We start from the raw sequence: 51129 nt of genomic DNA on the forward strand, positions 1-51129 counted from the left end.
TTACTAAAACAACAAATTCGCATCTACCTAAAAATCAAACTTTGCTGTATTGCATCCTATTCAGTGATTGATGTAGAAGGCATCACGCAATTTTGATAAAGCTTCAGCTTCTATAAAGCTTTTGTGTAGTAGAAGTTAGTAGCCTTCTTTTACTCAAAAGTTCGGCTACATTGGTTAACCCCTATTTTTGAGAAATTTGTAGCGGTAGCAGACTTTCCCTATCCCAGGGCAGGAAATTTTCCTCTCGGATCAGGATAAGATTGGCAATAATCGTGATCCCCGCTGATCACCAATCATTTCTTGGAACTGATTGCAATTGTCTTAAGCTTTTCCTGACTCTGAGGTTTTATGAAGAAGTTTTTGTCTCGCTTTCTGGCTCTGGCTCTGGTGCTGGTAATTGGTTTGATGGGCTGCACCTCCGCTCCCGCTGGGTTGACCGGAAATTACCGTGAAGATACGCTGGCTCTGGTCAACAGCTTAAGAACAGCGATCGAACTACCCGATGGTTCTCCCAATAAGGCAGTCGCCCAGACAGAAGCACGGCAAAGAATTAACGACTTCGCCTCCCGCTATCGCCGGGACAACTCCGTAACCAAGCTCAGTTCCTTTACAACCATGCGGACAGCGCTGAACTCCCTGGCCGGACACTATAGCTCCTACCCCAACCGTCCAGTTCCCGAAAAGTTAAGAAAGCGCTTGGAGCAAGAATTTGCTCAGGTAGAAGCTGCACTTCGCCGCGAATCATAGCGAAGCTATTTGATTGATTAGCTATTTGATTGATTAAAAAAATAGAGCCTGAGGGAATTCCTTCAGGCTCTATTTTTTTGAGGTTGCTATCTGAACGTGTGAACTACGTAGGGGCGCACCGCAGTGCGCCCCTACAGAAAGAATGGATATCTGGTGAACCATCCCCACTCAGCAAAATCAATTTTTTTAGATTGTTCGATGCCGTCTACTAAATCTTCAACGGCTTTGAAAGCAATGAATCTTCGATCGCGCTAGATTCTGACCTTGATTCAGGTTGTAAAATTTCAGTCAGGATTGAGGCAGGGCGTTGACGATGAGGCCAGGCAAAAGCATGACGGAAAGCCGCTTCCTGGCAAGCCTGTAGCTGATCAAAGCCAATCACATCATGGGTCAGCAGGCTCTCATACTCAAACGGTAAACGCATGTTGTGCAGTCCAGCGTTATCCGTACAAATAGCAATATCGACTCCGGCTTCAAAGCAGCGATCGAAAACCAACTTAAGTTGATGAATGCTCTCTAAAGTTCCCGTCTTCAAGTAGGTCGTGGGGCAAACTTCCAAGCATTGTCCTCGCTCAGCAATTTCACCTAATAGCTCGGGATGCAGCAGCGGAATCTGAATACCGTGCCCAATACGCATTAGGTAGGGCAAAAGTTCAGGGTAACAACCTTCGCTGGTTTCGTAGAGATGTCCGGTGGTGTTCAGCCCAAGCGATCGCGCATAGTCATACAGTTCCACAAATTCATCGAGTCGCTCAGCATAGTGGGCATCTCCACCCGCCAGGTCAATGCCGCAAACATATTGCTTCATCTGGGCAGCGAGATCGGCGATCGCCCGATTTACTTCATAGGGCAAGCGGGAGTGCATACACAAGATCTGGCTGGTCACGATCGGGTAATCGCCCAACTGACTTGCCCGCCCCACAATTTCCACAATTTGAGTCATTTGATCAATTCGCTCAGACTGACTCAACTGATCCGAGGTGCGGAGATAAGGGGTGTAGCGCAACTCCAGATAAGCCAAATTCTCAAAAATGTACGCTCCCCGCATTAACCGATAGACAAAATAAGGCAGCGTTTCGTCCGTCTGGACGCTCTCCACCAGCGTGTGCAGCTCCAGATATTCATCTAAAGTATTGCGAGGACGGGTGTAGAATTCCTCAAAAGCACCATATTCATCAAACTGTTGAGCCAGGTCAGGGCGGTTGCGCTGAAAATACCGCCACAACACGCGGGGCACAACAGAGCCACCTAAGTGGCGATGTAGCTCAGCATATAAAGCCACAGAAACCTCTCTTCGTGAAAGTTGACAGTAGTGACATCCACTGCTGATAATTGTAGTTTGTGTGAACTTTAGAAACTGATAGACCCTTGGCTAACGTCGTAGTAATCGGGGCCCAATGGGGCGATGAAGGAAAAGGCAAAATCACGGACTTGCTCAGTAAGTCCGCAGATGTCGTGGTTCGCTATCAAGGCGGTGTCAACGCTGGACACACTGTCGTGGTTAAAGATCAGACCTTTAAGCTGCACCTGATTCCCTCTGGCATCCTCTACCCCGACACGGAATGCATCATTGGTTCGGGTACGGTGATCGATCCGAGGGGGCTGATCGAGGAGCTAGATCAGCTAGAAGCGCTAAATATTTCTACAGAAAATCTACTGATTTCCGAAACAGCTCACGTCACGATGCCCTATCATCGACTGCTCGATCAGGCTTCTGAAGAGCGTCGCGGTAGTTACAAAATTGGCACAACGGGACGGGGAATTGGCCCTACCTATGCTGATAAGTCTGAGCGAACTGGCATTCGCGTGATTGACCTGATGGATTCAGAAGGTCTGAAAGAGCAGTTGCGCTGGACGATTAGCCACAAAAACGTCATTTTAGAAAAGCTCTATGAACTGCCGCCGCTGGATGCTGACGCGGTGATTGCAGAATATTTGGGCTATGCTGAACGACTGCGCCCTCACGTAGTTGATAGCTCTCTCAAAATCTACGACGCGGTACGAAAGCGTCGCAACATCTTGTTTGAAGGGGCACAGGGGACTTTGCTGGATCTAGATCACGGCACTTATCCTTATGTCACGTCTTCAAACCCGGTAGCCGGTGGAGCCTGCGTTGGGTCTGGCGTTGGGCCAACTATGATCGATCGCGTGATTGGCGTTGCCAAGGCCTACACAACACGAGTTGGAGAAGGGCCCTTTCCCACAGAGCTAAATGGCAGAATGGGAGAGTTACTGTGCGATCGCGGCGCAGAATTTGGCACTACCACCGGGCGCAAACGTCGCTGTGGCTGGTTTGATGCAGTTATTGGTCGCTACGCCGTCCGAATCAACGGTTTGGATTGTCTCGCAGTCACCAAATTGGATGTGCTGGACGAGCTAGAGGAAATTAATGTCTGCATTGCCTACAAAATCGATGGGCAGCGCTGTCACGACTTTCCTAGCAATGCTCGCGACTTTGCCCGCTGCCAGCCGATCTACAAAACGCTTCCAGGTTGGAAACAGTCAACCGACCACTGCCGATCGCTAAATGACTTGCCGCGTCAAGCGCTTGACTACCTCAAGTTTCTAGCGGAACTGATGGAAGTACCGATCGCCATTGTGTCTCTAGGAGCCAGTCGCGATCAGACGATCATCGTCGAAGATCCGATCCACGGACCCAAGCGGGCACTGCTTTACAGCAATGGTACCGTTCAAACAGCCCAAGTCTAAAGTTGGTGTCAGGCAGGAACTAGACCAGAATTAGTCTTGTTTTGGCTCCTCAAGTTTCCAGTTCGGATTGCCCAGTGTTCGGATTGCCAGTTTCAGATTGCCAGTGTTCGGATTGCTCAATTTACAGTCATAGACCCAGTTAGGTTACTCGTATGGAACTCACAATTGAATGTCAAAAGCGTGCCCCCGGTAGCAAAGCAGGGGCACTTCGGCGCGAGGGACGGATGCCAGCTGTGCTTTACGGTCATCAAGGGGCAGAATCCGTTTCGCTAACCCTCGATGCCAAAGATGCCGAAACGCTGGTCAGAAAAGCTTCTCTCAACAACACCTTGATTCAAGTGAAGATCCCTGACCTGCCCTGGAGCGGTAAGGCGCTGCTGCGGGAAGTACAAACTCACCCCTGGCGCAGATCGATCTATCACATTAGCTTCTTCTCCATTGCGGCTCAGTCCAGTGTTGAAGTTACCGTACCCATCAACTTTGTGGGCGAAGCCGTTGGCGTGAGAATGGGCGGTGGCGCTTTGGATACAGTTTTAACTGAATTGCAGGTGCAGTGTGACCCCGAGGCCATTCCAGAAACGATTGAAGTAGACGTAACTGACTTTCAGGTTGGTGATTCAATTCATGTGAATGAATTAAAGCTGCCCAAGGGGGTTGAGGCCGTGGGTGAGCCAGATCGAGTTGTTGTTTCCGTGTTAGCTGGGCGTACCTCGTCTGATGACGATGCAGATGAGACTGCTTCAGCTTCCGAATAGGATGACAAGCGATCGCCAATTGACCTAAATTAGTCACTTAGCCAGGGAATTGTCCCTGGCTTTTTAGTTGCAGCCCATTTTTCAACTTCAACTTCTAACCTACCTGCCAACCTTATGTCCGATTCCAAGCTCCCGCCCGTGATTCAGCAGATGATGCAGCCCAGTTTTTATCCGCATTCGGTGCAGGAGCCAATTCAACTCATCCAAACGCACATTTCCTATGTGCTGCTGACAGGAGAATATGCCTATAAGCTCAAGAAGCCAATCAATTTTGGCTTTCTAGACTTTTCTACCCTCGAACAGCGCCACCACTTTTGCTTGGAGGAACAGCGGCTCAACCAGCGCGGTGCACCAGGGATCTACCTAGAAGTTCTACCTATTAGTCAGATTGGGGAAGAACTTCACTTAGGCGATGAGCAGCAGCCTGTAGAGTACACCTTGAAAATGCGGCAGTTTCCCCAGGAGACGCTACTGAACTCCATGTTTGACCAGGGCAAGCTGACCGAGGAATTGTTGGTGGAGTTGGCAAAGGCGATTGCCACCTTTCACGCCAACTCGCCCACCAGCGACTACGTCCGTAAATTTGGTGAAGTTTCTCAGGTGCGGCAGGCCTTTGACGAAAACTACGAGCAAACCGAACGCTACATCGGCGTTGCTCAAACTCAGAAGCAGTTTGACGAAACCAAAACCTACACCGATCGCTTCTTCCAGGAGCAGCAAGATCTGTTTGTCAAACGAATGCAGCAGGACAAAATTCGCGAATGTCACGGTGATTTGCACCTGGGCAACATCAGCTTCTGGCAAAACGAACTCTTCTTATTTGACTGCATCGAATTCAACGAGCCATTTCGCTTTGTTGATGTGATGTATGACGTTGCTTACATTGTTATGGACCTGGCGGTCAGGCAGCGTCCCGACCTGGGCGCGCTGTTCCTCAATACCTATGTCGAGCAAACAGGCGATTGGGAAGGACTGCGCGTGTTGCCCATCTACATCAGCCGTCAGACCTACGTGCGGGCAAAAATCACTTGCTTTTTGCTAGACGACCCCGCCGTTCCTGATGCAGCCAAGCAAAAAGCCAAAGAAACCGCAGCACTCTACTATCGTCTGGCTTGGGAGAATGCCCACTCTCAGCAGGGTAAATTAATTCTGATGTCAGGTCTGTCAGGCTCCGGGAAGAGTACTACAGCTCGACTTCTGGCGCGTAAACTCGGTGCGGTCCACCTTCGCTCTGATGCAGTACGAAAGCATTTAGGTGGCATTCCGCTGCACCAGAAGGGTAGCGATGACCTGTACACCGCAGAAATGACGCAAAAAACCTACAGGCGATTGCTGGAGTTGGGAGTTCAGCTTGCAGCTCAAGGCTATTCTGTGATTTTAGATGCCAAGTATGACCGTCAGACACTGAGGGCAGAGGCGATCGCCCAATCCGAGGCGCATCAAATTCCCCTACAAATCTTTCACTGTGACGCTCCCCTGGAAGTGCTGCGAACCCGCCTTCAGCAGCGCACCGGAGATATTGCCGATGCCACAGCCGATTTACTAGCTCAACAGCAGCTAGAGCCTTTTACCGAAGCTGAACACTCTTATGTGACGCGATTGGACACAACTCAGGATATTGAGAAACAGTTGGGGTTAGGGTCCGATACAAAATCCGTTTTGTAAAGAAGCACTATTTGGTGTGCGGGCGAAGCATTCGATAAAAGAATTGTGCTTCAATGGCAGGAATTGTGACCAAATGCTTCGCCCCTATCGCTACCGCTACTCTACAGACGGATTTGGTATGAGATCTAGAACTACTGGTAGAGGTTGGATTCCCTACTCTAACTTCTCCCCGCTCAAGACGAACATTGGATCAACCGCAGCAAAAACCTGGTGATTGCCCTTTGTTTCCAGGCGATTGACTGCAGACTGCACGACTTCGATATTTCGGACGTGCAGTTCTGCCAGGCTCTCGGAGATGGCGTAAAGAGTTTCAAAATTGGTTGCTGTTGCCACGATCCGACCCTGAGGGCGCAAATAATCCCAAGCAGCTTTCAAAATTTCTTTGACGGGGCGACCACCTTCTACGCAAACGCAATGCGGTGCATAAGCCAGATCTTTAAGGCATTCTGGGGCACTCCCTTCGATTACGTCTACGTTTTGGACGGCAAAGCGATCGCAATTACGACGAATTAAATTGGCAACCTCTTCATCGCGCTCGATCGCAAGAATGCGCCCTTTGGGACACAGCAGCCCAACCTCTATGGGAATTGTCCCGGTTCCTGCTCCGATGTCCCACAGCACCGCATTGGGACGCAGACGCAAATGAGAAATCATCAGCAGTCGAATTTCTCGCTTGCTCATCGGAATTCCTGGCAGACGTTCAAATAAATCATCTGGAATGCCAGGAGTGCAGTAGGGCCAGGGGGAAGGAGACATGCAAGTAGGGGAGGTTGAAGAACTTTGAGACGCTTCAAGGATAGCTTGCTGTGCCTCAAGCGATAGCCATCACAACTTCACGACTTTTAGGGTATCAAGATTGGGGTCAGCGCATCCGGTGATCACTCCCCCCGCCGCCATCACTTGCTGAAGATAGGCGATCGCCCCTTCTGTAATCTCTTCACCAGGCAGCAAGACGGGAATGCCAGGAGGATAAGGGCAGACGATTTCAGCGCTGATGTGACCGATAGTATGGGCGATCGCCAGGGTTTCAGTTGGAGCAAAGAAGGCTTGGCGGGGAGAAATCGGCGATTGGGGATTGGAGATTAAGCTTTGCTTCAAAGGTTGATTTTTCGTTGGCGACGCCAACGAAAAATCAACCTTTTCAATTGGTTTTAAAGCACGCTCCAGAGGTTGGGCGGATGGGGAGGGGTACTGAGAAGACAGGTGGTTGAAGGCGTTTATCAACTGCTCAATGTCTGAGGCAGTGTTGCCCAGGCTAATGATGAAGGTGAGGTGCTGAAGGGAAGGTAGCTCTGCGGTAACGCCTAACTGCTGGTGCAAAATTTCGTCTGCTGCAAAACCGGTTAGCCCTAAGCGAGTGGTCGTCACTGTGAGGCGAGTTGGGTCAAGGGCAACAAAGCCGGGAGTCAGTCCTGCTGATTCTGGGCCTAAAACAGATAATCCAGAAATTTGGCTCAGTTGTGTTCTAGCTTGGTGTGCCAGGGCTAGCGTCTGGGTCATCAGTTGCTTGCCCTGAGTCGCCATTTGCTGCCGGGCGGCATCGAGTGAGGCTAACAGGAGATAACTGGGGCTAGTGGATTGGACAAGCTGTAACGTTTGGCTGAGGCGATCGCCATCCACCCGTGTTCCTTGAACATGCAGCATTGCCGCCTGAGTCATCGCGCCCAACAACTTGTGGGTAGACTGCACTACCAGGTCTGCCCCGGCTGATAGGGCTGAAATCGGCAAGTCTGGGTGAAAGCCAAAATGAGCACCGTGCGCTTCATCAACTAATAGCGGAATGCCATGCTGATGAACCATTTGAGCGATCGCCCGAATATCTCCACAAACACCGTAATACGTTGGGTAAACCACCAATACTGCTTTTACATCTGGATGTTGTTTGAGTGTATGAGCTACGGAATCGGGTGTGATGCTATGAGCGATCCCCAGTTGGGGATCATAATCTGGCTCCACAAAAATCGGGATTGCACCAGACAAAATTAAGGCGGCGATCGCCGAACGATGCACGTTGCGAGGTAGCACAATCTTTTCGCCTGATTTGCACACAGCTAGAATGGCTGCCTCAAGTCCGCAAGTAGAACCGTTTGCCAAAAACCAGGTACGGTCTGCCCCAAACGCTTCAGCAGCCAGTTCTTGAGCCTGCCCGATTACGCCTTCTGGTGAAAACAAGTTGTCTAAATCTGGCAGCTCAGGTAAGTCGGCTTGAAATACTGCTGTTCCCAGTAAATCTGCAAGAGGCTGAGCGATGCCCTGTCCCCGTTTGTGTCCAGGTGTATAAAAGGGAGCGTGAGCCCGCTGAGCCTGGACGCGCAGCGCTTCAAGCAAAGGCATTGCAGTTTGATCGAGCATTTTACAGTTCAACAAATTTGAAATATAGCTTCAACCTAGAGGAGTGTTTTTGGAGGGGATTTGGGCGTTTTCCGTGATTTTCCTGAGGGCGTGAAAGCTGATCTGTTACTACCATATTTGCGATTCCCATATCTATTGGGCTCAAACAAGCTCAGTAAATTTGACCTTTGCAGAGGGCGATCGCAGTGACGAGGGATGGATGTTCGCAAACTTTATAATCCCGCGCCGATTAGTCGCCGTTTTGAATCCTCGTCGTAGCGTTAGAGCAAGGTTCGGATTAACAATCGCCGCGATCGCCTTAATTTTTTCGATGTTGGCTAGCCTAACCATTGGGCAAACTGCTACCCAGCAGATCGAACAGGATGCTGGACAAGATTTGGCATATTTGGCTTACCAGATGGCAGACCGACTTGATAGTGGCATGTTTGAGCGCTATCGAGATATTCAAATCGTTGCCACAATCGACACAATTCGGGATTCTAATTCCCCAATCACGGCAAAACGGTTACTCCTAGAAAAACTGCAAAGCACCTATCCTGCTTACTCCTGGATTGGACTGACCAACCCTCAAGGCACGGTTGAGGTCAGCACAGGTGGACTTCTAGAGGGTGCAGATGTCTCAGAACGACCCTGGTTCATCAGTGGGAAACTTGATACTTTCGTCGGCGATGTGCATGAAGCCGTACTTTTAGCGAGCTTGCTGCCGAACCCGACTAAGGATACGTTGCGTTTTGTTGATTTCGCCGTACCGGTTGATGATCTCCAAGGAAAACCCCTTGGCGTTCTTGCAGCTCACCTAAATTGGGCATGGGCAGAAGGTTTAAAGAATGCTCTATCCCGCAATTTGCGAAGCCAAGAGCAGGATTTACTCGTGCTGCGAGAGGATGGGGTCGTTTTGCTGGGACCCGCCGAATTGCTTGACCAGAAGTTGGATTATTTGGAAAGCTTTCAAGAGGCGACTCTGGCGAAAACAGGCTACCTGAGCGAGGTCTGGCCCGACCATCAGTCTTACATTACTGGCTTTACCGCTAGCAACGGCTATCGCGAATATGAAGGGTTGAATTGGGTTGTGCTGGTACGGCAAAAGACCGACTTAGCATTTGCTCCAGCCCATCGCCTACAGCGTCAGATTTTATCTTGGAATTTGGGACTAGGTAGTTTAGTCGCTGTTTTAGGTTGGTTTATAGCAGATTACATTACTAAACCCATGTGGGCGATCGCCCATGCCGCTAACCGGATTCGGCGGGGTGACGCAAGAGTGTTGATTCCTGTTGTGCGGGGGCAAGACGAGATCGCAAATTTCTCTCAGTCGCTCAACCGATTGGTCTATGAACTGACTCAAAAAGAACGCGAACTGAAACTGAGCAATGAGCGACTAAAGCAGGAACTCGTTGAACGGCGACAGGTTGAAAAATCACTGAGACTGAGTGAGGAAAAGTTTTGCCAACTTGCAGAAAATATCGACGAAGCTTTTTGGATCTGCTCCGCTGACGGCAGTGAGGTTATTTATGTCAGTCCTGCCTACGAACAGATTTGTGGTTACTCCTGTGAAATGGCATACCGAAACCCCAGAATTTGGTACGACAGCATTCATCCAGAAGATCGTGAAAAGGTAACGCCTGACTTTAGCCGTGAATCGCTGGGTAACTACGATGAGGAATATCGACTGATCCACCCGGACGGTTCGGTTGTGTGGATTCGAGATCAGGCTTTTCCGGTCTATGACGAGCAGGGTCAGGTCTACCGGGTTGTTGGAATTACCGAAAACATCACAGAGCGCAAGCGGGCCGCAGAAACTTGCCAACAGCTAGAGCAGGAACGGGAACTGAGCGAACTGAAATCTCACTTTATTGCGATCGCCTCCCATGAGCTGCGCACGCCTCTATCCGTCATATCCATGTCGTTAGACCTGTTGCAGCAACCCAGCCTAAACATGACCGAAGAGAAAAAACAGCGATATTGCGATCGCATGGATAATGCTGTCAAGCGGCTCACCCAAATTCTGGATGATGTTTTGTTGGTCGCTAGAGCTGAGGCAGGAAAGTTAGGATTTGCTCCGGCTCCCCTAAATCTGGTTCAGTTTTGCCACGACTTGACAGAGGAAATTCAACTGAATGCAGGCAGCCAACACGATCTGACATTTGTCTGTCAGGAGCAGATGGATCAGGTCTGGATGGATCAAAACTTGCTGAATCACCTGTTGACTAACTTGCTGCTGAATGCGGTGAAGTACTCCCCTGAGGGAGGCAAGATTTACTTTGAACTGAGCCATCAGCAGGGAAACGCCATCTTTCAAATTCGAGATCAGGGCATTGGCATTCCCGAGGCAGATCAGACAAGGCTATTTACAGCCTTCTACCGATGCAGCAATACGGGCAAGCTTCCTGGTACAGGGCTTGGACTGGCGATCGTGAAGGAAGCCGTTGAACTGCACGGAGGAAAGATTTCCGTCTCCAGTATGGTTGGCAAAGGAACAACCTTCACCGTTTCGCTTCCCATCTTGCCGAGTGCAAGTTAGGAATGACTAAATCTCCTGCATGAACGGTGGTGCTTCAAAGAGTGATTCTGCAGGAAGTCTACTGAACACGGTTTGAAATTTCCTATTGTTATGTCTGGACAAGCCCCACAACTGCTTATCTGAGGTATGTTGGGTTGCTATAGGATGGCTTTAGTCCCAACCTATCGACCTACGTTACCAAGGACAAGACTTGTATGACTGGCTCTGTCAATCCTCCAGGTTCACCTGAGTTACCTAACGACAGTGGCGTTTTGCCAGAGAGTGAAGGAGTGATTTTACAGCGAGGTGGAGAAGAGTTAGCGCTCGAAAAAGTGGGCGATCGCTTCACCGTGCGTCCCATCCCAAACCGCTCTTTAACAGAATTGGCGCGTCAGGTCGGGGCAGTGGCAGCTTTACCTGTGCCATCCGGTCGGCTGATTGAGCTTCAGGTTGCACCCGATCAGCTGGATCGAGCCATGCAAATCGCGCGAACCTCAGAGGATGTTTCCTTTGCCAGCCACGTCTATCACGTTCAAAACAACCCAAGCACAAGAATCTATTTAACCGACCAAATCACAATTCAGTTTGCAACCCAGATGGATGGGGCAGGTGCACGGGCGATCGCCACCTCCTTAGGGCTTGAGCTAGAACAGGCCGTCGCCGGAATTCCCAACACTTACGTCTTTCAAGTCACGCAGCAGGCTCCAGCCAATCCAGTGAAGCTAGCGAATCAACTGATGCGTCGCGCCGACGTACTGACCGCAGAACCTAACGTCGTCATCAAGACCCAAAAGCTATATCGCCCCAACGACAGCCAATACCCCAAACAGTGGTACTTGCAGAACAACGGTGGCTCCCGTGACCTCACCGCCAGCTCTCACATTGCAGCAGAAGCAGCCTGGGACATCACTCGCGGAGTCCGCTCGATTGTCGTCGCTGTTGCCGATGATGGCTTTGACCTGAACCATCCTGACTTTCAGGGCAAGGGCAAAATCGTTGCACCGAGAGACCTGAAGCGAAAAGACTTCCTGCCTATGCCCGAAGAGCAGCAGGAAAATCATGGGACTTCCTGTGCGGGGGTGGCGATCGCTGAAGAAAACGGAGAAGGCATCGTCGGTGTGGCTCCTGGCTGCGCCTTCATGCCCATTCGCACAACAGGCTTTTTGGATGACGACGCGGTCGAACAATTGTTTAACTGGGCCTTAAACAACGGAGCTTCGGTAATTTCCTGTAGCTGGGGTTCCAGTGCCGTCTATTTTCCCCTTTCTCTACGTCAGCGGGCGGCAATTACACGAGCTGCAACAGAAGGGCGCGACGGTAAAGGCTGTGTCATCGTCTTTGCAGCAGGAAATGCCAACCGCCCCGTTTCCGGTGAAATCAACGAGCAGGGCTGGACGCGAAATTTGCTGCGCGGGGTTACACCCTGGCTCAGCGGCTTCGCAGTGCATCCCGATGTAATTGCAGTTGCAGCCACCACCAGCACAGGCAAAAAAGCCGTCTACAGCAATTGGGGCACCAACATCTCAGTAGCCGCCCCTAGCAACAATGCTTCTCCCGTGATCTGGTTCCAGGAAGCCGGATTTGTCAATACTGCCCCCCCAGTCTCAGGCAATTTGCTGGGTAAAGGCGTGTTTACGAGCGATCGCCTTGGATCTGCGGGTTACGATCCTACTGGCTTCACCCAAACCTTTGGCGGCACCTCCAGCGCTTGTCCTGTCGTCGCTGGCGTAGCGGCCCTGGTACTGTCTGCAAACCCTAACCTGACCGCACGAGAAGTGAGGCAAATCTTACAGGAAACGGCTGATAAATTAGTTGATCCAGATCCGGACCCACAGCTTGGGTTGCAGAAGGGTACCTACGACACCAACGGGCATTCACAGTGGTTTGGCTACGGTAAAGTAAATGCTTTCAAAGCAGTACAGGCAGCCCAACGACGCGCAGCAGCACCGCTCACCGCTTCCCGTCGAATTCAGCAACAAAATTTCAACGCTTTCAACATTCCTGACTTTAACTTACAGGGCATTGCCAGCCCCATTCAGGTTTCTGAGTCTGGTCTGGTTAGAGATGTCCAAGTTTATGTGGATGTCGAGCACACCTTCCTGGGCGACTTGGAAATCAGCCTAATTGCTCCCGGAGGTCAAACGGTGCTACTGCAAAACCGCACCCTGGGGCGTAGAACCCGCCTTCAAGCCACTTATTCACTTCAAACTACTGCAGCTTTGAGCCAACTCCTAAACCGCTCAGCAACGGGCCGCTGGCAGCTCCGAGTAGTCGATCATGCTCAACTCAATACAGGTCGATTGAACAGTTGGCAAATCACGCTGGGAGTCTAGGAAGAGAGACTAAGGGTTTAGACAATTAGCTCTTGTAGGATGGGCTAGCAGAGCGTAACTCATGCTGTCAGAAGACTTAACCCGAACCCAAAACTTACCTTCCTAGCCAAAAGCTGAAAGCATCTCTGCCTCGGCTTCCGTTGCTTCTCCAGCAAGGGCTCTGAGTGCAGCTTCCAGGTCAGCCGTAAAACGCTTGGCACCTTGCTTTGCGGCACCCTGAACGTAATTAGCGACCTTCAGCGGCTTGCCTATCTGAATCTTCACGTTACAGCCCCGTGTAGGAAAGGCTTCCCCGTAATCCAGGGCGATCGGAACGACCTGTACGCCCAGTCCGGGCTGACTCATTTCTGCCTGAATTGCTAATCGCCCTAAACCTGGCTTCAGCGGGTGAAGCTGACCGTCTCTAAAAATGCCACCCTCTGGAAAAATCACCAGCATTTCGCCGTTCTGTAAAACCTCTACCCCATGACGCAAGCTGGCAACGGTTGGACGCTTTGTATTAACTGGAAAGCCCCCCAACCGACGGATAAACCAACCCTGAATGCCTTTAACTTCGTCAGCGGTCACCATGAATCGTAGATCTCGTCCGGTTACAGTGCGACCCGTCGCGTAGGGCACCATAATTGCGTCCCAGCGCGCTCGATGGGTCGGAGCTAGAATCACAGGGCCCGTCATCGGCAAGTTTTCTTGCCCAGTCACCTCAATTTTGCCGAAGTAGAAGGGCAGCACAATCCGACGCGCCAGCGGGTAGACCAGGGGGGTTAGCCAGGGTGAGAAGCGCGAATCAATCGCATTTTGGGGCGTTGCAGTATCTACGGCGGTGTCTACAGAGCTTTTGACGGATTCCAAGAAGGAGTTGAACAAAACCATAGAGATTAACAGGATATCAGGGGCACTGGAAGTGTCGTTATGTACACCATAAGCCGCCCAAAATGGCTTGTCTTCTTGCTGAGGGACAGTTCTGAGGCTGTCCTGGAATAAGGCCGCCGACAGAGCAGAATACACCTCTCACGTTGAGTATATAGAAATCTTGGCCATGTCATCCTATAGAGGGATGACAAAAGTACTTTCTTCTCCAAGCATTTTCTATCGACGTTGAGCAAACCAGGCTTGAAGCTGTTGGCGACAGGTCGATTCTAAGATTCCACCCAGTACGGGCAATCGGTGGTTAGAGCAGGCACTATCGGGTAGGTTTGCAACGGTGCGAACTGCCCCCGTTTTAGGATCGTCTGCGCCATAGACGATCCTGCCTAACCGAGCCTGCACGATCGCCCCAGCACACATAGGACAAGGCTCTAGAGTGACATAGAGGGTACAGCAGTTCAGATGCCAGGTTTGCAATTGCTGTCCGGCAATTCGCAAAGCCAGAATTTCAGCGTGGGCAGTAGGGTCATGATCGCGTTCACGACGATTTTCTGCTTCGGCAATCAGGCGATCGCCCTCTACAATCACTGCCCCCACGGGTACTTCACCCGCATCTCCAGCAGCAGCGGCAAGGGCGATCGCCCGACTCATCCAGCGATGGTGAACCTGGTATTCAGGATGATCAATTAGCGGCGGCGGAATCTCAAGCGCCATTTAGTTTTGTACTAGTTCTGCGTTAGTAGGGGGTCTAGCTTTCCTTGAGTGTCTAGCTCATACAAATCATCACAGCCGCCAACATGCTGGTTGTTGATGAAGATTTGGGGAACGGTGCGCCGTCCGTTAGCCCGTTCTGCCATTTTGACCCTGGCGGCTCCGTTGCCGTCAATTTTATATTCGGTGTAGTTGACTCCTTTCCACCAAAGCAGCATTTTGGCGCGAATGCAGTAGGGGCAGGTTTGCCAAGTGTAGATTTCGACGTGAGCCTTGACCCGTTCAGGATGACGACCCAAAAGCGCGTTTAAAGAATCCAGCATATTGAGGGCGTTAAAGGACGTTAAAAAGATTTAGCTTACTTCCATAGGATATCGGCATGGTGGCGAATATGGTCTTCCATAAACGTGCTGATGAAGTAGTAGCTGTGATCGTATCCTTCCTGCATCCGTAAAATTAGAGGTTGTCCGGCTTTGGCACAGGCTTGCTCAAAGACGTGGGGTAAAAGCTGCTTCTCCAAAAACGGATCGGCTGTGCCTTGATCGATTAGGATAGGGCGATTTGACGCAGCAGTAAGGACAAGTTCGCTGGCATCGTAAGCCCGCCAGCTTTCCTGATCCGGACCGAGATAGTTGGTGAATGCTTTTTGTCCCCAGGGGCACTGCATCGGCGCGGCAATTGGGGCAAAGGCAGAAACAGAACGGTAGCGATCGCCATTCTTCAACGCACAGATGAGCGCACCATGACCACCCATTGAATGCCCGAAAATGCCCTGACGGTCTTCCTGAACGGGAAAATGGGCAGCAATTAAGGCTGGAAGTTCGTTTACAACATAGCTGTACATGCGGTAGTGCGATCGCCAAGGTTCCGCAGTTGCGTCTACATAAAAGCCTGCGCCTGTGCCAAAATCCCAATCGTCATCTTCACCGGGAATATTTGCTCCACGCGGGCTGGTATCGGGAGCAACGAGGAGCAGTCCATGTTTGGCGGCAAATTGCTGTACGCCTGCCTTGACCATGAAGTTTTCCTCAGTGCAGGTAAGTCCCGACAGGAAATACAGCACCGGCACAAACTCAGTTTTTGCTTGAGGCGGCTGATAGACCGAAAATTTCATTTCCCCCTGACAGACTTCTGAGGGGTGGCTGTAAAAGCCGACGGTGCCGCCAAAACAGGTGTGCTGGCTAAGCAACTGAGGAGGGGTGGAAACTGGCATAGCTTAAGAGTGAAGTTGAGAGGGAATTGCAAGAACCGAAGTGAGGGCGATCGCAGCACTGGCATTCTAATATCAATTCACTCGTCAATTCACCGCTCGTTACAGCAAACTAGCCATAAGTTGCGCTAGATGCTAACTTTGTGTGCAAACGCATCGGGCGATCGCCATGAAATTCCACAACTTTGCCTCTCTGACGCTGTTTGCCGCGCTTTTTTGGGTTGTACCTGCCAAAGCCGAGAATCTGCAACACGTCCAGCAGTTGATGTCTACTCGCGAGTGTCAAAGCTGTGACCTGAGCCGAGCCGGATTGGTGTTTTCTAACCTATCGGCAGTAGATTTGAGCCAAGCGAACCTGAGTCTCGCTAACTTAAATCAGGCAAACTTGAGCGGCTCCAATCTGGCAAATACAGACTTGTCTGGGGCTGTTTTGGTCAGGGCAAATCTCAGCGGGGCTGACCTGAGCGGGGCAAATTTGGCAGGTGCGGATCTGCGAGAAGCTTACCTGTACGGAGCAAACCTGGAAGGAGCTAATCTGGACGGCGCAATTCTGCAAGGGGCGATCGGGCTGCCTGAGGAATTAATTGGGGCCCAGCAGTTTTATAGCTGGGGCATTGCAGAATTTCAGCGGGGCAACTTTAGCGGAGCGATCGACTATTACAACCAGGCATTAACCAAAGAACCTGATTTCTCGGCAGTTTATCTAGCGCGAAGCCTTGCCCGCTATCGCTTGGGCGATGAAGAGGGGGCGATCGCTGATGCCAACCGAGCCGAACAGCTTTTTGCTGCCGAAGGCAATGAAAACGGCAGACTCGCCTCAGTGCAAGTGGCTGAAGGCATCGTAGAAGCGCAAGAAGCCCTCGAAGAAGCAAACGGACGCGGTGGCGGTGGCGGTGGCTTCATCAGATTTATCGGAGGATTGGCTAGTATGCTCCTGAGATTTGGCTTATAGCTGGCGCTTCTCTCTCAGGTAAAGAGGATTATGCAATTAATTGGAATGTTGGACTCGCCTTATGTGCGGCGTGTTGCAATTTCGCTGAAACTGCTTGGCATTCCATTTGGCCATCAGCCGCTTTCAGTATTTCGCAACATTGAAGAATTCAATGCTGGCAATTTAAGGAGTAGGCAGAGAGATTAGCCGCTAGCGTTGATACGTCATAGCAGCCGATGCATAGCAGCTATTAGTCGTAGCAGCTCCAAGTTAGCTGCTACGACGACAAGTTGTTCTGTTAGCTTGGAGCCAACTTTAGGCTCAGGCTAAAACTCTCGTGCTCAAACTTATGTCTTTAGCTGTCGTAAAGAAACTTAGTGTCAAGGCTGTTGCAACAATTATTTACATTGTGTTACATTCATTTACACAAGGTTAAGCAAACGGGGAATACGACATGGCTCCTGGACAAGTGATTGAAGAAGGCGGACGGGCAAACGTTTACGCAGTTGAACCCAAAATGTATGTCGATGACACGCAGCGATTTGGCTTCAACGAATATGCAGAGAAGCTCAATGGACGGCTAGCCATGATTGGTTTTATCTCAGCGCTGATTATAGAAGCGACCACGGGACACGGTGTCCTTAGCTGGCTAACCAATTTCTAGTTGAGCCGCTGATATTTTTGAGACTAAGCGGGTAAACCGTAGTATTTTGGAGAACTATTGTGAAAACCGATTTTGATTTTCCTAACAAGTATTTGGTTGGACCTGTCGTATTTAGACCTGATTTCAATGCCCAAGCAGAAGTATTGGATGTTAATCAGGCCTGGTCGCTGTTCTTTACCGCTGGGCAAGAGGACAAGATATTGGGCTTCAATACCGAGGCGGGTCGATTTTTTACCAATCTGCTGCTGGCGATCGCTACAGCCGGAGTTTTGTGGGCTTCCTTGTTCAACAGCGTGGTCTAAAGAATCGAGCAACGCCTTTTATTGAGTTAAGACTGACTTCCTTCAAAGAGTTTTGTGGGCAGAGACGCTGTGTTTCAGTGCTTCTGCCCAGTTCTTTTTAAGCAATGGGTAACATCCAGCAACTACTCTTTGAGATAGAACAACATTCGTTGCCAAAATGCTGCATCTCTACCCGTTGGATTTTTCCAGGTCTTCTTGGTTTGAGCGAGAGGTTGTGGAGTTTTGCAGAGGCTGGCTACTGGCGAGTGACAAACCCTGCCAGTTGAAAGCACTCTTCAAGTAACTGCTGCCGATGATGCTGAGAAATATCACATAGCCTACTGCTTGTGCCAAATAAAGCTTTTGGGTGTAGCCCAGGAATGCTTTGAGCAGTACGCCCGGAAATTGGCGATCGGGCAAGATTTGTGAAGCGTCCCAAATCTGTGGGCCCAGAATGCAAGATGATCCAGGACTAAAGCAAAGCGGTGCAAAGTTGGGATTGACCTGAACCAGATTCACTATTGCTGCATCTAAGTGGCGGAGGACGGAGACAACCAGTCCTGACACGATTAACAGCAACATCACACCTAAAATTTGGAAGAAGCGACGGAGATTGATCTTAATGCCTAAGCTAAACAGCATTACACCGATCGCCACTGCGGCGACTAGCCCTCCGATCGCCCCTAGCACTGCCATCCAGCCTTGCTGAAACTGAGCATTAATAAACAGCGCAACTTCAAACCCTTCTTGCACAACGGCGATCGTCGTCAACCCAAACACTGCCCAACCTGCGTGATCGGTCTTTTGCAACGCTTTTGTTACCGATTGCTCGACTTCTCCCTTTAAAGAGCTGGATTGGCGGGTCATCCAAATTAGCATCCAGCTTAAGAGGGCGATCGCCCACAGCCCAAAAAAGCCTTCTAGCAGCGGCTTCACTACTGGAGCGTAGGATTGATTGGCAGACTCAACCGCCAGCACCAGTCCGGTAAACAGCACACCCACTATGATGCTGGCGACGATTCCAACTCCCACGCCACTATAGACCCAGGGATTGAGCCGCTCCTGGTTTGCTTTCCTTAAATAAGCCAGGACAATACCAATTACTAGGGCAGCTTCCACCCCTTCGCGTAAGGTAATGACAAAGGTAGGCAGAGCAGCACTAAAGTTCATAACTGACTTGTATTGATATTTATATCTGGATATTTAGTAATAGAGATGCGTTAAGTCATCTATTAAATGAGGTTAGCCACTCACTTTTCAAGCCTAGCCTATTGTTCACTGACATGAGTCATTCGTAGGAAGGACGCTAACTTCTTGGACTAGCCGAGTCCCCTCGTTACATCTGGCTAGCTTCGTCACTCGTTAGGCTAGCCTCGTCCGTTGCTAAGCTGGCCTCACTACTCAGCAAGCTGACCTCACTGCTCACTAGGCTAGCTTCGTCACTCGCTAGGCTGTCCTCGTCCGTCGCTAAGCTGGCCTCACTACTTACTAGACGGACTTCCCCCGCCACTAGGCTAGCCTCGCTGCCTACTAGGCTAGCTTCGTCACCCACTAGGTCAGCCTGACTGCTCACTGGACTAGCTTCATTGCCCGCCAGGCTGGACTCACCCATCACCAGCTAGCCTCGCTACTCACCCAGGTCACCTCACTATTTGCTTTGCTGGGCTAGCTTGAGGCTGAGCAGTTCCAGGAAAAAGACTTCACTGCTTTAGAGAATCTGTGGGTTAGAAGCGCGAATCTCGTAGCGGGCGTTTCGCGAAACGCCCCTACCGGGGAATAGCTATTTCTGAATCTCTACGCCAATGCCGGGATTATGAGAAGAGATTCTCAATGGCGAATTTCGACATTCATCACGTAATGTCCAAGCTGGACCTTGCCCGACCACAGCTCATATTCCACCCGCAAATGGTGAGGCAGTTCACCACCGATCAGCTTCAAACTGCGGGTAAAGTTTCGCAGGCGCAACTGTTCATTGCCACTCGTGTCACCTTGCAGCCAGTAGCGGCTGATGCCGTAAACCCCCTGTTCCCAGAAGTGGCGATAGCTAAACTGACCGTTTCCCTGCATCGTCATGATCACGCGATAGGGAGAAATTTCTAGCCAGAGCAGCCGAGGTGTTTGGTTGCCCGATAAAGTTGCCACTTCAGGTGTGATTTCAGACGAAGTTCTTGGAAGTGGCATATCGGCCCGCTCCTGCACCCAAGGCTCCGTCAACAGCAGGTGAAACTGTTCGTTTTCTCTCTGATAGAGGGTTGCCGACGTTTCCAGTACTGACCAGAGGGGCAAATCCAAAGCCGTAAACGAAAGACAAACAGGTCTAGGATGGTGGCTGAGCATGTTTTTGGGGGCAAGAAAACGGTAGGATGGCTAGCGCCACTCCATGTCAGTGTATCTAATGGCAACTGCGACTATTACGTTGAATCATTACGAAAATCACCATTCTCTGACGATCGCCCCACCCAGTTCTGGATTATCGCTCCAGGGTCAGGTTCAAATCCCAGGAGATAAGTCCATTTCGCATCGATCGCTGATGCTGGGGGCGATCGCTCAGGGAGAAACTCAAATCCGGGGTTTGCTCTTGGGGGAAGACCCGCACAGCACTGCTGCCTGTTTTCGAGCAATGGGCGCGGAAATCTCAGAGCTTAATTCTGAACTGGTGACGGTTCAGGGAATTGGTCTAGGACAGCTTCAGGAGCCAAAGGATGTACTGGATGCAGGCAATTCCGGCACGACAATACGACTGATGATGGGCATTCTGGCATCCCATGCAAAGCGATTTTTTACGGTAACGGGGGATGCGTCGCTGCGATCGCGCCCCATGTCTCGCGTTATTCAGCCTTTGCAGCAAATGGGCGCACAAATCTGGCACCGCTCTGGCGGATTAGCACCACTGGCAATTCAAGGACAGGCGTTGAAGCCAATTCACTACCATTCCCCGATCGCCTCAGCCCAGGTGAAATCTTGCGTTCTGCTAGCAGGACTAATGGCAGAAGGGGAAACAACCGTCACCGAACCTGCCCTATCTCGCGATCACAGCGAACGAATGCTGCGGGCATTTGGGGCAACGGTGAAGGTTGATCTAGAAACCTGTAGCGCAACGGTGACAGGACAGGCAAAACTGCAAGGGCAGACGGTGGTTGTGCCGGGAGACATTAGCTCTGCTGCCTTCTGGATGGTCGCTGCTGCGATCGTCCCTGGTTCTGAGTTGCTGATTCAAAATGTGGGAATCAATCCCACCCGTACCGGAATCCTGGAAGCGCTGAGCCAGATGGAAGCCGATGTCACTCTGGAGAATCAGCGTACTGTCACAGGTGAACCCGTTGCCGACGTGCGCGTGCGCCACAGTTCCCTCAAAGCCTGCACGATCGCAGGAGATCTAATCCCCCGCCTGATTGACGAAATTCCGATTCTGGCAGTCGCGGCTATATTTGCTCAGGGCACAACTGTGATCCGCGATGCCGCAGAGCTGCGGGTCAAGGAAAGCGATCGCCTCTCCGTCATGGCTACCCAACTCAGCCGCATGGGAGCCAAAATCACCGAGTTACCGGACGGTTTAGAAATCACAGGCGGAACATCTTTAGTTGGGGCTGAAGTGGATAGCTATACTGACCATCGGATTGCAATGAGTCTGGCGATCGCCGCCCTCACTGCCACAGGCACCACCACCATCCAACGTGCTGAAGCTGCTGCTATTTCCTATCCCGACTTCACGGTGACGTTGCAGCGGGTTGTGAGTTAGTGGCGATCGCCCCTTTTCCCTAATGTTTCAGCACGATTCGATATCGTGCTTTTCCAGCCTTTAAATGCTCCATTGCTTCATTCACTTGGCTAAAAGGGAAGGTCTCGGTGACAGGTTCAATCCCATGACGAGCAGCAAAATCGAGCATTCTTGCGATGGTAGTGGGGCTACCCAAAGGACTACCCGATAGAGATTTTTGACCCATAATTAGAGGGAAAGCAACTGCCTGAATCGCATTGGGCACAACTCCAACAAAATGCAGTCGCCCTTTGGGACGTAGCACATTGACATACATTCCCCAATCGAGATCCACATTCACCGTTGAGAGAATGAAATCAAATGAATTAGCGGCCGACTCGATCGCTTTCTGATCACGGGAATTAACAAAGTGAGAAGCTCCCATTTCACGAGCTTCAGCCTCCTTATCAGGATTTGTTGAAAAAGCAGTAACATCACAGCCCCAAGCTTACAGAAATCGCAGTGCTATGTGTCCTAACCCGCCAATGCCAATCACTGCAACTTTATCAGTCGGCTTCACATCAAATTGAACAATCGGGTTAAAGACAGTAATGCCACCACAGAATAGCGGCCCGACCTTTGCTGGATCAATTCCTTCTGGTAATGGCGTGACCCATTCTTCATGGGCACGGACTTTGTCGGCAAACCCTCCATATCGACCGACTATGGTTTGCTCTGCAGTTAAGCACAAGTTGTGATTGCCAGACATGCACCACTCACAGTGCATACAGGAATGGGAAAACCAGCCTAAACCTACTCGCTGACCGACCTTAACGGTTTTGGCGCGATCGCCCACCGCCGCGATCGTTCCTACCACTTCATGACCAGGAATCAGGGGATATTGACTCACTCCCCAATCGTTCTTCAGCATACTCAAGTCGCTATGGCAGATCCCACAATATTCAACATCAATTTCTACTTCTTCGTCTCTCAGGACACCTGGATCATATTCAAATGGCTCCAGCTTTCCACCTATTGTCTGGGCTGCGTAAGCGTGAATCATGCTTATCTCCTTTTTGAGTGAATCCAGACTAGATTGTCACTCCAGTGAGCCGAGAACTTGCTTAAGGGAAACGAAAGTTTGAGCGTACTCTCAACCATTCAAGTATTAGTTCTGGCTGTTCAGGTTATGATCACTTCGGTTCTGTCAGTAAGGACACGGCGTTGAAGTATTGGCGGGAAACACTGGCAGTCGCGCAGCGAATTTTGACTGAGTTGGGCAGGCGGAGGCGATCGCTAATTTTCTGGGCAATTTTTCCAGTCTCCGTGCTGCTGTTAAACGGCTACATTCTGGCAGAGCGGGCACAGCTTTCAACTGGGGATGCGTTTGAGCGGGCGGCTCCGGCAACATTGGTGGGAGCGGCACTGTTTTTTAGCTGTTTGGGTGGAAGTGTCGCCACGGTTGTTTCTGAGCGAGAGCAACACACGTTGAAGCGGCTATTCATCTCGCCTCTTAGCGGCACGTCTTATTTCCTAGGAATTTTTCTGGCTCATAGCTGTATTGGAATTGGGCAAAGTCTGCTGGTGTACGCGATCGCCGCTCTCTTAGGTGCAGAGTTCAACGGGTCGTGGGGATTGGCGATCGCTATCATTCTGCTTAGCATTGCCGCTTATGTCGGAGTCGGGTTTATTCTTGGTACTCAATTTGCTCGTCGCACTGAAGATGTGAATGCCCTGGTTGCAACCTTTGGCGTGCCGCTGCTGATTTTGGGAGGGGCATTCTTGCCGCCGGAGTTGTTCCCAGAAACACTGTTAGAAATTGCTGAATTTAATCCGATCTACCACATGAATTTGGCTTTGACGGGTGTTTCTGCAATTGGTGATGGCATAAGCGAAATTTCCTTCCACTTCTGGTTTTTGGTGATTTTTGCAGTGCTGATGGTGGCTGGTGGTTGGCTAGCCTATCGGCGAATGGTTTGGCGAGAAAGGAGACTTTAGCATCTGTGCTGCAAATTCAACATCTCAACAAACGCTATGGCGATCGCCCCGTTCTGCAAGACCTGAACCTATCAATCCACGCAGGCGAAATCTATGGATTGTTGGGTCCCAATGGCGCAGGCAAAACCACCACGATTAACATCATCTGTAATCTGTTGCAGGCAGACAGCGGAGTCGTTAAAGTTGGCGGACGAACAGTTTCAGAAGTAACAAAGAAACTGATTGGCGTTGCGCCTCAGGAAAATCTGCTCTATCGCAGTCTTACCTGTGCCGAAAATCTCAACTTTTTTGCTCAGATTTATGGACTCTCTCGCACACAGCGGCGACAGCAGGTGCAAGATTGCCTCGAAGCGGTGAATTTGAGCGATCGCGCCAACAGTCCAGCAGAAACACTCAGCGGCGGAATGCAGCGAAGACTGAGTATGGCGATCGCCCTCGTCCACCGCCCCAAGCTGGTCATTCTAGACGAACCCACAACTGGATTAGACATTGAAGCCCGCTACGAAATTTGGGAACTGATTCGCCAGCTTAAGGGACAGGGAATCACCGTCCTACTAACCACACACCTGTTAGACGAAGCAGAAAGGCTGTGTCAGCGCATCGGCATTCTCAAAGGCGGTCAACTGATGGCAGAAGGCACCCTGGAAGAGTTGCAGCAGTCTATTCCCGCTAAGGAAGTTGTGGTGGTGCAAACAGACCAGGAAGAAGAGGCGATCGCCCGTGCCCGTGAATCCGGCTTCACCCCTCGACGTTATGGCAGCGATCTTGCCTTCTGGCTACCAGAATCGCTGGAGTTAAAAGAAATCCTCGATCGATTTGCCGGCATTCCGCTGGAATCCGTTTCCCGCTATCCAGTAAAGCTAGAACACATCTATCTCGAAATCACCCAGCCTGAGCGTAACCAGGAATTTTTTGTGCCTGAAGAGATTCCCGATCCTTGGGTTGTGTAGCCTCAACCCATCACTCCTTTACACATCTCCAATCCAAGCACTTAGGATAAAGAAGGTTGATTGGCTTGGAGAATGATTAGGGCAATGGATTGGCAGGAAGTTTCAGGAAATTGGATTCTGGTGCCCTCTCGACCGACGGCGATTGTGCATTTTCTGGGGGGCGCATTTGTAGCAGCAGCTCCTCAAGTCACCTATCGCTGGCTGCTAGAAAACTTGGCGCGTCAGGGCTACGCCATTGTTGCGACCCCGTTTGTGAACACGATGGATCACACAGCGATCGCCCGTCAGGTCTTGCAAAACTTCATCGTCGCTCAAGACTATCTGCAAACCAACGTCTTCAAAAAGCGTTATCAGCCCATCTATGGCATCGGTCACAGCATGGGCTGCAAGCTGCATTTGCTGATCGGTAGCCTCTATCCGCAGGAACGAGCTGGGAATATTTTGATCTCGTTTAACAACTTTCCAGCAAGGCGATCGATCCCGTTAGTTGAGCAATTTACTCAGTTCTCACCTGCCTTTGCGGTTGAGTTTGTCCCTTCTCCTGAGGAAACTAACCAATTGATTGAGCGGCAATATCAGGTGCGACGCAACTTACTGATCAAGTTCAACAACGACGACATTGATCAAACCAAAGATTTGACGGAAGCTCTGCTCAATCGCTTTCCTGACATGACCGCTCTAAAAATTCTTAAAGGCAGCCACTTAACTCCGCTGGGGCAAGAAGTTGGCTGGCAAACTGGCTCCATATTCACACCGCTAGATGCGATCGGTCAGCTTTTTAAGCAGGAAGTTTACCGAGATTTGAACCAGCTTAGAGATGCAATTTTGCTCTGGCTCAATCCTCTATCAGTCAGGAAGTAGAGTGTAGTTAAAACCTTGCATTTAATGCAGAAACCCGTTTATGCTGCCGCATTTCTAATTTATTGCTGTGTGGTTGGTACATCAGGAATAGAGGGCATTTGGTCATGTTGAATGCTGGTCAGCCCCAAATAACCCAGGAATAGGATTACACCAGCTAAAGCAACGATCTGAGTAGTTTTTTCAACTGCGATAAAGCCACGTAGAAACTTATCCATTGGAAATTTCTCAGTTTTGTAACAATCTCTCAATTCACTCTAACCTCCATTGAAATAACGCGTCCAGGTTTAGAAAAGCATGACCAGCATTATTTACAGTAGAGCGATAGCCCAAAGTTCTTTCCTCTCTCTGCTATGCCAGTCCCACAAACCAATGTCGCGCCTCGTTAACAAACGAGGCTATATCGCCGAGTCACGGTAAATGAGTTCTGGTTGCCCCACAACCAGTTCTAACTTCAGACGCAACGAAGTTGGGATTAAATGAAGGGTAGTTCTCTTCAATCCTCAATGAGCTAGTACCTTACTATCAAAGGTTCCTGTTCTCTCTTATTGACCTATGACTCAAGCGACTCAGCAAGGAAAGAAGCCTTTTTCCAGCTTTACTTACCGAGAAGCTTTTAAGCATCTGGGAATAACTGAGCTAAAGCGATAGGAACTGACAGCAGAACCAGCCCCCATCAGTGACTTCTTTTGCAAGCGGTTGGAGCGGCTACAGCGGTTTGACCTTGAAAGCCTAGAAGTATCCAAAACGCTGCTCATTGATGCCATCTGTGAAGAAGGATTGGAGGGCTATGAACGTTTGAAGGTGTGGAAGGGGGCTTACCTGGAAGGGGAAAAAGTTTGCGGCAATGTGGACTACCTGATTGCTGAGCGGCGAGCCTATCTGGAAGCTCCTTTTGGATGCGTCATTGAGGCTAAGAAGGATGACTTTGAGCAAGGCGCTGCCCAATGCTTGGTAGAAATGCACACTTGCCAATGGGTGAACCGTCAGATGGAGCGGGATGTGGATATCTACGGTATTGTCACCAATGGTGAGGGGTGGAAGTTTTACCAGCTAGCATCCAGGGGTGAAGTGTCTGAATCGTTGCTGTATGGCATTGGTGAAATGTCAATTTTGCTCGGACTGTTGCGGATGTTCTTTGGACTGTGCGATCGCAACTTGCATTCTAGTGTTTGAGCATTGAGCGAGTCTTGATGCAAAATACCTCAGAGGAAACCTAACTCCTCCCACAGTTTTTGACACTCCTCCACCAGCGGAATGCCTAGCTCGGTTGCTAACGCCAACGCCTGCTCACAATACTCTCGCGCCACGTCAGCCTCACCCAGTTTTTGATGCAGTTCTGTCAAATTTTTCAAAGCCTCGGCTTCGTTAGCCTTATCGCCAATTTCTCTAAAAACTGCCAAGGCTGCAAGGGAGTTTTCTAGTGCTTCTGGATACTGCTGTAATTTAATTTGCGTTTCTCCCCAACCCATTAAGGCAACACCTTTACCCTGTCTGTAGCCAATCTCTGTAGAAATGGTGAGATATTGCTGGTAGAGGGCGATCGCCTGCTCATATTGCCCTAGAGAAAGATACGCATTCCCTAAATTGCCTAATCCACTGCCTTCGCCCTGTCTGTAGCCAATCTCTGTAGAAATGGTGAGATATTGCTGGTAGAGGGCGATCGCCTGCTCATATTGCCCTAAAGAAAGATATGCACTCCCCAGATTGCCTAACATAATGCCTTCGCCCTCTCTATCGCCGATCTCTGTAGAAATGGTGAGAGATTGCTGATAGAGGGTGATTGCCTGCTCATACTGCCCTAGAGAAAGATACGCATTCCCTAAATTGCCTAATCCACTGCCTTCGCCCTCTCTATCGCCAATCTCTGTAGAAATGGTGAGAGATTGCTGGTAGAGGGTGATTGCCTGCTCATACTGCCCTAGAGAAAGATACGCATTCCCCAAATTACCCAATGCCCATCCTTCTTCCTGGCAATTACTTTTTGCTTGAGCGATGTCTAACAGCTTCCTGAAAAGCGGAATCTGCTCTCGATAGTAGCCCCAGGTTCCTAGCTGCCAGCAAAAATAATTATCAGTAGGTGTATTTAACTTAATCCAAGCAATTAAAGTTACGGCATTCCAGTCTTTTACTTTGCAGTAGTGTTCGAAGGCTTCTAAGTAGCCGCGCACGGTTTCGATGCGTTCGGTGTTCGAGGGTGAAATGTAAGCAGTGAGCCAGAGACAGGCAGCGGTGCGTTCCGCGGTTTCCCAAATGGAAGAATTGGCTTTGAGTTGGGCGTAAGCGCTGTCGCGGATTAGGTTGTGCTGTTGAATCAAGAGTTGTCCAGCCTGAATGTCGATGTCTTCGACCAGATTGCGCGATTTGAGAGTGGTGAGGGCAGCGGTGCGGTCGGAGTCTGAGACATCTTCCAGCATTTGCAGATAAAACGATTCGGCAACGGGGCGACGGAAGACAGCGCAGCGCTGAAGCATTTGGCGGGGCAGGTCGGGCAGTTGTTGAATGGTTTGGCTTACCCACTGACGCGATCGCTGTTCCTGGCTTTGGCGCAGGGTTGAGGAGGGTTGGCGCGGGTTGTGTGGTTGGCAGTTGTAATACTCCGTCCAATATTTGGTGATGCTGCCGCCAAACAAGCGACTGCGGATGTCGCCCGCAATCATTTTGAGGATCAGCGGGTGTCCTTGAAAGTAGCTGGCGATCGCACAAAGATGGTCGCGTTCGGTGTCGGTCGAAGGTGTGATGCCATAGTTACGGAGCAGGTCAAGCCAGTGGTCAGCTTCCAGTCCGCGCAGGGAATATTCGTGCCAAAGCTGGTCATAGCGATAGATCCGGTCTACCAGGTCGGCGGGGAGAGCCTGGGAAGTGAGAACCAGGCGGCTCTGGCTGCGGGGCGAGTTGAGCAGTTGCCCAAAAAACTCGACCCAGACGGCATCGGCAAACTGGTAAGAGCCATCGCTAGACTGGCGCAGCAGATATTCTAGCGAGTCAAGCTGAAGCCAGTAGGGATGCTGCTCTAACGCTTTGAGCAGGTAGAGCAAAATTTGTTCGTCGGGCAACTGTTGGGCAGTGTCGTCACCGATCGCCTGCAAAATGGCGATCGCCCCTCGTGTAAAGTCGGTAGACGGCGTACCAATGTCAAAGGAAATTCGGTGAAACTTGATTTCGGGCGGTAGGAAGAGGCGATCGCTCGTACCAACAGCCCCATTCACCAGGAGATCTGCCGCCAATTTTTCAGCCAGAGCGGTTTTGCCAATGCCCGTCATGCCATAAATGATCAGCAGACGGCATCCGGCAATTAGAGCATCGGTGAGGTCAGCAACCGTTTCCGCTCGTCCCGTCCAGGTTTCCGCCTTATAGGTAGAGAACGTAGGGGCGAACGGCCGTTCGCCCCTACCCAATGCTCGTTCGCTCGTACCCAATGCCCGTTCGCCCGTACCGATGGCAGGCGTGAGCAGTGGAGGAGTGGGGGCGATCGCCTCTTTTTCTAAAGGCACCCCCTCAGACTTTTTTACCTGAAGCGTCTCCACGGCTCGACGAATTCCTTGCACGACATTGAGAAAGGCTTCATCCCGATCGTCCCATTTAGTGACGGGCTTGGCATCCTTGGGCAGCACTTGCAGCTTACTAAACGGGCTGTCTTGCCAGTCGCAGGGCTTCACAATGATCGGAATCACTCGTGCGCTGCCCTCATCGTGGCGCTGCACTGCTCGCTGCATCTCCAGGTCATAGCAATAGTTTGAGGCGACGAAGCGAGGTGTAATCAGCAGCAGAATAATGTCTGCGGTTTCGAGCTGGTGTTTGATTTCAGCATCCCACTCGGCCCCGGCTTCAATGGCGCGATCGTGCCACACTCCAATCTTGCCCTGACGTTTTAAGTTAGCCAGGTGAATGTCCAGTTCTTCTCGCAACTCTTCATCTTTGTGAGAGTAAGAGATGAACACCTGAAGGGGCGGGGGCACCGATGAGGTCATGAGTCGCACTTCGGAGGGGTTGCCATCAGTATATTCAACTCGACATTCAACTCAAAGACGGCAGCAATTAGGACGGATGGGCGACGTTTCTAATTTAAAGCTGCAAGTTTTCAGCTCAAAGAGCGACATTTCTAGTTCTAAGCTGCAAGTTTCTGGTTTTGAACTGCAAGTTTTCAGTTCAAAGAGCGATCGCTTCTGTTCAAAACAGGATTGTTCCTACTTCAAACAAGAAAAGTCCTGTTTGAGACGAGATTGCTCCTACTTAAAACAGCATCATTCCTACTTCAAACAAGAAACGTCCTGTTTGAGACGAGATTGCTCCTATCTAAAATAAGACAGGTCGAGTTTAAAGGGCGATCGCCCCCTCTTACTCGCTAATCTGCGATCGCGTTACATCTAGGGTTTCTCGGATGCAGGCTCTCAAGTCTGCTTCTTCGCCTCGACCTTCTAGCTGACAGATACGAGCCATTGCTAGTCGGATTAAGGCATCCTGGCGATCGCCTCGTTGCCACTGCTCTCTCAAGTCTTCCAGCGTTTTTTCGTAGGCGGTCGATGATTGCACATTGGACTGCTGTGCTTCGGCAGCGGCAGTTTCGGCAGCTTGTTGCTTTCGCTCAGCTTCGGCGGCGGCAGTTTCAGCCTGTTGCTGAGTTTGTTGAGCCTGGGCAGCCAAAGTTTGAGCAGCTTTAGCCTTTTCTTGTGCTTCGGTTTCGCGTTTTACCGCAGCCTGCAAGTCCTGGTTTGCCTGATTTGCGGCATCAACCGCTTGCTGTTGTTTTGCCTCTGCTAATCGGAGGTTTCTGATTGCGCGATTGGTTTCGGTTTCCAGGTCAGCTTTCTCTTGTCGCAGGGCTGAAATTTCGGAGCGGGTTGTTTCTATCTGTTGTTGGGCACGGAGTCCGGTGGTGGTGGCGATCGCCAGCATCACTCCCATCACGCCAGCCCCCACACCCACCATTAGCTTTGTTCTGCGAATTGCATTCTCAGCCTGACGGCTTTTTGTAATGTAGTTCTTGTGTTGTTCAGTTGGTTGAGGCGCTTTGCCGTCAGATTGTTTCAACCACTGCTCTGCTGCCGCTAAACCGCCGCCGCGCAACAGCAATCCATCATTGCGTCCAGCATCATCCCACTCGATCGCTTTCACCAAAAGGCGAGTATGAGTCCGCACATGATCTAAATCTGTGTCTACAGCCTTGATTAAAGTTTCAAAGGTGTAGTCAAAGTCATCTTCTTCTCGAAAAAACAGCCAGTTATGCTTCTGTAGCGCTTCGTGTACCCGCTCAATGGCAAATCCTTCTCGCCGCACAATCGGAAACAGACGTTTGTTTAGCTTGGCAGCATGTTCAACTTCCTGATAGCAAATCTTAGAAGCAACTGAATCAGGGCTGATCACAAAAATAAAGGTGTCGGCTCCTTCAATTCCGGCTTCAATCTCCTTCCACCACTCAGCGGTGACAGGGATATCTTCCCAATCAACCCAGGTATCTCGCTGGCTCTGGCTCAAAGCCCGATGAAGCGTGCGAACGAATTCTTTGTCTCTACGGGAATAGGAAATAAAAATATCCGCCATACTGCTCTCCAGAATAGCGTGGGGCTTAGAACGAAACTACGAGGACGCTATCTTAGAATTCGGAAAAATTCACAAATTTTCCCGAAAAGCGGAATTTCAGCCAGTGGAGAGGGGCTAGGAGCTAGGGGTTGAGGGACAGGGCAGGAGGTACGTCTTTATCCTTCATTTCCCATCCTTCGGATGAACTCTAGCGGTAGCCCGTCCGCATCTGCGATAAAAGTTACTTCATAGACGCGATCGCCAATCATTTGCTGCGTCGGTTTGAGCAAAACCTTCAAAGGCTGAACTTGCTCAGACTCCTGCGCTGCATCTGAAAATTTGGTTTGCAAATTCTCCAACCACTGAGGCAGATCCTCAACCGTTTCGGTCAGGTCAAATGAAAGGTGATAGTAGCCCGTGTAATGCTCGTCCTCAAACGCATCCGCAGCAGGGCGGGGACGAGGCACTTGCAATAGCTCAACACGACCATTCAACCCTTCCATCCAGCAAGCCAACGTAATACCTGCCGTGAACCGTTCGCAAACGGTGAAGCCTAATAGTTCGTAGAAGGCGATCGCTTTATAAATATCAGCCGTGCGAATAGAAGCGTGGTGCATTCACTCAAACAAACGGAAATAGGGATACCTTACAGGCGCGCCAGGTTCTTTTTCCAAGTCAAAGTTGATCACATCCCAGCAAGGATTTTCCTTAGGGTCAGGACTGAATTCCACGGGTAGCCCATAGAGCCGTGGACGAGACGAGTCAGACTGCCCTCGCCAGGGAGCGCTGCGCTCCAGGTAAGTGCTAATCAAGTCTTGATAACGTTGGGCGATGATTACTTTGGTAGCTCGGTAGCCCTGCGTGTAGAGGCGATCGAGCGCTTCGTGAATTTCAAAGCGGATGCCATCGGGGTGGGTGTGTTGCCGATACCATTCGTTGTTCCACTGTCGCCAGTGCCGTCCAGACTGAAGATGAACTAGCTCTGTCGTTTTAGGGTCCGCCTCAAATGCGCCGTGTCGCTGACACAAATAGGTATCGGTCAACGTCAATGCCGGAATCGTCTGTCTACAGTGAGGGCACTGAATTTCAGGTCCGAAGATTGGGTACTGTAGGGCCGGATTGATCATGAAATTGTAGGCAGCATGTTCGCTATGTACCAGTGCCGGTGGCCTTATTATAACTGGGGGGTTGCGCCCTCAATGCCCATTCTAGGAGCATTAGACTCAAAAGTTACTAATCCTTCTGCATGATATGACTTCATCGATACCCTTTTGGGCACCTCCTGATTTATCTCAAGCGGCTTTCGTTGCCCCCACTGCAACGGTTGTGGGGAATGTGGAGGTGGCTGCTGGCGCAAGCATTTGGTTTGGGGCGGTGCTGCGTGGGGATGTGGAACGAATTGTGATTGGTAAATGCACAAATGTGCAGGATGGAGCCATTTTGCATAACGATCCGGGGCAACCGACGATTTTGCACGACTATGTGACGGTTGGGCATCGGGCAGTAATTCATGGGGCTGAGATTGAGCAGGGCTGTTTGATTGGCATTGGAGCAATCTTGCTGAATGGGGTGCGAGTAGGAGCAGGTAGCATTATCGGGGCAGGTTCAGTGGTGACGAAGGATGTGCCGCCGCGATCGCTCGTCGTCGGGGTTCCTGCAAAAATCTTTCGCCCAGTTTCAGAGGAGGAAGCTGCCGATTTAATCGAACATGCCCGGAAATACGAGCAGCTAGCGCTGGTTCACGCAGGGAAAGGAACGAATCTGGGATTCGTATTGCAAACAAATATGAAAAAAGAACTGGAAAATTGAGCCAATTCAGCGCAGAATAATGTTAAAGATGAGATTTGTTTATAAATCTTTAGGGGAGGATCTCGAACATGGATATTGACTGGCGCGTTCTAGTTGTTTTTTCTCCAGTTCTGCTAGCTGCTGGCTGGGCTGTTTTTAACATTGGGCAAGCGGCTCTCAAACAGTTTCAGGGCTTTTTTGATAAGCAGGCTTGAGCTTAACGCATCTGCCTTACGACGCTCTGTCGCAAGTAAAGCGATGTGTAACTCGTTCTGGAAGCCAAACTGGAAGCCAGAGCTTGTTGTGGAGTGGGCATCTTGCCTGCTTAATTGGACGGCAAGACATCTATCTCACAAGAAGTTTGAAAAGGTTGCACGTTGCTTAGGTAAGTAGTTTAGGGGAGGGAGGTGATCCTGGCGATCGCCTCCCTCTTTTTTGAAGCTTCGCTCAGGCTGGCGATCGCCTCAATCCTAATCGCCAAAATTAGAATGGAGGAAGCCCTCCATAACAAATAGTTTCAATTAAAAATGCGTACTCCAACCTGGTTAAGCGCAACCCTCGCCGCAACGATAGGGTTCGCTGCAATCCTCAGCCCTACTGCTCAGGCAGTCCAACTTTCAGATGGCAGAGTTTATTTTGAGCGACCCCCCAGCCTGGTCGATTCAGGGACGACTCGAAATCGCGTTTCTGCTTACAACCCTACTTACTATTTCACGTTGGAAGTGCCCCAGGATGCGGGTGAGCCTCTAGGACGAATTGAAATTGCTCAACAAAATGCCAGCAACTTTGTCCGTAGGGTTGAATTTGAACCGGAAGATAGCCGCGCCTTCATTGGAACACGGGGCGATCGCGGCGAAGCCTTGACCTTGGGCAATGTAACAGCAGACGAGGAAAACCAAACAGTCTCCATTACCTTTGACCCGCCTGTGCCTCCTGGAACTGTAGTCACACTTGGTTTGAAGGTAGAAAGAAATCCTCGCAGTGAAGGCGTTTACCTATTTGGTGTAACGGCCTTTCCGTCAGGTGAGGCTGCCTATGGACAATTCCTGGGCTATGGACGATTCAACTTTTACGAAGCCGGTGGGTCATTGCCGTTTTCATGGCGTTAATTCATCTAGAGAAACAAGGGAGGCAGGGCAAAGCTCTGCCTCCCTTGCTATAGAGCAAGGCCTCAGGCATCAATTGCCCCCCCGCAAGAACTTCCGGCTCCAGCAGTGCAGCCAAAGCAGTGAGTTCCTGTAACAATTTCGCGCTGGGCTAAAAGCTTGGGGTTGAAGTCACGGATGTGGGGGCGTTGTCCGGGCGGCTGGCACTCTAGATCCAGCATTTGGTTAAAGTCGCAGTCAAACAGCCTACCATCCCAGGAAACTGAGAGAGTATTGCGGCACATCAAACCTGAAACAGTGGCAGGGTTGTAAGCATTCACTAGCACTTCCATGTAGCGCTGCAAATTGCCGGACTGCTCCAGCCATTCCAGAAAACGGGAGATTGGCATGTTGTTGAGGGCAATTAGGCGATCGAACCGAACGCCGTGATTTTTCTCTAGTCCAGCTTTCCACTCCTGCTCCATCTTTGCCTGGTTGCCTGCCAAAAATGCCCCCGCAGGGTTAGACATCAAGGTCAGCTGTCGCTGTGGATCGCCACTGCCATAGCCAGCCGCATTGAGCCGCCGCAATGCCTCAATCGATTTCTCAAATGTGCCGTCTCCTCGCTGGGCATCTGTGTTGAGCTTGCGATAGTGCGGCAGCGAGCAAACGATTTCAACCCCTCGCTCAGCGAACCATTCTGGCAAATCCCGCATTCGGGGCAGAAGTAGCACTGTGAGGTTGCAGCGATCGATGACGTGCTTACCACGGGCAACACATTCCTCAACCAGATAGCGAAAGTGAGGATTTAGCTCCGGTGCGCCACCCGTAAGGTCAACCGTGTGCGCCTCAGTCTGGTCAAGCGCCCGCAGGCAAGCGTCTACCGTGGCTCGATCCATGTTTTCCTGGACTCGGTCTGGTCCAGCATCAACGTGGCAGTGGCGACAGGTCATATTGCACAGCTTGCCGACGTTGATCTGAAAATTTTCCAGCCGAGCCGGACGAAATGACCGAATTCCTTGGCTGGCTAGCGTTTTTGCAAAATCTGCCTGATGCGGTGTGTGAGACAAATCAACGGCTGCTAACCGCTCGATCTGGTATTGAGGACTGGAGAGGGGCGATCGCCGCCGATACAGCGAAGTAGTCGGTTTAGCCCCCGCTTCTACGCCTTCCAACTCCTCTACTGATTCAGATTGCACCTCAACCATCAAAAACCGCTCCCACTTCAACTTCATCAAAATTCCCTGGAATTACGGTGACTAGCAAGCCCACCCTAGCCTCTAGTCCCCAGCCCCTAACCCTTACATCGCCACCTGCTTCACATGGTCAAGCATCTGTAACCCATGAATTAGGGATGCGCCGCCCCGAATTGCTGTAGCAACATGCACCGCCTCAGTCATTTGCTCCAAATCTGACCCCTGCTGCAAGCATTCCTTGCTGTAGGCGTCAATGCAGTAAGGACATTGCACCGTATGAGCAACTGCTAGGGCAATCAGCGCTTTCTCTCTAACCGACAAAGCCCCATCTGCAAAAACGGCACCATAGTAGGCAAAAAACTTTTCTGCTAGCTCTGGACTGCCTTCGCCAATTTGACCAAAGTGGGGCAGATGCTCCGGTTTGTAATATTGCTCCATTGTTTTGTTCTAAGCCGCTCAGGGTATTGGATAAATCCTTCTTTAGTGTAAGTCCCCTTCCCCATTGCCCTGGACTTAGCCCCGACGCTTAAGTAGCTTTCTCTTACTGTTGAGCGCACCCAAACTGCGACGGCCGTTCCCTGATAATCTTGATGGTCGGGGCGCAAAACAATCAGCAGCACATCAGAAATGCTAATAATTTCCTGTTGAGAGTTTGACTTGTTGATTAGATTAGGTGGATTTGCCATTGTTGTTTCAAGACTTTCAGCCTTTGGTGGCGATCGCCACCACTCCTGCTTCAGTTAAGCGATTGCGCCCAATTTGTCAGGCGACCAACACAGTCCTTTGGGTGCCAGATTCTCTGCAACATCTGGAAGCGGTACAGGTTTACAACGGTTCCCTAAGCGCTCATTTAGAAACGTTATGGTTACAGCATCGCAGCTTTGTTTTTGGTTTAGCGACAGGGGCAGTTGTACGTCTGATCGCGCCGCTATTGCAGCACAAATCGACCGATCCGGCTGTGGTTGTGGTTGACGAAACAGGCAAATTTGTCATTAGCCTGTGCGGTGGACATCAGGGTGGTGCCGATCGCCTCACCCGACTAATTGCTCTGCAAATAAACGCAACGCCTGTGTTGACTGGTGCGGCAAACGGGGCCGGTTTACCTGGAATCGACGTATTAGGAATTCCCTGGGGCTGGCAGCGGGGTGAGGGTGACTGGACAGGGGTGAGTGCAGCGATCGCCCGTCAGGAACCGATTCAAGTCATTCAGGAAGCTGGATCAACCCTGTGGCAGTCCCATTTGCCCGAACCTCATCCCTTTCAGTTTGGCTTCCCTGAATATACGGCTGAGGTAAAAGAAGACCTCCCCGCAGCCAAAGCCAGAGTGTGGATTAGTCCCATTCAACGCAAATTTTCCTCAGAATCCGACTTGCCCAAAGTGCAATGGCATCCCCGCGTGCTGTGGATTGGTATCGGCTGTGAACGAGGCACCTCTCGCCAACTGATCGAAACCGCAATTCAGCAAGTATTGCAAGCAAATCACCTGGCAGAAGGGGCGATCGCCGGAATTGCCACCATCGACCTGAAAGCCGACGAGGTAGGACTGGTAGAACTGTGCCGCGATCGCCACTTTCCCCTCCGTTGTTTCACTGCCGAGCAACTCCGCACTGTCCAAGTCCCGACTCCTTCAGCCGTTGTTGAGGCAGAAGTGGGGACTCCGAGCGTATCGGAGGCAGCGGCGGTTTTGGGGGCTAGGAGCGGGGGACTAGGGGCTAGGGATGGAGAAACGGGGAACGGAAATCTGGAAACGGAGCGAAGCTCCTCAACCCCTAGCCCCCCGCCCCTAGCCCCTAACCCCTCTCTCCGCGTCTCCAAGCAAATCGTTCGCGCCGAAAACCAACCTGGAGCGGTGACGGTGGCGATCGCCCAGTCCGAACAGGAATATATTGGGCGCACGGGAAAGCTCTGGCTGGTCGGTACAGGTCCAGGTCAGCTTGACCAAATCACTCCAGCGGCGCAAATGGCGATCGCTCAAGCAGACGTGGTGATTGGCTACACGCTCTATGTGGAGTTGGTGTCGTCTTTGCTGCGACCAGGACAAATTATCGAAGCACTGCCGATTACGCAAGAGCGACAACGGGCTAAGCGGGCGATCGCTTTAGCAGACTGGGGGCTAACGGTTGCAGTGATTTCGTCGGGCGACTGCGGCATCTATGGCATGGCAGGACTGGTGCTAGAGGAATTGCGATCACTCTCTTGGGATGGCAAAACGCCCACCGTACAGGTTTTTCCAGGGATTACAGCCCTACAAGCAGCAGCTTCGCGAGTCGGCGCACCGCTCATGCATGACTTTTGTGCAATCAGTCTCAGTGATCTACTCACCCCCTGGGAAGTGATTGAACAGCGTTTGACTGCTGCTGCTCAGGCAGACTTTGTTACTGCACTTTACAATCCGCGATCGCAAACTCGTACAGAGCAAATTGCGATCGCTCAACAAATCTTCTTGAAACATCGAGACCCCGATACTCCCGTCGCCCTCATCCGTTCCGCGTACCGACAAGACGAACACATCACATTAACAACGCTCGCCCACTTCCTGGAAGCCTCCATCGATATGCTAACCACTGTTCTCATTGGCAATCAAAGCAGCCGCGTCTACGCCGACTGGATGATTACCCCACGGGGTTACTTGGGGTTTTCGCAGACAGAGATCTAACTGAGTGTAGATGTAGGAACGGGTCAAATTTGAGCCAATGGTCTAAGACCTATTTGTGCCTGTTGAAATGCAGATTCATTGCAGTTCACCAACTCAAATGGCTCTTACACTATCACTTCTGAAATTAACGAGGAGTTTATATGCGTTTGACTCGTTTTAACTTATCTGCATTGCGTCCAGTTCGTTTTCTGGTAATCGCTTTTGCTTGTGTTTTGATGATGTTTTCCTATGCTTATCCTGCCTACAGTAAGCCTTTAACATTAGATAGCTCAAGCCGACCTGACCAGGGCGAAGAGCCACTAAATGAAATTTACGGAGATTCAGAAGATGCCCTACGGGGAGGTGTGCTTTCCGGAGAAGCAACTCGTGAGAAAGCAAACGAGGGAATCAACGAAGTTCAGGGTTCAGCGAATCAGGAAAATATGTACACCCCTGAAAATGCGAACGCTGACACGGTAGAAGATAAACTCAAGCGGGGCTTAGAGAAGCTGACCAACCGCGACTAAGTAGATATTAACTAGTTCTACACAATCAGGCACCTAATTCAGCTAAGCAGGGTCGTACAAGCATTAAGCCCATTTACTGGCTATTTCTGCCCTAGCACATTAACCAGTAAGTCTATTTAGCTTAAGCATGGTGCGATCGCTGCTTTAACGAAATTAGTCTTACCAGTTTCCTGACATTAGACTACGTCTACTCTTACTAAACAAGGGGCTTTAGTCCCCTTGTTTTATTTTTTGTTTAAGAAATTGCATATATTGCCACATATATAAATAGCAGCTAACAATATTTCTCCAAAAAGAACTGTAGATGGAAGGGCACCCCACTTTGCGGGGGTGCCCTTCCATCTACAGTTCTAGTTTTTGGAATTGGTATAACAGAGCATACAAATTATTGTCAGAGTCTCTCTAGAGTCAGAGAAAATTAAACCGAAAACAAGATATGAATGTGACCTTTGCTAGAGGGAACAGCCGCTCTTATATTCGTAACCTTTATCAGGTAACCAGAAAAGTTGTTCTTCCTGCACTGAAAAAGTAGCAGGAAAACTGTAAAGCAGCTTCATCTGTCAAAAAGGCTACTAGCTAACGGTTAGTGGCTCGATTGTCAGTTGAAGTAATTGACTAAAGCAATAGACATTCTGAGTCGAGCAAGCGATCGCTTCTTTATCTCATGAAAACTTTGTGAAAAGAAGCATTATGCCCTTTGTTTGATCCACTCAGTGTGTCGTTAGCGCGATAAGGAGCATTTCGTGAATAGACTATTTTCAATTTTCAAAAAGTTAAGGTTGCGGCAGATTGTATCCGTTCTCATTGTGGGAGCAGCGTTATTTTTGACTACCGCCTGCAACACTGGCAATATGCAAGGTGCGCGTCCCCAAAATCCTCCAGTTCAACTAGGCGGAAACAACAACCCTCATAAGGGTGGCGGAGACGGCTATACAAACTATCGCATGAGTAACGATCCCGCAGTTAATCAGAAAAACAGACAGGGCGATCGCGCCAGCTTGCCTTTTAGCTTTGATCAGCTTCTAGCAAGCAACGGCGTTGGAAGCAACGCTTCTGATTTGCTGTACCCCGGTGCAGGTGCAACAGAAACTAAGAATCCTGATATTGGGCCAGTAGATTCAGACATTTTGAAAAGAGACGCTCAGCAGGTGCCTGCTCGTCGTCAGCTCAGCATCGATCGCAGTGATCCAAACGCAAAGATTTTGGAAAGAACGGAAGAAGCATTTAAGGATGCTTCTGAGTTTCTAACTGACATGGGTGAATCTGCAACTGAACATCCTGAAATGCAGCGCAACCCTGCTTTTAATCGATAAATCCGACCAATAAGCTGATCGATAAGCCCGAATTCACAAGTTCGATGACTATCAATTCAAACAATTTAAATTGAAGTTCGAATTGCTTGAATCGAAATTCAAATCCCCAAACCCAATATGAACGGAGCAATTTTCATGAATAAAGCATTTTCTTGGCTAAAGCGTAACCAATTGGTGCGAGCTTTAGTCGTAGTCTTAGCAGGTGTTTCTATGCTGTTAAGCACAGCTTGCAGCAGTGGCCCCAACACACCCAAGGTATCTGGTGAAGGTTCCTACACCGGCAATGCTCCTCAGATGGAGATCTACAAACGAGTTCAGCCCAATGAAGGCGGCATGAACGAGTACAGCAACGTTGATCCCCGTGCTAACACCACCCGAGCTGATGCAAAAGCTAAAGGTCTGGTCGATAATGCAGAGCGCAACATTCAGCGCGGATTTGATGACGTTAGAGAAGCTCCTGAGGTGCTGGGTGGCTACGTCAAAGAGGGAGGCCGTAACCTTGGCGAACAGGCTAGACAAACGACCAATGAGCTTCAACAAGGTGCTAGAGAAGGCAGCCGCAACCTGCGTCGCAATGCTGCTGAAGCCCGTGAAGGCGCAGGCAATGTTGTTCAAGATGCAAAAGGTAGAACCAATGAAGCTGTTAGAGGTACGCAGCGTGCATTGGATGATGCTTCTAACAAGCTTGACAGTCGTGCATAGATAGCAACTTAGGTTGCGATCGCGGGCATTGTTTCTGCCTGTAGACTTAAGCGTAGGGACATAGTCCCTGCGCTTACTTTAATTTGTCGGAGGAGCCTAAAATGATCAGCCCTTTTTTGCTCAGCCGCGTATTGCTGCAATTTGGAGATGACTCCAGCAACTTGCTGGGGCAGATGTCAGCCGTTGCCTTCACACCCGATGGTAGTCTTTGGGTCGGTTCTGACGAACTGACAACGATTGAGCGTTTGTTTCCCGTTGATCACCATGTGTTTGGTAAGCATCAGTCAGTGGCGATCAGTAATTTTGTTGACCTATTTGACCAGGATAGTGAGATCGATATTGAAGGCTTAGACTATAGTGAACCCTACCTTTGGTTCACAGGTTCCCACAGCACCAAGCGAAAGAAAGCGAAAGGAAAAAATCTTGAAAAAGATATCCGCAAACTATCAAAAGTTAAAACTGAACTAAACCGTTATTTGATTGCTCGCATTCCGTTTTCAGAAGGAGAGCTACACAAATCTTGTCCCCACCCAACTAATTCTAAGAAAACCTATACAGCTGCCTGTCTTCAAAAAACAGATGATGGCAATATCCTAACTGAAGCGTTGAAAGAAGACAGCCATTTAGGACCATTCTTCTCACCCTGTATCCCTTCAAAAGAAAACGGGTTTGACATTGAAGGATTAGCAGTTCATGGACACAAAATCTTTTTAGGATTAAGAGGCCCCGTTCTGCAACAATGGGCAATCATCTTAGAAATAGAAGTTGAGGAAACAGAACCAGGAATCCTTACTTTGAAAAAAATTGGTAAAGATAAGCAGCTTTATAAGAAACACTTTATCAATCTCAAGGGGTTAGGCATTCGAGAGCTGTGCTTTCAGGGCAGAGATTTACTAATCTTGGCAGGCCCAACAATGAGCATTGAAGGAGCGATGCGAGTCTATCGCCTCAAACATGCATTGAACCATTCCAGCGATAGCCTATCAAGCTTGGACACAGGAGAGCTAGAGATAGAGTTTGATCTTCCTTTTACCCTGGAAACCGATCATGCTGAGGGTCTGTCACTTCTCCCCTGTTTTAGTCAGTCTAACGGGCTGTTAATTGTCTATGACTCACCTGACCCTAGTAGAAAAGCTACTTCAGATTCTATCTTTGTTGATATTTTTAGGCTGAAGAAACAGTAGCTGCGCAGGTTAATAGAGTTAATTAGGGACAATCTCGATTCTCTTCTTCTCCATTCGGCATAACGGTGTGACAAAGAATGGCTTGCCTGAGGGAATTTTTGCTAACATCTGCACCGCGCAAGTTAGCGTAATTTAGATTAGTACCGTTGAGGTTAATGTTATCCATATTTGCATTGATCAAAACAGTGCGAGTCAGATTTGCATTACTTAAATCTGCATCAGTCAAGCTAGCTTCCTCTAGAATAGAAGCCCTCATATCAATATTCGTTAGGATTGCTCGCTCTAGTTCTGCACCCTTCAGGTTTGAGTACCTCAAATTTGCATCTCTTAGAGAAATTTGGTTCAGAATTGCTCGAATCAAGATGGTGTTATTGAGATCTGCCCTATCTGCCTGTGCATTCTCCAAGAAAGCGCTTTCCATTCGAGCAGCCTCAAGACTAGCATCTGTTAAATTTGCCTGTTGCAAATTTGCGCCTCTTAAATTTGCACCTCTCAGGTTTGCTTCTGACAGGTTAGTTGCTTTCAATACGGCCGCTGAGAGATTAGCTCGTATCAGCGCTGCACGACTCAAGTTAGCCCTACTCAAATTTGTTTCGGAAAGGGTCGCTTGTCGCAGATTTGCTTCCTCTAAACTTGCTCTAGCTAAGACAGAATCCTGCAGATTTGCCTCAGTTAAATTAGCTCTATCTAAATCGATATTAGGTAAGTTAACTGCAATTAATTCAACTCTGCTGAAGTCCATGCCTTCCAAGTCGATCAAGGCTTGATTACGAGCAATTAAATTGGCTTCAGCCAAAAACTGTAGAAGTCGTCCTTTGCTTTGACCACTAAGCTGATGCAAGGTTGCGATCGCTCTAGCTCTAGCTAAGTTTTGAGCATTCTTTGCGGTTACTGCGTTCTGCTCTGCTGATGTAAATAAATTTGTAATTTGGTCAAAATACGCAGCTAAAACTGATTGTTCTCGTCTGAGATTAACCTGGTGATTGGCGTAGGATACAGTGCCAATCAAAAGTAGAAAAAGGAGCAACAATTGCACAAATCGATTTCTGTCATACTTCAAATCTAATTTGCGCCAAGTTTCCATAAACCAATTTCGAGCTTTCATTGAGGTTTGAAGGGCCAGTTTAAGTGCCTGCAAAGGTTGTAACAATTCGATTAGTCAGGATAGGATATAGCTCAAATAAGATCATGCCTAACACAAATAAATTAAATAAATGGAACCATGAAAACTGCTTGCCTGCTAATTGAATCTGAGGACGTTCTGAGGCGTTAGCATTGATGGCTGCAGCGAGGCAAAACATTAAAGGTAAGAAAAGCGCCAGGGTAAATCGATTGCCGCTAGCGATGGGAATATACCAAGCATAGAGCAATGTGTAAGCAGTGAAGTAGCTAAAGTAAAAGAAGAGAAGAAATACTTGGCTTTTAGTGATTTTTAGGCTGCGGAGATTTGCCAGAGTGGTGAGTAGGGCGATCGCCAAATAAATGACTAAATACTTAAAGTATCCGTAGGAGTCCTTGGCAACTACTATAACTTTATTCAAACCGTCGAAAAGCCGTTCAAAAATGTCTGAAGCGGTATGTTCCTGTAAATACTTTTCTAGACTAGGAATTTGCTCAGGCGGCATTTCGGGCCAGCCTTTTCCATCTCCATAAGCTCTGGTTCCCTGCTTTGCCTCATTCCAAGAATCGTACCAAATATAAAAAGTCGAATTGACGTTATAAAAGTAGTGTCCAAAAACTCTTTGGCTGGTGCTGATATAAGGATAAACAGTCAGTAAAAAACAAAAAATTACTAAGGCAAGACTGAGAATACGTAGCAGGAAGTTATTTTTGACCTCATTAAAGCTAAAAGTTTTATTTCTTAAATTGCTATAAAACAAATAAATAGATTGCGCTAGAAAAGCCAATACAAATAATGCCAATCCAGGTAAAATCGAAGCTTTGGTAAGGTGGGTAATGCCCATTAAAACTCCGGTTGCTATTCCCAATTTCCAGCTTGGTTTATTTAGCATCCAAGCCATAAGTAGGAATCCGCAAAAGCTAAGAAAATAAAACAAAATTTCAGCTTGAAAGTAGGCTGCTCTAAACAGAAATACTGTGAAAGCGGTGATCAACAGCAAATTTATTGCTTGTAAGCGTGAAAAAAATCTCTGAAAGATCAGAAAAAGGCACGGCAGAATTGCAACAGACAGGGCAATATTGAAATATTTACCACGGGTAAAAGCTTCGTTTTCCGTGAGGTTGGGGTCGTAAACAAGTGACTGCAAAAAAGGGTAGATTGGCATTCGGTTGCGTCCACCTACAAAGTTATAGTTAGTTTCATATAGACTTCGGGTATAGCTCAAATAAGCTTCCTGATCGACACGGGTAATGTCTAGATTGATTCGCTTTGAATGCTCTACTGCACCGTAGATATAGAGTACTAGAAGCAATAGCGTCAGACCCACAATGCAAATTCTTTTGAGTGAGTCGATGGGCTGTGATTTCATCGTAGTTTGCTTAAATTGATGCCTGACTGTGTTGCTGCTAATAAAAGACAATCATCACTATTAAAGAAGCTAACGAAATAAATTGTATTTAAGAATGCAATAGATTGCCCGAAAGCCATCCCGCCAGCCAATTTTCTTACCGTCTTTATACATCCGACCATAGTAAGAAATTCCCACTTCGTAAATTCGGCATCCTTTTTTGGCAATTTTTGCTGTAATCTCAGGCTCAAATCCAAACCGGTCTTCTTCAATTTTCACAGATTGAATGATTTCACGGCGAAAAGCCTTGTAACACGTTTCCATATCGGTCAGGTTGATATTGGTAAACATGTTGGACAGCGTGGTCAAAAATTTGTTGCCGACCATATGCCAATAGTAGAGAACCCGGTGAGGACCGCCTCCAGCGAAACGAGAGCCATACACCACATCTGCTTTATCTTCCAGAATAGGATTGATCAGCAGAGGATATTCTTGAGGATCGTACTCTAAGTCTGCATCTTGAATGATAACGATATCCCCTGTTGCCACGCTAAATCCGCTGCGTAATGCAGCCCCTTTGCCAAAGTTTGCTGGGTGGTAGATAACTTTATTGACCTGGGATTCAATTTCAGAAATCAATAGTTCTCTCGTGCCATCAGTTGAATAATCATCAACGATAATGATTTCGCAGTTTTGTATGGGAGATGCTTTGACTGCTTTAACAACCGTTTGAATTGTTTTTACTTCGTTAAAGCAAGGAATAACAACACTGAGTTTCATGGATTTGAACAGAGCTTGCTGATGATTTTAATGGATTTTGATGGCATCAAATAGAATTTATTTGGAACTATTTTTCGAGAAAAATGTTTGATGATTTGGTCACTTTTTGAATTGTGCCAGCGCTTAGAAAATATACTCCCAAACGGTCAGATTATCAATTGCTGAAGTTCAAAGCTCTGGCTACATCCGGGCGTGAAGCAGGTAACATATCGTAGGGGTAGGATGCTGTTAGCTACTCCTGAGTCCTTTTCCGGTAGCTTCACGGTTGGAAGGCTGAGGATAAGGACATTTCGTTCCTGAATTAGGTGCCCTCTCCTCATTTCCTCTCAATGGAGTTTTAGATCGTGACTAAGAAAAGAAAGTCTACCCTGCTGCTGTTGTCGGGAGCAGCGATCGCCCTGGTTGCAGGAGGAATTGGTGCCTACTGGCTATTAGCTCGTCGCTTACCTGCGGGAGGGCTACCCGTGGGCATGGATGTGTTGCCACAAACTGCCTTAATGACGCTTTCCTTTTCCACAGATGAATCGCAGTGGCGCACCCTGCGACAGTTTGGCACGGACGAAACTCAGACTTCGCTCAACCAAACTCTGGCAGACCTGCGCGATCGCCTGCTAACCGCTAACGGCTACGACTATAAGCGCGACATCCAACCCTGGGTAGGAGACGAAATCACCGTCGCATTTTTGTCAGCGCAAAGTCCGGTCGCTGAGGGGGAGGAGTCGGAGGAATCGGAGGAATCGGAGCCGCCAATTCTACAGCCCCAGGAAGATCCTCAAACTGCTGTAATGATTCTACCGATCGAAGATCCGGCGCGGGCTCAGCAAATTCTCACGGAACCCAAATCTGAACAAGGCGCAACCCTGAGTGAACGGGATTATCAGGGTGTGCAGATTCGGGAGTTTGAGAGCGCAGGTGAAACCTATTCTGCTGCTGTATTAGACAATCGGCTACTGGTGATTACCACAGCAGGTGACGCAATCGAGCAGGTGATCGACACCTCAAAGGGAGGAGCCTCTGTCGCTCAGACTCCTGGATTTAACCAGGCGTTGCGGCAGATTGTAGCCCCGCAGCCGTTTGCACGGATTTATGTGAATGCACCCGCTGCCAGGGCGATCGCCTCTGCGGGTTCACCTCAGGCGTTACCACCTCAAAACCTGACCCCGCTACAAAACAATCGGGGTATTGCCGCAACCGTCACCCTTGAGTCAGAAGGACTGCGCTTTCAGGGAGTTGCCTGGTTAGATCCAGACAGTGAGACGGTCTACGAGGTGAAAAATGGAGACGACAAGTTACCGGACTTGCTCCCAGCAGAAACGCTGCTGATGGCATCAGGTGGAAATTTACAGCGGTTTTGGCAAGACTACAGCCAGCGGGCTGAGATGAATCCAATTAGCCCCCTCAGTCCAGAAAATCTGCGGACAGGGTTAAACAATCTGACCGGATTAGATCTGGAAGAAGACTTAATTTCCTGGATGGGGGGAGAATTTTCTCTGTCCGTGATAGAAATACCAAGTAGCGCAGAACCGCCCGCTGAGCCCGGAACCGTGGGCACCAGAGCAGGGGTGCTAATCATGGTGAAAGCGAGCGATCGCGCTGCTGCCGATGCGACGCTAGCCGAACTTGACGAACTAGTAGGCGATCGCTATCGTTTTCAAGTCCAGGAAACAGACATTGAGGGACAGCCCGTGGTGCAGTGGACGTCTCCCCTGAGCGGGCTGACCATTACCCGTGGTTGGCTCGAAGGAGATGTGGCATTTCTGGCGTTTGGGGCAAATTTGGCTCAGACCATCTTGCCGCAGCCAGACGCTTCCCTGGTCGCGAGCCAACCCTTTGAGCAATCGGTTGACCTGGAGTTTGATCCCAACAACGGACACTTTTTTGTGAATGTCGATCGCCTGCTCAGCGAAGATAGCCCCGTCCCCGTCCCCAACTTGCCCCCAGCCAACGAAGCGTTTATTCAAGCAATTCGGGCGATCGGGGTGACTGCTGCAATTCAAGATCGACACAGCACCCGCTATGATGTCCGTGTTCTTCTGGACAAGACAGACCGCCCCAGTGAATTGCCTGCCCCATCTGTTCCGCCAGCTTCCCCCAGTCCCGAAAGCCCTTAAACAATTCAAACCCCTTAACCCCATACCCCTACTCTCCTGGCATGAGCAGCCCCACTGCAACCCTATTAATTTCCTGTCCTGATCAAAAAGGACTGGTGGCAAAAATTGCGAACTTCATTTATTCCAACGGTGGCAATATCATTCATGCTGACCAGCACACCGATTTTGCAGCGGGGCTGTTTCTGACGCGGATCGAGTGGCAGCTAGAAGGGTTTAATTTGCCGCGTGACCTGATCGGTCCAGCATTTAACGCGATCGCCCAACCGTTACAAGCAAACTGGCAACTTCAGTTTTCCGATGCCGTTCCCCGGATTGCGATTTGGGTCAGCCGCCAAGATCATTGCCTGTATGACCTGATTTGGCGACAGCGATCAGGAGAACTAACAGCCGAAATTCCGCTGGTGATGAGCAACCACCCGCAGATGGAGGCGATCGCCCAGCAATTTGATATCGACTATCACCACATTCCGATTACCAAAGAAACCAAAATCGAGCAAGAAGCCCGCCAGCTAGAACTATTGCGCCAATACCGAATTGACCTCGTGGTGCTGGCAAAATATATGCAAATTCTTAGCCCAGACTTCATTGCTCAATTTCCCAAAGTAATTAACATTCACCATTCCTTTTTGCCTGCCTTTGCTGGAGCAAATCCTTATCAAAGAGCTTACGAACGCGGAGTCAAAATTATCGGAGCCACCGCCCACTACGTCACCCAAGATTTAGACGAAGGACCAATCATTGAGCAAGATGTTGTCCAAGTCAGCCACCGTGACGAAGTCACCGACCTGATTCGCAAAGGCAAAGACCTGGAACGAATCGTCCTCGCCAGAGCCGTCCGACTCCACCTGCAAAACCGCGTCCTCGTCTACGGCAACCGCACTGTCGTCTTCGCCTAATCCCCAACCCTTAATCCCCGATCCCTTTCATGCCAACTAAACCCATCCGCGTCTGCATCATCCTTGGAACTCGCCCGGAAGCGATCAAGCTTGCCCCGGTAATTCAGCAGTTTCGGCGCTCGCCCGCCTTTGACACCCAGGTCGTCCTTACCGGACAGCACAAAGAAATGGTGCAGCAGGTGATGCAGTTGTTTGACCTGACTGCTGATCACGATCTAGACATCATGCAGCATCAGCAAACGCTTACCGATATCACCTGTCGCAGTTTGCGCGGACTGGAAACTTTGTTTCAGCAGATTCAACCTCAGATCGTGTTGGTGCAGGGCGATACGACGACAGCCTTTGCAGCGGCGATCGCCGCCTTCTACCAAAAAATTCCAGTAGGGCACGTCGAAGCCGGACTGCGTACCGATGATCTATACAACCCATACCCAGAGGAAGCAAACCGTCGCCTGATTTCTCAGGTAACCCAGCTTCACTTTGCGCCGACTACGCTCTCGGTCGAGCACCTGAAACGCTCTGGTGTGGTGGGTGACATTCACCATACAGGCAACACCGTAATCGATGCGCTGCTGACAATGGCAGAACGACAGCCCGCCTGCCCCATTCCCAACCTTGACTGGAGTCAATACCGGACGCTGCTTGCAACCGTACATCGGCGCGAAAACTGGGGCGAACCACTCAAAGACATTGCTCAGAGCTTTTTGCAAATCCTAGATAAATTCCCCGATACAGCATTGCTCTTGCCCTTGCATCGCAACCCAACCGTGCGAGAGCCGCTACAGGCAATGCTAGGCGACCACCCCAGAGTGTTCCTCACCGAACCGCTTGACTATGCTGAACTGGTCGGAGCAATTCAGCGCTGCTATCTGCTGCTGACTGACTCTGGTGGACTGCAAGAGGAAGCGCCCAGCCTTGGTAAGCCCGTACTGGTGCTGCGGGAGACGACTGAAAGACCAGAGGCGATCGCCGCTGGCACTGCCCAACTTGTCGGCACCAATCCCCAGCAAGTCGTCACTACTGCCACTAAACTGCTCAGCGATCCCGATGCCTACCAAACGATGGCAACTGCTGTAAACCCCTTCGGAGATGGTCACGCGGCAGAGCGAATTTTAGACATTGTAGAAAACTACTTTGCCTAAGCAAATAAAAAAGCCTGCACGAACAGGCTTTGACTAATAAGAAGTAGAAACAGAAGTAGGGCAATTAGCCAGCTTAAGTACTTAAAGTTAGCTAACTGCCCATGACTAGTTATTCCGCTTCTGCCAGCTTTACTTTGGTTGCCAAACCAATTGCTTGTAAAAACCGGATCGTCATCCAGGTCATGTCAATTTCCCACCACTTCAAGCCATGACGGGCAGAGTATTGAAAAGCGTGGTGGTTGTTATGCCAGCCTTCACCATAGGTAAGTAGAGCGACCCACCAGCAGTTGGTAGAGCGATCGCCCGACTCATAGGTTCGATAGCCAAACTTATGAGTTGCACTATTTACAAACCAGGTGCAGTGATAGACCACAACCAGCCGCAAGAAGACTCCCCAAACGACAAAAGGCCAGCCTCCAATCAAGTAAAGAATCGCACCAAAAACGATCTGAATCGGCAGAAAATACTTATCTAAAAACTGGTAAACCGGATCATCAGCGATATCTTTTGTATATCGAGCAACTTCTTGTTTTGCGGGTATTTCATGCAGCATCCAGCTCATGTGGCTCCACCAAAACCCTTTACTAGAATTGTGGTGATCCAATTCCTGGTCAGAGTGAATGTGGTGGTGGCGATGCAGCCCAATCCATTCAATTGGGCCACCTTCAAGCGATAAGCTACCAAAAAAAACCAGCAAATACTCTAGCCATTTAGGAGTCTGGAAGCTGCGGTGTGTCACCAAGCGGTGCCATCCCAGCGTGATTCCTAAACCGCCGGTAACCCAGTGCAAAAACACTGCAAGACCGACAGCAGACCAGCTAAAGTTGCTGGGAAGGAAGGCAAACAGCGCTCCAAAGTGAATCACTGCCATAAAAAAGACAACGGGCCAGGTAATACGAGGTTCGGTTGATGTTGCAATAGTCATGCAGTAATCTCAGTATGAATTTTGCAGCCCAATCTGCGCGACAATAATTTCCGTGAGCCTTGGGAAAGCAAGTGCTAACAGTAATGCCAGCATTGCTTCAGGTGGAACACGGACATCTTCTCCCAAGATTGGGGGGACAAGACATTGAACCTCCGGCAGAAATCAGATGGCAGGCTTAGAAAATCCCTGAATTCAACCCATTTTTGCGAGGAGGTTAACCATGAACAGCGTTGAACGGCTGCGACGAGCAGAACAGGCACTATTCCAGATTTTTTCTGGAATTGACGCTCAGGTCAAGAAAAACCTGAAGCGAGTGCTAACTGCCCTGCGTCATCATCGGGTTGGAGTCCATCACTTTGCCGGAGTGACGGGCTATGGACACGACGACCTGGGGCGGCAAATCCTGGATCAGGTGTTTGCCGAAGTCATGGGTGCTGAAGCTGCTGCTGTGAGAGTGCAGTTTGTTTCAGGCACTCATGCGATCGCCTCTGCCCTTTATGGAGTTCTCCGTCCCGGAGACGAGATGCTAGCCGTAGCAGGTGCCCCCTATGACACTTTAGAAGAAGTCATTGGGTTAAGGGGGCAAGGTCAAGGTTCTCTAAAGGAATTTGGCATCTCTTACCGTCAATTAGAGCTAACAGCGGAGGGAACGCTCAACTGGCAGGAGTTAGAACATGCGGTACAGGAAAATACCCGTCTGGTATTAATTCAACGCTCGTGCGGCTATTCCTGGCGGCAGAGTTTAGCGATCGCCGACATCGAAAAAATCGTTCACCTAGTCAAGCAGCAAAATCCTAGCACCGTCTGCTTTGTCGATAACTGCTATGGCGAATTTATCGAAGACTGCGAACCACCATCAGTTGGGGCAGACCTGATCGCTGGATCGCTAATTAAAAATCCAGGCGGCACCATTGTGACCGCAGGAGGCTACGTAGCAGGACGAGCAGACCTGGTAGAAGCTGCCACTTGTCGGCTCACTGCTCCTGGCATCGGCAGCGCTGGGGGAGCCACCTTCGATCAAAATCGACTGCTGTTTCAGGGGCTATTTCTAGCACCGCAAATGGTAGGAGAGGCAATGAAGGGCAATCACCTAACAGCCTTTGTGTTTGACCAGTTAGGCTATCCAGTGAATCCTCTGCCCTTTGCACCACGCCGTGATGTAATTCAAGCAGTGCAGTTGGGTTCTCCAGAGAAGTTGATTGCTTTTTGTGCAGCGATCCAGCAGCATTCCCCTATCGGTTCCTATCTCAGCCCCGTTCCTGCCGAGATGCCGGGTTACGAGAGCCAGTTGGTGATGGCAGGCGGTACCTTCATTGACGGCAGCACGTCTGAATTCTCGGCAGATGGACCGTTGCGGGAACCTTACACCGTCTTTTGTCAGGGCGGAACGCACTGGACGCATGTGGCGATCGCTCTAGAAGCTGCGATCGAAGCGGTTGGAGTTGCTTAAGACTCTCGGTCAAACAAAGCTTTGATTGCTTGTAAATTCCTCGTCCAGTGAGCAACTACGGTGTAAACCCTAATTACATCCAGGGCTAGCAAATTAAACTGAAGAATCTAGGCTCCTCTAGCTTGAGGCTGTCCTCAGGTAGTTACACCGTTTCTACAAAAACAAGCTACAGATGGAAGGGCACC

The 51129-nt window shown here is 49.8% G+C and carries 48 protein-coding genes and 2 pseudogenes; 27 read left to right on the forward strand and 23 right to left on the reverse strand.

Going from position 1 to position 51129, the window contains the following annotated elements:
* Positions 1-348: 348 nt before the first annotated feature.
* Positions 349-747 (forward strand): photosystem II protein Psb27, encoded by a 399-nt coding sequence (gene psb27, locus H6G00_RS21620; protein ID WP_190798326.1) that lies wholly within the window; start codon positions 349-351, stop codon positions 745-747.
* A 208-nt stretch (positions 748-955) separates the two neighbouring features.
* On the opposite strand, the gene H6G00_RS21625 is transcribed toward psb27, so the two are convergent.
* A complete protein-coding gene (locus H6G00_RS21625; protein ID WP_190798327.1) occupies positions 956-2029 on the reverse strand; it encodes an adenosine deaminase in 1074 nt (357 codons plus the stop codon).
* A gap of 86 nt (positions 2030-2115) precedes the next feature.
* On the opposite strand from H6G00_RS21625, the gene H6G00_RS21630 reads away from it, so the two are divergent.
* The 3 genes from H6G00_RS21630 (at position 2116) to H6G00_RS21640 (ending at position 5876) form a co-directional block, all read left to right on the forward strand.
* Positions 2116-3456, forward strand: a complete 1341-nt coding sequence (locus H6G00_RS21630; RefSeq protein ID WP_190798328.1) for an adenylosuccinate synthase — start codon at positions 2116-2118, stop codon at positions 3454-3456.
* 152 nt (positions 3457-3608) lie between these two features.
* Complete coding sequence (locus H6G00_RS21635) at positions 3609-4211, forward strand: 50S ribosomal protein L25/general stress protein Ctc (protein ID WP_190644155.1); 603 nt, start codon at positions 3609-3611, stop codon at positions 4209-4211.
* A 114-nt stretch (positions 4212-4325) separates the two neighbouring features.
* The gene (locus tag H6G00_RS21640) at positions 4326-5876 is read left to right on the forward strand and encodes an AAA family ATPase (RefSeq protein ID WP_190798329.1); all 1551 of its coding nucleotides are present in this window, start codon (positions 4326-4328) and stop codon (positions 5874-5876) included.
* Between the two features lie 153 nt (positions 5877-6029).
* Here H6G00_RS21640 and cbiT read toward each other — a convergent pair whose 3' ends face one another.
* Both cbiT and H6G00_RS21650 read right to left on the reverse strand, forming a co-directional pair.
* A complete protein-coding gene (gene cbiT, locus H6G00_RS21645) occupies positions 6030-6632 on the reverse strand; it encodes a precorrin-6Y C5,15-methyltransferase subunit CbiT (RefSeq protein WP_190644153.1) in 603 nt (200 codons plus the stop codon).
* A 69-nt stretch (positions 6633-6701) separates the two neighbouring features.
* Complete coding sequence (locus H6G00_RS21650) at positions 6702-8228, reverse strand: aminotransferase class I/II-fold pyridoxal phosphate-dependent enzyme (protein ID WP_190798330.1); 1527 nt, start codon at positions 8226-8228, stop codon at positions 6702-6704.
* A gap of 160 nt (positions 8229-8388) precedes the next feature.
* On the opposite strand from H6G00_RS21650, the gene H6G00_RS21655 reads away from it, so the two are divergent.
* Positions 8389-10746 (forward strand): ATP-binding protein, encoded by a 2358-nt coding sequence (locus tag H6G00_RS21655; RefSeq protein WP_190798331.1) that lies wholly within the window; start codon positions 8389-8391, stop codon positions 10744-10746.
* A gap of 194 nt (positions 10747-10940) precedes the next feature.
* On the forward strand, positions 10941-13058 hold the full coding sequence (locus H6G00_RS21660; RefSeq protein ID WP_190798332.1) for a S8 family serine peptidase: 2118 nt from the start codon (positions 10941-10943) through the stop codon (positions 13056-13058).
* A 102-nt stretch (positions 13059-13160) separates the two neighbouring features.
* Here the strand turns inward: H6G00_RS21660 and H6G00_RS21665 are convergent, their stop codons facing one another.
* From H6G00_RS21665 to fghA, 4 genes are all read right to left on the reverse strand, one after another.
* Positions 13161-14063: a lysophospholipid acyltransferase family protein gene (locus tag H6G00_RS21665; protein ID WP_347278212.1), complete on the reverse strand. Its 903-nt coding sequence runs from the start codon at positions 14061-14063 to the stop codon at positions 13161-13163.
* An 81-nt stretch (positions 14064-14144) separates the two neighbouring features.
* Positions 14145-14636, reverse strand: coding sequence for a tRNA adenosine(34) deaminase TadA (tadA, locus tag H6G00_RS21670; RefSeq protein WP_190798333.1), 492 nt, complete (start codon positions 14634-14636; stop codon positions 14145-14147).
* Between the two features lie 11 nt (positions 14637-14647).
* Complete coding sequence (grxC, locus tag H6G00_RS21675; RefSeq protein WP_190798334.1) at positions 14648-14956, reverse strand: glutaredoxin 3; 309 nt, start codon at positions 14954-14956, stop codon at positions 14648-14650.
* Between the two features lie 35 nt (positions 14957-14991).
* The gene (fghA, locus tag H6G00_RS21680) at positions 14992-15846 is read right to left on the reverse strand and encodes an S-formylglutathione hydrolase (RefSeq protein ID WP_190798335.1); all 855 of its coding nucleotides are present in this window, start codon (positions 15844-15846) and stop codon (positions 14992-14994) included.
* Positions 15847-15988: 142 nt separating this feature from the next.
* Between fghA and H6G00_RS21685 the strand changes: the two genes are divergently transcribed.
* From H6G00_RS21685 to H6G00_RS21700, 4 genes and pseudogenes are all read left to right on the forward strand, one after another.
* Positions 15989-16795, forward strand: coding sequence for a pentapeptide repeat-containing protein (locus tag H6G00_RS21685; RefSeq protein WP_199318639.1), 807 nt, complete (start codon positions 15989-15991; stop codon positions 16793-16795).
* Positions 16796-16825: 30 nt separating this feature from the next.
* Positions 16826-16957: pseudogene (locus H6G00_RS36765) on the forward strand (glutathione S-transferase N-terminal domain-containing protein); the annotation flags it as partial.
* A gap of 271 nt (positions 16958-17228) precedes the next feature.
* Positions 17229-17438 (forward strand): chlorophyll a/b-binding protein, encoded by a 210-nt coding sequence (locus H6G00_RS21695; protein ID WP_190798336.1) that lies wholly within the window; start codon positions 17229-17231, stop codon positions 17436-17438.
* 59 nt (positions 17439-17497) lie between these two features.
* Entirely contained in the window at positions 17498-17740 is a 243-nt protein-coding gene (locus H6G00_RS21700; RefSeq protein WP_190798337.1) for a hypothetical protein, read from the forward strand.
* Positions 17741-17908: 168 nt separating this feature from the next.
* Here H6G00_RS21700 and H6G00_RS21705 read toward each other — a convergent pair whose 3' ends face one another.
* The 3 genes from H6G00_RS21705 to H6G00_RS21715 form a co-directional block, all read right to left on the reverse strand.
* Positions 17909-18889 (reverse strand): FTR1 family protein, encoded by a 981-nt coding sequence (locus tag H6G00_RS21705; RefSeq protein WP_190798338.1) that lies wholly within the window; start codon positions 18887-18889, stop codon positions 17909-17911.
* 166 nt (positions 18890-19055) lie between these two features.
* Positions 19056-19331, reverse strand: coding sequence for a hypothetical protein (locus H6G00_RS21710; protein ID WP_190645270.1), 276 nt, complete (start codon positions 19329-19331; stop codon positions 19056-19058).
* A gap of 215 nt (positions 19332-19546) precedes the next feature.
* Positions 19547-20056: a hypothetical protein gene (locus tag H6G00_RS21715; protein ID WP_190645269.1), complete on the reverse strand. Its 510-nt coding sequence runs from the start codon at positions 20054-20056 to the stop codon at positions 19547-19549.
* A 58-nt stretch (positions 20057-20114) separates the two neighbouring features.
* Here H6G00_RS21715 and aroA point away from each other — a divergent pair, with 58 nt between their 5' ends.
* Complete coding sequence (aroA, locus tag H6G00_RS21720; RefSeq protein ID WP_190798339.1) at positions 20115-21458, forward strand: 3-phosphoshikimate 1-carboxyvinyltransferase; 1344 nt, start codon at positions 20115-20117, stop codon at positions 21456-21458.
* 19 nt (positions 21459-21477) lie between these two features.
* Here aroA and H6G00_RS36770 read toward each other — a convergent pair.
* Positions 21478-22479 (reverse strand): annotated as a pseudogene (locus H6G00_RS36770) (NAD(P)-dependent alcohol dehydrogenase).
* A gap of 161 nt (positions 22480-22640) precedes the next feature.
* Between H6G00_RS36770 and H6G00_RS21730 the strand changes: the two are divergent.
* The 3 genes from H6G00_RS21730 (at position 22641) to H6G00_RS21740 (ending at position 25225) form a co-directional block, all read left to right on the forward strand.
* Positions 22641-23414: an ABC transporter permease gene (locus H6G00_RS21730; protein ID WP_190645266.1), complete on the forward strand. Its 774-nt coding sequence runs from the start codon at positions 22641-22643 to the stop codon at positions 23412-23414.
* 5 nt (positions 23415-23419) lie between these two features.
* Positions 23420-24364, forward strand: coding sequence for an ATP-binding cassette domain-containing protein (locus H6G00_RS21735; RefSeq protein WP_190645265.1), 945 nt, complete (start codon positions 23420-23422; stop codon positions 24362-24364).
* Between the two features lie 84 nt (positions 24365-24448).
* A complete protein-coding gene (locus H6G00_RS21740; protein WP_190798340.1) occupies positions 24449-25225 on the forward strand; it encodes a DUF1350 family protein in 777 nt (258 codons plus the stop codon).
* A 59-nt stretch (positions 25226-25284) separates the two neighbouring features.
* Here the strand turns inward: H6G00_RS21740 and H6G00_RS21745 are convergent, their stop codons facing one another.
* Entirely contained in the window at positions 25285-25440 is a 156-nt protein-coding gene (locus H6G00_RS21745) for a hypothetical protein (RefSeq protein ID WP_190645263.1), read from the reverse strand.
* A gap of 481 nt (positions 25441-25921) precedes the next feature.
* Here H6G00_RS21745 and H6G00_RS21750 point away from each other — a divergent pair, with 481 nt between their 5' ends.
* Positions 25922-26398: a hypothetical protein gene (locus H6G00_RS21750; RefSeq protein WP_242042421.1), complete on the forward strand. Its 477-nt coding sequence runs from the start codon at positions 25922-25924 to the stop codon at positions 26396-26398.
* A gap of 29 nt (positions 26399-26427) precedes the next feature.
* Here the strand turns inward: H6G00_RS21750 and H6G00_RS21755 are convergent, their stop codons facing one another.
* The 4 genes from H6G00_RS21755 to H6G00_RS21770 all read right to left on the reverse strand — a co-directional run bounded on the left by H6G00_RS21755 (position 26428) and on the right by H6G00_RS21770 (position 31869).
* Positions 26428-29193 carry a tetratricopeptide repeat protein gene (locus H6G00_RS21755; RefSeq protein ID WP_190798341.1) on the reverse strand — a complete coding sequence of 922 codons (2766 nt, stop codon included), beginning with the start codon at positions 29191-29193 and terminating at the stop codon, positions 26428-26430.
* 367 nt (positions 29194-29560) lie between these two features.
* Entirely contained in the window at positions 29561-30763 is a 1203-nt protein-coding gene (locus tag H6G00_RS21760; RefSeq protein ID WP_190798342.1) for a toll/interleukin-1 receptor domain-containing protein, read from the reverse strand.
* Positions 30764-30918: 155 nt separating this feature from the next.
* Entirely contained in the window at positions 30919-31359 is a 441-nt protein-coding gene (locus H6G00_RS21765; protein ID WP_190645258.1) for a VOC family protein, read from the reverse strand.
* Positions 31360-31869, reverse strand: a complete 510-nt coding sequence (locus H6G00_RS21770) for a TIGR02652 family protein (RefSeq protein ID WP_190645257.1) — start codon at positions 31867-31869, stop codon at positions 31360-31362. It lies immediately after the preceding gene.
* A gap of 124 nt (positions 31870-31993) precedes the next feature.
* Here H6G00_RS21770 and H6G00_RS21775 point away from each other — a divergent pair, with 124 nt between their 5' ends.
* From H6G00_RS21775 to H6G00_RS21785, 3 genes are all read left to right on the forward strand, one after another.
* Complete coding sequence (locus H6G00_RS21775) at positions 31994-32551, forward strand: gamma carbonic anhydrase family protein (protein ID WP_190798343.1); 558 nt, start codon at positions 31994-31996, stop codon at positions 32549-32551.
* Positions 32552-32625: 74 nt separating this feature from the next.
* On the forward strand, positions 32626-32745 hold the full coding sequence (locus tag H6G00_RS21780; protein ID WP_190645290.1) for a photosystem II protein Y: 120 nt from the start codon (positions 32626-32628) through the stop codon (positions 32743-32745).
* Positions 32746-33057: 312 nt separating this feature from the next.
* A complete protein-coding gene (locus tag H6G00_RS21785) occupies positions 33058-33639 on the forward strand; it encodes a DUF2808 domain-containing protein (protein WP_190798344.1) in 582 nt (193 codons plus the stop codon).
* 62 nt (positions 33640-33701) lie between these two features.
* Here H6G00_RS21785 and arsS read toward each other — a convergent pair whose 3' ends face one another.
* The 3 genes from arsS to H6G00_RS21800 all read right to left on the reverse strand — a co-directional run bounded on the left by arsS (position 33702) and on the right by H6G00_RS21800 (position 35497).
* Positions 33702-34850: an arsenosugar biosynthesis radical SAM (seleno)protein ArsS gene (gene arsS, locus H6G00_RS21790; protein ID WP_242042422.1), complete on the reverse strand. Its 1149-nt coding sequence runs from the start codon at positions 34848-34850 to the stop codon at positions 33702-33704.
* Between the two features lie 66 nt (positions 34851-34916).
* Complete coding sequence (locus H6G00_RS21795; RefSeq protein ID WP_190645254.1) at positions 34917-35249, reverse strand: arsenosugar biosynthesis-associated peroxidase-like protein; 333 nt, start codon at positions 35247-35249, stop codon at positions 34917-34919.
* A complete protein-coding gene (locus H6G00_RS21800; RefSeq protein WP_190798359.1) occupies positions 35180-35497 on the reverse strand; it encodes a hypothetical protein in 318 nt (105 codons plus the stop codon). The genes H6G00_RS21795 and H6G00_RS21800 overlap by 70 nt, the downstream gene beginning before the upstream one ends.
* On the opposite strand from H6G00_RS21800, the gene cobJ reads away from it, so the two are divergent.
* The 5 genes from cobJ (at position 35491) to H6G00_RS21825 (ending at position 41172) form a co-directional block, all read left to right on the forward strand.
* Positions 35491-37467, forward strand: coding sequence for a precorrin-3B C(17)-methyltransferase (gene cobJ / locus H6G00_RS21805; protein ID WP_190798358.1), 1977 nt, complete (start codon positions 35491-35493; stop codon positions 37465-37467). The two genes, H6G00_RS21800 and cobJ, sit on opposite strands and share 7 nt — an antisense overlap.
* Positions 37468-37607: 140 nt before the next feature.
* Positions 37608-37973, forward strand: a complete 366-nt coding sequence (locus tag H6G00_RS21810; protein ID WP_190645253.1) for a YtxH domain-containing protein — start codon at positions 37608-37610, stop codon at positions 37971-37973.
* A gap of 743 nt (positions 37974-38716) precedes the next feature.
* Positions 38717-39286 (forward strand): DUF6658 family protein, encoded by a 570-nt coding sequence (locus tag H6G00_RS21815; RefSeq protein ID WP_190798345.1) that lies wholly within the window; start codon positions 38717-38719, stop codon positions 39284-39286.
* 135 nt (positions 39287-39421) lie between these two features.
* The gene (locus tag H6G00_RS21820; RefSeq protein WP_190798346.1) at positions 39422-39988 is read left to right on the forward strand and encodes a hypothetical protein; all 567 of its coding nucleotides are present in this window, start codon (positions 39422-39424) and stop codon (positions 39986-39988) included.
* 101 nt (positions 39989-40089) lie between these two features.
* A complete protein-coding gene (locus tag H6G00_RS21825) occupies positions 40090-41172 on the forward strand; it encodes a DUF3616 domain-containing protein (protein ID WP_190798347.1) in 1083 nt (360 codons plus the stop codon).
* A 22-nt stretch (positions 41173-41194) separates the two neighbouring features.
* Here H6G00_RS21825 and H6G00_RS21830 read toward each other — a convergent pair whose 3' ends face one another.
* The 3 genes from H6G00_RS21830 to H6G00_RS21840 all read right to left on the reverse strand — a co-directional run bounded on the left by H6G00_RS21830 (position 41195) and on the right by H6G00_RS21840 (position 44420).
* A complete protein-coding gene (locus H6G00_RS21830) occupies positions 41195-42277 on the reverse strand; it encodes a pentapeptide repeat-containing protein (RefSeq protein WP_190798348.1) in 1083 nt (360 codons plus the stop codon).
* A gap of 19 nt (positions 42278-42296) precedes the next feature.
* On the reverse strand, positions 42297-43439 hold the full coding sequence (locus H6G00_RS21835; protein WP_190798349.1) for a hypothetical protein: 1143 nt from the start codon (positions 43437-43439) through the stop codon (positions 42297-42299).
* A 291-nt stretch (positions 43440-43730) separates the two neighbouring features.
* Entirely contained in the window at positions 43731-44420 is a 690-nt protein-coding gene (locus tag H6G00_RS21840) for a glycosyltransferase family 2 protein (protein WP_190687207.1), read from the reverse strand.
* A gap of 344 nt (positions 44421-44764) precedes the next feature.
* On the opposite strand from H6G00_RS21840, the gene H6G00_RS21845 reads away from it, so the two are divergent.
* The 3 genes from H6G00_RS21845 to wecB are packed head-to-tail and all read left to right on the forward strand — an operon-like array spanning position 44765 to position 48569.
* The gene (locus H6G00_RS21845) at positions 44765-46531 is read left to right on the forward strand and encodes a DUF3352 domain-containing protein (protein ID WP_190798350.1); all 1767 of its coding nucleotides are present in this window, start codon (positions 44765-44767) and stop codon (positions 46529-46531) included.
* Between the two features lie 41 nt (positions 46532-46572).
* A complete protein-coding gene (purU, locus tag H6G00_RS21850) occupies positions 46573-47427 on the forward strand; it encodes a formyltetrahydrofolate deformylase (protein WP_190645245.1) in 855 nt (284 codons plus the stop codon).
* Between the two features lie 29 nt (positions 47428-47456).
* Positions 47457-48569: a UDP-N-acetylglucosamine 2-epimerase (non-hydrolyzing) gene (gene wecB / locus H6G00_RS21855; protein ID WP_190798351.1), complete on the forward strand. Its 1113-nt coding sequence runs from the start codon at positions 47457-47459 to the stop codon at positions 48567-48569.
* Between the two features lie 109 nt (positions 48570-48678).
* Here wecB and H6G00_RS21860 read toward each other — a convergent pair whose 3' ends face one another.
* Positions 48679-49494, reverse strand: coding sequence for an acyl-CoA desaturase (locus tag H6G00_RS21860; protein WP_190645243.1), 816 nt, complete (start codon positions 49492-49494; stop codon positions 48679-48681).
* Between the two features lie 220 nt (positions 49495-49714).
* Here H6G00_RS21860 and H6G00_RS21865 point away from each other — a divergent pair, with 220 nt between their 5' ends.
* Positions 49715-50944 (forward strand): methionine gamma-lyase family protein, encoded by a 1230-nt coding sequence (locus tag H6G00_RS21865; protein ID WP_190798352.1) that lies wholly within the window; start codon positions 49715-49717, stop codon positions 50942-50944.
* Positions 50945-51129: the final 185 nt, after the last annotated feature.

Source organism: Leptolyngbya sp. FACHB-541, from assembly GCF_014695875.1.
Lineage (GTDB): Bacteria > Cyanobacteriota > Cyanobacteriia > Elainellales > Elainellaceae > JAAUTN01.

Excerpts from the sequence above, each read along its gene's own strand:
- psb27 (WP_190798326.1), top strand. The coding sequence starts at position 349 with ATGAAGAAGTTTTTGTCTCGCTTTCTGGCTCTGGCTCTGGTGCTGGTA.
- H6G00_RS21635 (WP_190644155.1), top strand. The coding sequence starts at position 3,609 with ATGGAACTCACAATTGAATGTCAAAAGCGTGCCCCCGGTAGCAAAGCA.
- H6G00_RS21640 (WP_190798329.1), top strand. The coding sequence starts at position 4,326 with ATGTCCGATTCCAAGCTCCCGCCCGTGATTCAGCAGATGATGCAGCCC.
- cbiT (WP_190644153.1), bottom strand. The coding sequence starts at position 6,632 with ATGTCTCCTTCCCCCTGGCCCTACTGCACTCCTGGCATTCCAGATGAT.
- H6G00_RS21650 (WP_190798330.1), bottom strand. The coding sequence starts at position 8,228 with ATGCTCGATCAAACTGCAATGCCTTTGCTTGAAGCGCTGCGCGTCCAG.
- H6G00_RS21660 (WP_190798332.1), top strand. The coding sequence starts at position 10,941 with ATGACTGGCTCTGTCAATCCTCCAGGTTCACCTGAGTTACCTAACGAC.
- tadA (WP_190798333.1), bottom strand. The coding sequence starts at position 14,636 with ATGGCGCTTGAGATTCCGCCGCCGCTAATTGATCATCCTGAATACCAG.
- grxC (WP_190798334.1), bottom strand. The coding sequence starts at position 14,956 with ATGCTGGATTCTTTAAACGCGCTTTTGGGTCGTCATCCTGAACGGGTC.
- fghA (WP_190798335.1), bottom strand. The coding sequence starts at position 15,846 with ATGCCAGTTTCCACCCCTCCTCAGTTGCTTAGCCAGCACACCTGTTTT.
- H6G00_RS21695 (WP_190798336.1), top strand. The coding sequence starts at position 17,229 with ATGGCTCCTGGACAAGTGATTGAAGAAGGCGGACGGGCAAACGTTTAC.
- H6G00_RS21705 (WP_190798338.1), bottom strand. The coding sequence starts at position 18,889 with ATGAACTTTAGTGCTGCTCTGCCTACCTTTGTCATTACCTTACGCGAA.
- H6G00_RS21710 (WP_190645270.1), bottom strand. The coding sequence starts at position 19,331 with ATGGGTGAGTCCAGCCTGGCGGGCAATGAAGCTAGTCCAGTGAGCAGT.
- H6G00_RS21715 (WP_190645269.1), bottom strand. The coding sequence starts at position 20,056 with ATGCTCAGCCACCATCCTAGACCTGTTTGTCTTTCGTTTACGGCTTTG.
- aroA (WP_190798339.1), top strand. The coding sequence starts at position 20,115 with ATGGCAACTGCGACTATTACGTTGAATCATTACGAAAATCACCATTCT.
- H6G00_RS21740 (WP_190798340.1), top strand. The coding sequence starts at position 24,449 with ATGGATTGGCAGGAAGTTTCAGGAAATTGGATTCTGGTGCCCTCTCGA.
- H6G00_RS21745 (WP_190645263.1), bottom strand. The coding sequence starts at position 25,440 with ATGGATAAGTTTCTACGTGGCTTTATCGCAGTTGAAAAAACTACTCAG.
- H6G00_RS21755 (WP_190798341.1), bottom strand. The coding sequence starts at position 29,193 with ATGACCTCATCGGTGCCCCCGCCCCTTCAGGTGTTCATCTCTTACTCT.
- H6G00_RS21760 (WP_190798342.1), bottom strand. The coding sequence starts at position 30,763 with ATGGCGGATATTTTTATTTCCTATTCCCGTAGAGACAAAGAATTCGTT.
- H6G00_RS21765 (WP_190645258.1), bottom strand. The coding sequence starts at position 31,359 with ATGCACCACGCTTCTATTCGCACGGCTGATATTTATAAAGCGATCGCC.
- H6G00_RS21770 (WP_190645257.1), bottom strand. The coding sequence starts at position 31,869 with ATGATCAATCCGGCCCTACAGTACCCAATCTTCGGACCTGAAATTCAG.
- H6G00_RS21775 (WP_190798343.1), top strand. The coding sequence starts at position 31,994 with ATGACTTCATCGATACCCTTTTGGGCACCTCCTGATTTATCTCAAGCG.
- H6G00_RS21785 (WP_190798344.1), top strand. The coding sequence starts at position 33,058 with ATGCGTACTCCAACCTGGTTAAGCGCAACCCTCGCCGCAACGATAGGG.
- arsS (WP_242042422.1), bottom strand. The coding sequence starts at position 34,850 with ATGAAGTTGAAGTGGGAGCGGTTTTTGATGGTTGAGGTGCAATCTGAA.
- H6G00_RS21795 (WP_190645254.1), bottom strand. The coding sequence starts at position 35,249 with ATGGAGCAATATTACAAACCGGAGCATCTGCCCCACTTTGGTCAAATT.
- H6G00_RS21800 (WP_190798359.1), bottom strand. The coding sequence starts at position 35,497 with ATGGCAAATCCACCTAATCTAATCAACAAGTCAAACTCTCAACAGGAA.
- H6G00_RS21810 (WP_190645253.1), top strand. The coding sequence starts at position 37,608 with ATGCGTTTGACTCGTTTTAACTTATCTGCATTGCGTCCAGTTCGTTTT.
- H6G00_RS21820 (WP_190798346.1), top strand. The coding sequence starts at position 39,422 with ATGAATAAAGCATTTTCTTGGCTAAAGCGTAACCAATTGGTGCGAGCT.
- H6G00_RS21825 (WP_190798347.1), top strand. The coding sequence starts at position 40,090 with ATGATCAGCCCTTTTTTGCTCAGCCGCGTATTGCTGCAATTTGGAGAT.
- H6G00_RS21830 (WP_190798348.1), bottom strand. The coding sequence starts at position 42,277 with ATGAAAGCTCGAAATTGGTTTATGGAAACTTGGCGCAAATTAGATTTG.
- H6G00_RS21840 (WP_190687207.1), bottom strand. The coding sequence starts at position 44,420 with ATGAAACTCAGTGTTGTTATTCCTTGCTTTAACGAAGTAAAAACAATT.
- purU (WP_190645245.1), top strand. The coding sequence starts at position 46,573 with ATGAGCAGCCCCACTGCAACCCTATTAATTTCCTGTCCTGATCAAAAA.
- wecB (WP_190798351.1), top strand. The coding sequence starts at position 47,457 with ATGCCAACTAAACCCATCCGCGTCTGCATCATCCTTGGAACTCGCCCG.
- H6G00_RS21860 (WP_190645243.1), bottom strand. The coding sequence starts at position 49,494 with ATGACTATTGCAACATCAACCGAACCTCGTATTACCTGGCCCGTTGTC.
- H6G00_RS21865 (WP_190798352.1), top strand. The coding sequence starts at position 49,715 with ATGAACAGCGTTGAACGGCTGCGACGAGCAGAACAGGCACTATTCCAG.